This window comes from Nitratireductor aquimarinus, assembly GCF_017255295.1.
In the GTDB taxonomy this organism is placed as follows: Bacteria; Pseudomonadota; Alphaproteobacteria; order Rhizobiales; family Rhizobiaceae; genus Nitratireductor; species Nitratireductor aquimarinus.
This window is the reverse complement of record NZ_JAFKDE010000009.1, coordinates 166,719-221,927: the sequence shown is the minus strand read 5'-3', so window position 1 is coordinate 221,927 and position 55,209 is coordinate 166,719. Positions and strand designations below refer to the sequence as shown.

The following is a 55,209-nucleotide window of genomic DNA, read 5'->3' as shown; positions in this document are numbered from 1 at the left end:
CAGCCGCAGGGCCACCACAGTCGTGGCGGCTTATAGTAGAGCTTTCGGGCAACGTCAACGCCTATTGCCCTTCAAACCGCCCCGGACTGCATGTCTGCGGCCAACCGGCCGCCTCAGGTGCGGTTCCGCAGCATTGCCGCGGAACCTGATGGCCGCACTTCTCAGCGATTCTTGAAGTTCGCGGAGCGCTTTTCGGTGAACGCCGACATGCCTTCCTTCTGGTCGTCCAGGGCAAACATGGCGTGGAACACGCGCCGTTCGAACCGCAGGCCTTCGGCAAGCGTCGTCTCGTAGGCGCGGTTGACGGCTTCCTTGGTCATCATCACGGCCGGAAGCGAGAAATCGGCGATCTTGTCGGCGGCCTTGAGCGCCTCCTCGATCAACTCGCCCGGCGGAACCACGCGCGACACGAGGCCGGAGCGTTCCGCCTCGGCGGCGTCCATCATGCGGCCGGTCAGGCACATATCCATCGCCTTGGACTTGCCGACAAAGCGGGTGAGGCGCTGAGAGCCGCCCATGCCGGGCATGACGCCGAGCGTGATCTCGGGCTGGCCGAACTTTGCGTTGTCCGCCGCGATGATGAAATCGCACATCATGGCCAGCTCGCAACCGCCGCCGAGCGCATAGCCCGAAACCGCCGCAATGACCGGCTTGCGCACGCGCGTCAGCCCTTCCCAGCCGGCAAAGAGGTCTTCCAGATAGGCGTCGACATAGTTCTTCGAGGCCATTTCCTTGATGTCGGCGCCGGCGGCAAAGGCCTTCTCCGAACCGGTGAGCACGATGGCGCCAACGCGCGGGTTCTCGTCAAAGGCTTTAGCCGCTGCGACGACTTCCTCGAGCACCTTCGAGTTCAGGGCGTTGAGCGCTTTGGGGCGGTTCAGCGTGATCAATCCCACGCGCTCCCGCGTTTCCACCAGGATCGTTTCATAGGCCATGGTCTGTTTTCCTCTCCGTGTTCGTGAAAAGAGCTAGCGCTGGCAGGACGGGCAGAAGAATGTGGAGCGCCCGGCCTGAACGATCCGCCGGACCGTGCCGCCGCATTCTTCGCGCTGGCAGGGTTGTCCCTCCCGGTCATAGACCTTGAAGGCGTGCTGGAAATATCCAAGCGAGCCATCCGCCTTCACATAGTCGCGCAATGATGAGCCGCCGGCTGCAATCGCCTCGGCAATGACCGCGCGAATGGCAGTGGCGAGCCGCTCGCACCGCTCAGACGTTCCGCGCTTCGAAACGATGGACGCGGCTGTGCGCCTTGGTGAGAGCCGGGCGCGCCACAGCGCCTCGCACACATAGATGTTGCCCAGCCCAGCGATGATGCGTTGATCGAGCAGTGCCGCTTTCAGGGACGTTTTCTTTCCACGCAGGCGTTCCGCCAGTTCCGCACCGTCCAGCGCATTGCCCGTCGGTTCGATCCCGAGTCCGGCCAGAAGCGGGTGACTGTCGAGCCGTCCATCGTCATGTAAGAGCATGAAGCCAAAACGGCGCGGGTCGTTGTAGACGACGCGAATATTGCGCCCGTCGACGCCTTTCAGGTGGAAAACGGCATGATCGTGTTTCTCGGCCTTCGAGCGTTCATGATGAAACTTGCCGGGGGCGGGGTGTTCCTCTTCCTCATCCTGATCGACGCGGAACGAGCCGGACATGCCGAGATGGCAAAGCACCACGTCGGAGGTTTCCAGGTGGATGAGCAGGTACTTTGCGCGGCGGCCAAGAGCGATGATCTCCTGACCGGCGAGACGCTTGTTGAAATCCGGCGGAAACGGAAAACGCAGGTTCGGACGGCGCAGCTCGACGGAATCGATATGCGCCCCCTCCATGACCGGCTGCAGCCCACGGCGGACCGTTTCGACCTCTGGCAATTCAGGCATGTGTGGAATGCTCGCTGAAGAAGTATGGGCTCTGATGCCGGGCACGCGGCTGAGGGAGCGGTATCCTGCAAGCGCCGTAAAGCGTTGAACTGCCCCGCAGGAGGCAGTTCACGCCGGTCGAGCCGGAGCTTTCATGAATGAAAAGGAATGCGCGCGCCATGCCCGGTTCTCATTGCTCCCGTTCACCAAGACATAGAAGGGTGGCCGGGGCTTTGCAATCGGACAGAACATCGCCCTTTGGCGATCATAAACGGGCAGGCGCGTATTCAGCAGTCCGAGCAGGGAATGGAGCTGCTCATGCGTGGGCGCAGATAGTAGCGCTCGCTCATCTGCAGATTGTCGAGACCCGCCATCGCGGTGATGCCGAGCGACTTCTGACCATTGCTCGACCAGGTGATGATCGGCTTATAACCAAGCGATGTGGTCGCCCTGATATAGAACGCCCCCTTTTTCATGAGTTCCTGGGGGATCGTGGTGTTGCTGCCCTTGGGCAGGCCCGGCCCTGTGGAGCCGTCCTTCAGCTCACGCGACCAGGCAATCTTCGCTTGCGGCGTGTCTTCATCCGTCACTTCGATCGCGGTCAGGGTGATGGTTGGCTCGGAGCGGTTGTAAGGCTTCATGATCGCGCCGCCGATCTTCATGATCGCATCGGCCTCGCTCGGCGTGATCGATGGCTGCTGGGCTGCCAGATCGCCGATCATGCTGGCGGCGCGGCTTATCTTCTTGTTGGCGTTGATCGCCTGACCGAATTCCAGGGTCAGGAAATACATGGCGAACAGGATCGGCGCGACGATCGCGAATTCGATGGCCGCCACGCCGCGTCTGTCGCGCAGGAAGTCGCGTATTGCAATCATGAGCCCCATCCTGCCGCCGTCCGTCTTCTGGTGGTGTTTCATCTCGGTTTCCCCGCGCCTCTGCCAGAGTTTCGACTGCATCAGAATGGCTCGTTCTGCCAGGTGCTGGTCGAGTAGAGCAGCATCTTCCCGTCCGGCAGCCGCTCGGCCAGAATGTTGGTCACCACGGGCCAGTGGTAGAAGACGCGCAGCATGTTTTTGGAGAGTGCCGGTCCCAGATCGACATCGGTGTCGTAGGAGCCGTCGGCACTGAAACCGAGTGCGGATTTGGCGGCGTCCTCGAATGTGTCGAACTGGCGAAGATCGACTTCAAGGCCGGGACAGGTGTTCGACATGAGGATGGAGATGCGATCGCAGATCAGCTGGCGGAGCTTGGTCTCGTCGAGCGTTGCACGCTGCTCCTGTCCTGTCCGGAAAAGCCGCGCTACGTCATCAGTTGCGTTGGTCAGCAATTGCTGCGCTGCAAAGGCGATGCTGGATTCCAGGATCACGAAGATCAGAAAGAAGAAGGGTATGCCGAGAAAGGCGAACTCGATGGCCGTCGCGCCTTCGTCGTTCTTGATGAAGCGCCGTAAGACGCGGCGTCCCAGACGCGCTCCGATACCGTTCTGCTTTTTCCGTTCGCCCATTTCCGGCCCCTGAGGTGAAAACCCAACGGGACGAACATTAGCGCGTTCAGGTTGCATTCCGGTTTTGACGACCAGTCGAATTGAAGCGCAAGGTTTCAGGTTTTGTAAACCATGCGCCTGCCGCTTTTCGAAAAGCGGGGAGGTGCTACTGGCTGGAGTTCAGCTCGGCTTCGGAAAGGCGTTCGGCCTCGGTCTTGTAGGCGCTCTCGCAATAGGGCGTGCAGGACAGCGTCTGCACATTGGCGCGGCGATAGATGCGAACCGAATCCACGGTCTGCCGGCTGACCACCACCTGCTCGTCAACGACGGGTTGCCCGTCAATGTCGAGCACGACGAGGTTGGTCACGCCGAAGCCCTTGCCGGTGAGAACGATCGTGGTGGCGTCCTGCACGGCGGCGTCCGCAATTTCCGGGTTGCCGATGACGATCGTGTCGGCAGGGCGGGCCAGCTTCACGATCTTCGCCTGGTTCATCACCACTTCGATGGAGGATGTGTCTGCGAGGGTTGTGGCTGGCATCGCGACCAGTCCCGCAAGCAGTGCGACCGATTTCAAGGCCATTCCGGATTTCGAAAATGCGTGGCGCATCGCCCTGCTCCCCAAGTCAAGCTGAAGAGACCATGAACCATATTGGTGAACCAAGGGTTAAGTACGCCGCCCCGTGGTTGCAGAACCGGTCGCAGAGAGCCGCCCCGTGCGGGTATATATATAATGTCACAAAACGGCTCTGGGTTGCGTATGTGTGATTATACAACTGTTAACCATTGAGGGCGCTTTGGGGCGGCAAGGTTTTGGTAAGGGTGTTTCTTAAGCTGGTTGAAAGAGCTCCTTCGTATGTTCTGCACATCCGATCAACACACGAAAAAACGTTGACGGTCTTGCTGAACAAAAACGCGGAAGAGGAGTTTTACAAAATGGCTAATCTGTTTGCACGTTTCCTGAAGGACGAGTCCGGCGCAACCGCAATCGAATACGGTCTGCTTGCCGCTCTGATCGCTGTGGGCATCATCACGGCTGCTGGTAGCCTTGGCACGAGCATCTCGGGTATCTTTGGCGATATCAGCACGCAGCTCGACAATGCTGTACCGGCCGCCAACTGACGCTTTCGGGAGATAGTCTCCCAAATGAAACCGCCTCTCGCAAGGGAGGCGGTTTTTTGTTTCTGGAGCGGTGTCGCAGTCTGTTTCGCTACGCATTTCACCAAGTCTTAAGCCCGCTCGCACAGAATGTTCAAAAATCGGGGCAAGGTCATATGCTTGAAGCGGCAATTTTCGTCATATTTCCATTCTGCATGGTGTTTGCGGCGGTCTCGGACATTCTCTCCATGACCATCGCCAATCGTGTTTCGCTGATCCTTCTGGCGGCCTTTGCCGTCATCGCGCCTTTCACCGGCATGGACTGGGCGCAGATCGGTCTTCACATGGCCGCTGGTGCGCTGGTGCTGAGCGTCACATTCGTTCTGTTCGCGGTTGGCGGCATGGGGGGCGGGGATGCGAAGCTCATGGCGGCCACCGCCGTATGGTTTGGGCTGAGTGTGGCGCTCGTCCAGTATCTTGTCTTCGCGGCGATCTTCGGCGGCGTCCTGACGCTGGCGCTTGTCTATTTCAGGAATTCCCCCCTGGCCCATTTTGCCGGAGGCAATGCGCTTCTGCAGCATCTGGCCAATGGCAAGGCAGGCATTCCCTATGGCATCGCGCTCGGGATTGCGGGGCTGGTCTCCTATCCGGAAACACCGATCATGCAATGGGCCGTTGCCCGACTGGCAGGCGGTTAGTCCTTCGCCCCACGGCTTTGACGGATCGGCAGATACCCTGGTGTTTCACCGGGGTATTTTTTTGGGGAGCGAAGCGGCATCCGATGACCGGTCAACACTAAATTAATAACGTCTGTAAGCTTCACGTTAACCATAATTTGACGATTGGAAGCCCATTCTCCGCTTCACGCAAGGTAAGTCCGAGCACGAGGGGCGGAAGTCATGAGCAAATCCCGGATCGTCATTTTGGGTGTGGCCGTACTGGCTGCTCTCGGCGCCGGATATGTGGCCAAAAACCTGACTGCGCCGCAACCGCAGCAGCCGGCCGTGCAGGCCAGCGTGCCGGAACCGACGGTCGATCTCGTCGATGTGCTGGTCATCGGCCAGGACGTTCCCATGGGCTCGGAACTGGGCAGCGGGCTGAACTGGCAGGCCTGGCCCAGAGAAAACATCAACGCAAACATGATCGTTCGTGACCAGAGCCCCGAGGCTCTGGAGGAACTGCGCAACTCCATCGCCCGCGTGAACCTCTATACGGGCGAGCCGTTGCGGCGTTCCAAGCTGATCGGCGAGGGCATGAGCTTCATGTCGGCGATTCTGCCATCGGGAAAGCGCGCCGTCGCCACGCAGATCGCAGCCGACACGTCGGCCGGTGGCTTCATTCTGCCCAATGATTTCGTTGACGTCATCATGACCCGAAGGGCCGAGGACAAAGATTCGGCCAATGGCTTCATCACCGAGACCATCCTCAAGAACATCAAGATCCTCGCCATCGACCAGACCATTCAGGAAGATGAGGAAGGCCGCCGCGTGAAGGTCGGTGAGACCGCCACGCTGGAGCTCACGCCGGAGCAGGCCGAAATCATCACCGTGGCGCAGCAGATGGCCGACCGCCTTACGCTTTCGCTGAGGGCAATTACCGACACCGGCGAAGAGGCGGACGCCAGCGGCGCTTACCTCGTGTCCGGTCGGGGCCGTGGCAACAGCGTCCGCCTTATCAAGTCGGGTGAAGTGAGCGAAGTGGGGACCCGTAAATGATCAGGCGCGCCAGCAGGGGAACTTCCGTGAAAAATACGGGCGTTAAAAAAACGGGGCGGATTATGGGCACAACATCACGACTGACCGCACGTGTTCTTCTGGGCTGCGCAGCAGCGCTGTCCCTGCAGATCGCCATGCCCGCGAGCGAGGCATATGCGGCGCAGAACACGGTCAAGACGAGGAGCAGCAGCGCCACCCAGCGCATTAAGCTCGGCCTCAACAAGTCGCTGGTGCTGGACCTGCCAAGCGACGCCTATGACATTCTCGTCGCCAATCCGTCCGTTGCAGACGCCGTCACCCGCACTGCACGCCGGATCTATCTGTTCGGCAAGCAGGTGGGCGAAACGAACATCTTCGTCTTCGGAGCGAATGGCGAGCAGATCGCCAGCCTCGACGTTGCGGTCGAGCGCGATGTCGCGGGTCTGGAAGACTATCTGAAACGCTTCATCCCGAACTCCGACATCGATGTCGAACTCATCAACGACAATGTGGTGCTGACCGGAACGGTCGAGACGCCACTTGATGCATCGCGCGCCGCACAGCTGGCGCAGATCTTCGTGACCGGCGGTGAAGCGACAACAGGTCAGTATTCACAGAGCGCCGCCGCGCCGACCGATGGTGGCGGTGTCGCCATCAACAACCCGGACAAACAGCGTCAGCAAAGCCGCATCGTCAACATGCTGCAGATCATCGGCGAGGACCAGGTCACGCTCAAGGTGACGGTCGCCGAGGTCAGCCGCTCCGTCATGAAGCAGCTCGGCGTGAACATGATCGGCTCCGGCAACGTCGACGGCATCACCTGGGGAGCGATCAGTGACAATTTCGCCGGTCTGGGCAAGTCGCTGTCGCACAGTGGCTTCTCTGTCGGCGGCTCGCTGATTGACGCTTATGTCAACGCGATGGAACAGGCAGGTGTCATGAAGACACTGGCCGAACCGGCGCTGACGGCCGTGTCCGGCGAGAAGGCGACGTTCCGGGTCGGCGGCGAGTTCAATCTCGTCAAGGGTGTGAGTTCCGCAGTTTCAGATGAGAACAAGACAGGCGAGACGACGTATGACATTCAGAAAGTCGAATACGGTATCGGCCTTGAGTTCCTGCCGACGGTTCTCTCTGCCGGCCGGATCAGCCTGAAAATCAGGACACAGGTTTCCGAACCCACCACACAGGGCTCGGTTGCGCTTTCTCAGGGCATCCGGTCGAAGGGAACGAACATCATTTCCATCCGCAAGCGACTGGCCGACACCACTGTCGAGTTACCGTCGGGCGGTTCGATGATGATTGCCGGCCTGGTGCAGGACGATGTGCGTCAGGCGTTCACCGGTGTGCCAGGCCTCTCAAAAGTGCCGGTGCTTGGCGCACTGTTCCGGAGCCGCGACTTCGTGCGCAACGAGACCGAACTGGTGATCATCGTCACGCCTTATCTGTCGAAGCCCACGGCGCGCACCGCGCTTGCCAAGCCGGATGACAATTTCACGCCGGCCAGCGATGGCGCGGGCATGTTCCTGGGGCGGGTGAACCGCGTCTACGGAACCATGAAAACCGATCTGCCCAATGGCCGCTATCACGGCGTTGTCGGCTACATCTACAAGTGAGCGGGGAGAAGGTCATGTCGGGGGTGGTCATGATGAAACATGAGACTGGAAATACCGCACGGCTTAAAACGACCGGTGCTGTCCTCCTCATCGGCGCTGCCGCCCTGCTGGCTGGCTGTGCCGCGAAGCGGGACTCGGTGATTGTGGGCTCCATTCCGGATGACTACCGCACCAACCACCCGATCGTGATCTCCGAGAAGGATCAGAAGATCGACCTGCCGGTCGCCGTCTCGGCCAAAAGCATGACGCGTGGTCAGGCCGGCACGCTCGCCGGCTTCATGAGCGGTTATGACCGGCGGTCCGGCGGCACGGTCACGGTGCTGGTTCCGACCGGCTCCGTCAATGAGCGCGGGGCGTCCAACATCGCTTCCCAGATTACGCGGCAGCTGCAGAAACATGGCGTGCCGCCCGAGAACATTGCGGTCGTTTCCTACCGGGCGCCATCGGCAGATACTGCGCCGCCGATCCGCGTGTCCTATCCCGCGATCAGGGCTTCCACCAACCAGTGTGGCCGGTGGCCAGAAGACATTCTCGACACCACGGATAACAAGCATTACGCGAATTTCGGCTGTTCCTATCAGAACAATCTCGCCGCGCAGGTGGCTAATCCCAACGATTTCCTCGGTCCGCGTCAGCAGACGCCCATCGATGCGGAAAACCGGATGGGAGTGATCGACAAGTATCGTGGTTCGGAAAGCAGTTACGAAGCCGGCAAGGTTTCCAAGGAATTCCGCGGCAACCGAGAAGTCCAGTACTAGGCGGGGGCAAGAGGCATAAAATGAGCAATCTGGCCTATGAAACGGATCACGAGGCATTCACTGCGAATGCGCCCGATCCCAATCTGCAGTCCCTTCGCCCGATCCCCAGGATCTCGATCCAGGCGTTTTGCGACACCGAGAGCGTGTCCAATCCGATCGAGCGGGCCGGTGAGGATCGCCGCATGGCGAAAACGCACCTCAAGGTCCACATGGGCGGCGTTGCCACTGCGGTGGAGTTCTACCAGACGGCGGCAACGCCGAACCTGGTGATCGTGGAATCTTCCGCCGAGCCGCGCGAGATGCTCGTCTCGCTGGAGCAGCTTGCCGAAGTCTGCGACCCGAGCACCAAGGTCATCATTGTCGGGCACTACAATGATGTGTGGCTCTATCGTGAGCTGATGCGCGCCGGCATCTCGGAATATGTGGTCGCACCGATCTCGATGGCCGACATTGTGAGCGTCATCGCCAACATCTTTGTCGATCCGACGGCCGAGCCTCTCGGCCATTCCATTGCGTTTGTCGGAGCCAAGGGCGGCGTCGGCTCGTCCACCATCGCGCACAATGTGGCCTGGGCCATTTCCAACCTGTTCGAGAACGAGGTTGTGGTGGCCGACCTGGATCTGCCTTTCGGCACGGCCAACATCAATTTCGATCAGGACCCGCCGCAGGGCATCGCCGAAGCCGTGTTCTCGCCAGAACGGATCGACGAGGTCTATCTCGACCGCCTTCTGTCGCAGTGCGCCGAGCGTCTCTCGCTTCTGGCAGCACCCTCGACACTCGACCGGGTCTATGATTTCGACCCGGAGGCATTTGCCCAGATCATCGACACCACGCAGCGCACCGCGCCGGTTCTGATCCTGGATGTGCCTCACGTCTGGAATGGCTGGACGAGAACGACGCTTGCGCAGGCCGATGAGGTGGTCATCACGGCGACGCCGGATCTGGCCAATCTGCGCAACACGAAAAACCTGATCGACACGCTGAAGCAGTTGCGGCCGAACGACAAGCCGCCGGTGCTGCTGCTCAATCAGGCGGGCATCCCCAAACGTCCGGAAATCTCGCTGGAAGATTTCGCCGAACCGCTCGGCGTGACGCCGGCGGCGACGATCATGTTCGAGCCGCAGCTGTTCGGCAATGCGGCCAATAACGGGCGCATGCTCGGCGAGATGGATGCCAAGAGCCCGATCGTGGAAACGATCAACGAGCTGGCCCATGTGCTGACCGGCCGTCGCGAGGTGAAGCCGCAGAAAAAGAGCGGCCTGTCCAGCATTCTGGAACGGCTGAAACGCAAAAGCTGATACGGATTGGTAGCGTCAGATGTTCGGAAAGAGAGGGGCCGGCGTCCCGCATTCTGCAACGCCGCATATTGAGATCCCGAAACCCGTTTCGGGTGATGCGGCTGTCATGACGCCGGAGCGCCCGGAAGCACCACGGGCCTCCAAACCCGATCTTCCGCCATCCGCCGCCACGGCCAGGCCGCGTCAGGAGCCTGCCCGGACCGAGAAACCTTCATCGGCAAAGCCGGCCTCGTCGACACGCACGCGCAGCGAAGCCTATTACGACACGAAGAGCCAGGTTTTCTCGGCGCTGATCGAGACCATTGACCTCTCGCAGCTCGCCAATCTCGATCCGGACAGTGCGCGTGAGGAAATCCGCGACATCGTCAACGACATCATTGCGATCAAGAATTTCGCGATGTCGATTTCCGAGCAGGAAGAACTGCTTGAGGATATCTGTAACGATGTACTCGGTTACGGCCCGCTGGAACCGCTTCTCGCCCGCGACGACATCGCCGACATCATGGTGAATGGCGCGGAGAGCGTGTACATCGAAGTGAACGGCAAGGTCGAGCAGACCGGCGTGCGCTTCCGCGACAACCAGCAGCTTCTCAACATCTGTCAGCGCATTGTGAGCCAGGTCGGCCGCCGTGTGGATGAGTCGAGCCCGATCTGTGACGCGCGTCTGCCGGACGGTTCGCGTGTCAACGTCATCGCGCCGCCGCTGGCCATTGATGGCGCATCGCTCACCATCCGCAAGTTCAAGAAGGACAAGCTGACGCTCGATCAGCTGGTCCGTTTCGGCGCGATTTCGCCGGAAGGCGCCGAACTCCTCAAGATCATTGGCCGCGTCCGCTGCAACATCCTGATTTCAGGCGGCACGGGTTCGGGCAAGACGACGCTGCTCAACTGCCTGACGAATTTCATCGACGCCGATGAGCGCATCATCACCTGTGAGGACTCCGCAGAGCTTCAGCTCCAGCAGCCGCATGTGGTCCGGCTTGAAACCCGCCCGCCAAATCTGGAAGGCGAGGGCGAGGTGACGATGCGTGACCTGGTGCGCAACTGTCTGCGCATGCGTCCCGAACGCATCATCGTCGGCGAGGTGCGCGGATCGGAGGTGTTCGACCTTTTGCAGGCAATGAACACCGGTCACGACGGTTCCATGGGAACCATTCACGCCAACAATCCACGCGAGTGTTTGAACCGTATCGAATCCATGGTCGCCATGGGCGGTTTCACGCTGCCGCAGCGCACCGTGCGCGAGATCGTCGTCGGTTCGGTGGACGTGATCATTCAGGCGAGCCGCCTGCGCGATGGTTCGCGCCGCATCACGCACATCACCGAGGTGATCGGCATGGAAGGCGATGTGATCATCACGCAGGACCTGATGCTCTACGACATGAAGGGCGAGGACGCGAACGGCAAGATCATCGGCGATCATGTCTCGACCGGCATCGCCCGCCCGCACTTCTGGGATCGCGCCCGCTATTACGGTGAGGAGCAGCGCCTCGCGACGGCGCTGGAGGGCATGGAAAGGAAGACTGGCTGACATGACCGCAGCTTCCGATTTCTCAGGCGACAGGGGGTAGGCGATGTTCGGCCTGGACATAACCATGATCGCCTTCATTCTGCTGGCCGGTTGCAGCGCCGGGGCGGTGGCCTATGCGCTGATGTTCAACAACATCGCCAGCGAAAAGAAGGTCGACCGCCGGCTTGAAACGGTCAAGAAGGCGCAGACCGACCAGTCCGCGATCAAGGCATCGCGGGATCGCGTCGCCGAAGTGGCGAAGCGGCGCAAATCCATTCAGGATTCGCTCAAGGAACTCGACGACCGGCAGAAGAAGCGCGACAGCAAGGTTCGCAAGCCGCCGCTGAAAATGCAGCTGAAACAGGCCGGCATGGAGATCACGCCGGAGCGCTTTCATGTCGTTTCGGGCGTCAGTGGCGTGGTTCTCACGCTCATTGCCTTCATCCTCGGCGTGCCGCTTCTGGTCCTGCCTGGCATTCTGATCGTGGGCGTGCTCGGGTTTCCGCGCTGGTTCGTCGCCTTCAAGCGGCGCAGCCGCGTGAAAGCCTTCCTCAACGAGTTCCCGAACGCGCTCGATGTGATCGTGCGTGCGGTCAAATCCGGTCTGCCCATCAATGACGGTATTCGCCTGATCGCCAGTGAATCGCAGGAGCCTGTCCGCACGGAGTTCCGGCGCATCGTTGAGGCCCAGCAGATGGGCATCTCAACCCCTGAAGCCTGCCTGCGCATGGGGGAGACCATGCCCTGCCCTGAAGCAAATTTCTTCGGCATCGTGATCCAGATTCAGGCTCAGGCGGGCGGCAATCTTTCCGAAGCGCTGGCCAACCTTTCGCGGGTGTTGCGCAATCGAAAGAAGATGAAAGCAAAGGTGCAGGCGCTTTCCATGGAAGCCAAGGCATCCGCAGTGATCATCGGCGCCCTGCCGTTTGTCGTTGCGTTCCTGGTCTATCTCACAAGCCCGACCTACATCACCCCGCTCTTCACGACGAGCACCGGGCACCTGATCCTCGGCTTCTCGGGGCTCTGGATGACAATCGGCATTATCGTGATGCGGAACATGATCAATTTCGAGGTTTAGGCAATGCCCGCAGACGCCATTGGAAGTATCATCGATCCGAGTTTCCTGATCGCGATACTGGTCGCGGTCGCGGTTTTTGCGACCGTGTTCACCCTTTTGCCTGCCTTTGGCGGGGACCCGCTCAAATCGCGCATGAAGAATGTGGCGCTGGAGCGCGAGGAACTGCGCGCCCGCCAGCGCGCCCGTCTCGCGGCTGAAGCTGACCAGCGCCGCCGGGGCCTGCGCGAAAAGCAGTCCGTGGGCATGCGGGCCATCGTCGACAAGCTCGATCTGCGCCGCGCGCTTGCCGACGAGACCACCATGGCCAAGCTTCGCACGGCCGGTTTCCGCGGACAGAACCCGCTTACCAAGTTCCTGTTTTTCCGTGCTACGCTGCCTTTCGCCACGCTGGCGCTGGCAGGCATCTACGTTTTCGGCATGGGAGCGCTTCCGGAACAGCCCTTCTTCGTGAAACTGTTCGTCTGCCTCATCGCCGCCTATGCCGGCTTCTATGCACCCGTGCTCTATGTCAGCAATCTGGCGACCAAGCGCAAAAAGTCGATCCAGCTCGCATGGCCCGACGCGCTGGACCTGATGCTGATCTGCGTTGAGTCGGGCATGTCCACCGAGGCTGCGTTCCGCAGGGTCTCGGACGAGATCGGCGCGCAGTCGGTCGCGCTGGCCGAGGAGCTGGTGCTCACCACTGCCGAACTGTCGTTCCTGCAGGAGCGCCGGCAGGCCTATGAGAATTTCGCCGCGCGCACCGGGCTCGAAACCGTCAAGAGCGTCACACAGGCCCTGATCCAGGCGGAACGCTATGGCACGCCCGTCAGCCATGCGCTCCGGGTTCTGGCGGACGAAAGCCGCGAAATGCGCATGAACGAGGCGGAGAAGAAAGCGGCCGCGCTGCCGCCGAAGCTCACCGTTCCGATGATCCTCTTCTTCATCCCCGTGCTGTTCGCCGTCATTCTCGGACCGGCAGGCATCCAGATCAAACAGCAGGGGCTGTTCTAGGGTGCCTGCCTTCAAAGCGCTCAAAAATAAAGGCCGCATCAAGCGGCCTTTTTTCGTGTGCGGTGCGCGGCTGGGTCAGTTGCGCTTTTTCTTCTTGTCGGAAAGCTGACTCCAGGCATTCTGCTGCGAAAGCATGGCGCGCAGATAGGCCACATTGGCCTCTGCCTGATCGGGCGAAAGCTCCTGCCGGGCAAGCTGCTCGGCCTCGCCGAACCGGCCCTGAAGGCCGACCACCAGCGCCAGATTCTGGCGCACGCGGCTGTCTGCGCCGGGGCTCTGCGCCGCCTGACGCATGTAGTGCTCGGCGGATTTGAGATTGCCTTCCAAGAGATAGGACATGCCCATATTGGAAAGGATGGACGGCTCGTTCGGCTGCAGGTTAAGCGCCCGGGTGTAGAGGGCGCGTGCGGCGTCCTTCTGGCCGAGCTGGTCGAGAATCGCACCCTCGGCAGACTGGAGACGCCAGTCCGGATATTCCGGTGTCTGGGCGCGGCGTACGGCGTCGAGCGCCGGCTGTAATTCGCCGGCGGCAGCCAGCGCCTTGCCATAGGCTGCCAGCACCTGGCGATCCTGCGGATGGTCGATGGCGAGCTTGCGCATCACGGCAAGCGACTGATCGGCGCGGCCGGTCATTTGCAGAACCGACGCGTAGCGCAGGGCGGTCGCTTTGTCCTTGGTGTTCTTGGTGTAGGCGCGGCCCAGCGAGTCTGCGGCGCTGCGCAACTGCGGTTCGGTCATGCTGGCCACATTGGTCGCAGCACCTGGCGTGCTTCGGCTGACAGACCCGGTGGTCATCCGGTCCTTGCTGGCGCAGCCGGCGATCGCCGTTGCCATAACGAGCGCCAGGGCCGTCATGGTTATCCTGTTTGCGGTTGCATTCGTGCGCTGTTCGGTAAACATCTGCGCGCGCCCTCCGATTGGCTTCGGCCGCCCTCCGGCCAACTCTCATCAGAGAGCAATATTCTGTTAACCCTAACGGAGCGTTAAAACGCTTCATGAAACGTAAACGTGGAGACAAGAAATGCCCGTCACGCTCCTGAGTTCGAAAGAGGCTTCATCGCTGCCGGTCTATGCGGTTGAGACGGATGGCCTCGACAGGTCCGGCGCGCCCGAAGCGGCAATCGCCTGGGCCAGATCGAACGGTTTCACAGGCGCTGCGGGCAAGGTTTTGTCGATCCCGGGTGAGAACGGCGCGCTGGCCGGCGCGTTCTTCGGCCTTGGCAAGCTTGACGCCGCAAACCCGCTTGCTGCCGGTGCGCTGGCGCGTCACCTGCCGGAAGGCGACTGGCATTTCGCGGGCAAGCCGGCCGAGCCCGAGCTCGCGGCACTTGGCCTGATGCTCGGCTCCTACACCTTCACGCGCTATGGCAAGAAGCCGCGCAACGCGCTTCGTTTCGCGCTGCCGGAAGGCGTGGATGCCGAGCGCGTCCAGCGTCTTGCCGACGGCAGCTTCCTCGCGCGCGATCTGATCAACACGCCGGCAGGCGACATGGACCCCGACGCGCTGGAAGCGGCAATGCGCACGCTGGCCGACCAGCACGGCGCGGCGATGACCGTTGTCGCCGGCGACGACCTCCTCAAGAAAAACCTGCCGATGATCCATGCGGTTGGCCGCGCTGCCGAAGCCGCGCCGCGCTTGCTCGACATGCGCTGGGGGCGGGACGATGCGCCGAAGGTCACGCTCGTTGGCAAGGGCGTGTGCTTTGATACGGGTGGTCTCGACCTCAAGCCCGCCGCCGGCATGCTGCTCATGAAGAAAGACATGGGCGGCGCGGCCAATGTTCTGGGGCTCGCCTCGATGATCATGGCGTCGAAACTCGACATCCGCCTGCGCGTGCTCATCCCGGCGGTGGAAAACGCCGTGGCGGGCAATGCCTTTCGCCCGGGTGATGTGCTGACGAGCCGCAAGGGCCTCACCATCGAAGTCGGCAACACCGATGCCGAGGGCCGGCTGGTGCTGGCCGATGCGCTGACGCTGGCCGATGAGGAAGAGCCGGAACTCCTGATCGACATGGCAACGCTGACGGGCGCCGCGCGCGTGGCGCTCGGGCCGGATGTGCCGCCGTTCTACACCGATGACGAGGCGCTGGCCGGTGCGCTGGCCGAAGCCTCTGAAGCGGTGTCTGATCCGCTCTGGCGCATGCCGCTGTGGAAGCCATACATGCCGCGTCTCGATTCCAAAATCGCAGACATGAACAATGTCTCGCTCGACGGTTTTGCGGGCTCGCCCATTGCCGGCCTGTTTTTGGGGCGCTTCGTGGAGAAGGCGAAGAGCTGGGCGCATTTCGACATTTACGGCTGGAACCCGTCCGACAAGCCCTATTCGGCCATCGGCGGCGAGGCGCAGGGCATTCGCGCCATCGAACGCGTTCTGGCGGGCCGCTACGGCAGGTAGATCAGGTTCAGCGGCGCGAGCGCATGGAGCGCTTGCCTCGGCGCGCCTTTCGCGGCAAGAATGAAACGGAACCGAAACGGTTTTGTTTCATCGCGAAAGCGCGCCGGCCCGGTGGCCGGCCCGGAAGCCGTCATGAAGGCAGGTCCTGATATGTCCGTCCAGCTGAGGCCAAGCCAGGCGCTGCGTCTGTGGCAGCAGGTCAGCCTCACCGAGGTGCAGGGCAAGGAGCCTGACCTCACCGAGCGCCAGCTTGCGATCCTGCTGACGATCTATCTGGACCCACCGCCGCACACCGTGCGGGGGCTGGCCGAAAAACTGGATGTCTCGAAACCGGTCATCACCCGCGCCCTCGATACGATGGGCGCACTGAAACTCGTTTCACGCCACCGCGACCCGAGCGACCGCCGCAATGTCCTGATCAAGCGCACCGTCGAAGGCGCGCTGTTCGTGGAGCGGTTCGGCGATGTGGTGGTGGCCAAAGCTGCGGAGCTCCCCCTATGACGACACTCGACCGCCGCCTTCACGCCCACCGGGCGGACCTTGCCGATGCCCGCCTTGAGGGCACGGTGGAAGCGGAGCGTTTCACCGCCGGCACGCCTGCGCGTGTCAGCGCGCCTGTCATCGACGTGCACAGCGCACCGCATGCCGATGCCGGCATCGACACCCAGTTCCTCTACGGAGACACGGTGCGTGTTTTCGAGCAGCGCGAAGGCTGGGCCTGGGTGCAGGCCGACCATGACGGCTATGTGGGCTATGTGGACGCCACGTCGCTTGCCACGGATGCGGCAGCGCCCACGCACCGCGTGACCGCGCAGCGCAGTTTCGTCTATCCCGAGCCGGAACTGAAAAAACCGGCTGTCGCCGCCCATAGCCTTGGCGCGGGAGTGAAAGTTGCCGGGATGGTCGAGAACCGCGGCACGCGCTATGCGGTCCTTTCCACGGGCGGGGCGATGTTCGCGGGCCATCTGCGGGCGATCGACGATCATCAGGACGATTACGTCTCGGTCGCGGAGAGCTTCCTGCACACGCCTTATCTCTGGGGCGGCACGAGCGGCTTCGGTATTGACTGTTCGGGGCTGGTGCAGACATCCATGCGCATGACCGGGCAGACGGTGCTGCGCGATACCGACATGCAGGCCGAGAGCATCGGCGTTCTGATCGAGCCCGGCGAGAATGGCCTTCGGCGCGGCGATCTCGTGTTCTGGAAAGGGCATGTCGCGATCATGCTGGATCACGAGATGATGCTGCACGCCAATGGCAACACCATGACCGTCGCGCGCGAACCGCTGCAAGACGCCATCGAGCGGATCGAGCGTCTTTATGGCCGGCCAACCCACTACCGCCGGCCGGGTGTATCGGCGGATTAGCAACTCCAGGAAAAGCCGAAGCACTCTGGCCTGATGACGGCTTCCTTCTCCCCGCGCGCGGGGAGAAGGAAGCCGTCAGGGGGATGAGGGGCTGATGCGGCGCATGAAAATCCGCCGTATTGTGGAATCGGAGACGTTGGCGCTCGCCCCTCATCCTCACCTTCTCCCCGCTTGCGGGGAGAAGTGGGCTTCGAAGTCGGCACCCGGATTTACGCAAAAGAACGAATTGAAGCGTTTCTGCTATTCAACGAAAAGCGGAAGCGCCTCAGTAACCGGCCTTTCGGTCGACGAGGTTTTCAAGCGGCTCGCCGCGTTCGAAAGCATCCATCTGACGCAGCATTGGCGGCGCGAGATGGGCCGGGTCGGATGTGGCCGCAGCATGCGGTGTTACAAAGACGCGCGGATGCTCCCAGAGAGGACTTTCTGATGCGAGGGGCTCGCTCTCGAAGACGTCGAGGCTTGCTTCCTTCAGCACACCGTCTTCCAGCGCGCGCAGAATGTCGGCTTCACGCTGGAGTTTGCCGCGACCGGCGTTGATAAGGCAGGGGCCGCCGAGCGGCCCATCCTGGCGCAGGCGTGACAGCAGCCCGTAATTCACGATGCCATCGGTCGCAGGCGTGAGCGGCAGAAGCACGACCAGAATGTCGGTGGCGTTCAGGAAAGGCGTGAGGCCATCCTCGCCATGATAGGAGGCGATGCCGTCGATCTCCTTGGGCGTGCGGCTCCAGCCATTCACCGAGAAGCCGAGCGCCAGAAGCGCCTCGGCGGCGCGCGTGCCAAGCTGGCCAAGCCCCATAATGCCGACCGAAACTTCGTTGGCGGGCGGTTGGCGCGGCTCGTGCCAGACCTTCTTCGTCTGCTGCGTGCGATAGAGCGCGCCCTGGCGGTGATGATCGAGCACCCGCCAGTTCACATATTCGCACATATACTGGGTGAGGTTTTCCGCCACCACGCGAACGATCGGCACATCCGGCACCTGATCGTCATTGAAAATGTGGTCCACGCCTGCGCCGATGGAGAAGATCACCTTCAGGTTCGGCAGTTTGGCGAGCACACCGGGCTGCTGTTTCCAGACCACCGCATAGTCGATGGACGGATCCTCCGCGCCGTCGGGTTCGAGAACGACGTCCCGCTCCTGCGAAAGAAGATCATACCAGCGCTGCGGATTGAAGCCGGTAACAGACAGTAAGACGCGACCGCGCTGCGGTGTGCTCATGGCGTGCCCCTTGGATTTATTCGCTGACCACGCCTCCGGGCGTGGCTTCGATGTTGAACGCGGCTGCGATCAGCGCGCGTGTGTAGTCGGTCTGCGGGGCATCGAAAATCTGCTCCGCCGGACCGGCCTCCACCACCTTGCCGGCGCGCATGACGATCACCTCATTGGCGAGCGCGCGCACCACTTTCAGGTCGTGACTGATAAAGAGATAGGCCAGATTATGCCGCTTCTGCAAATCGCGCAGGAGATCGACCACCTGCGCCTGAACGCTCATGTCGAGCGCGGAGGTGGGCTCGTCCAGCATCACGAAGCGCGGCTTCAGAACCATGGCGCGGGCGATGGCGATGCGCTGGCGCTGGCCGCCGGAGAATTCATGCGGATAACGGAAGCGGGATTCGGGATCGAGGTCCACTTCCTTCAAGACGTCGACGACCATCGCGTCACGCTCTTCCGCCGAAAGGCCGGGCTGGTGGATGCGCAGGCCTTCCTGAATGATTTCAGCGACAGACATGCGCGGGCTGAGCGAGCCATAGGGGTCCTGGAAGACCACCTGCAGCGCATGCCGGTGCGGGCGCATCTGGCGGAAGCTCAGCCTGTCGATTTCCTGTCCGTCGAAGCGGATTTCGCCCTTCGAGGCGATCATGCGGGCAAGCGCAAGACCGAGTGTCGTCTTGCCGGAACCGGACTCGCCCACCACGCCAAGCGTCTGGCCGGCGCGCACCGTGACGTCGACCCCGTCGACGCCCTTGATGTAATCGACCGTGCGGCGCATGAGCCCCTTTTTCACCGGGAACCAGACCTTGATGTCGTCGCCCTGCATCACCGTTTCCGCGTTCGGATCGGCCTTTGGCGGGCGGCCCTTGGGCTCGGCGGCGATGAGATGGCGCGTGTATTCGTGCTGCGGGTTGGTGAAGATCTGCTCCGTCGGCCCGCTTTCCACGATCTTGCCGTCGGTCATCACGCAGACGCGGTCGGCCACCTTTCGCACGATGCCGAGATCATGGGTGATGAACAGCATCGACATGGACTTCTTGCGCCGCAGGTCGGCCAGAAGCTCGAGGATCTGCGCCTGCACCGTCACGTCGAGCGCGGTGGTCGGTTCGTCGGCGATCAGGAGGTCGGGCTCGTTGGCGAGCGCCATGGCGATCATCACGCGCTGGCGCTGGCCGCCGGAAAGCTGATGCGGGAAGGAATCGAGCCGCTTTTCAGGATCGCGGATGCCGACCTGGGTGAGAAGCTCAAGCGTGCGGTCGCGCGCGGCCTTGTCGCCCATGCCACGATGGAGCTTCAGCGTCTCGCCGATCTGCCGCTCGATCGTGTGCAGCGGGTTGAGCGAGGTCATCGGCTCCTGAAAGATCATGGAGATCTCGTTGCCGCGCACCTTGCGCTGCGTCGCCTCGTCGGCGGCCAGAATGTCGACGCCATTGTAGAAAATCTGGCCGGAAGGGTGGCTGGCAGCCGGGTAGGGCAGGAGCCGCAGCACGGACAGCGCCGAGACCGATTTGCCCGAGCCGGATTCGCCCACCAGCGCAACGGTCTCGCCGCGCCCGATATCGAACGAGATATGGTCGACGGCAAGCGTCTCCTGCGCCCCTTGCGTGAAGGAAACGGAGAGGTCGCGGATCGAAAGAAGAGGCTGCTCGCTCATTTGAACGTCTTCCGCGGGTCGAAGGCGTCGCGCACCGCTTCGCCGATAAAGATCAGCAGCGACAGCATGATGGAGAGGCTCAGGAAGCCGGCAATGCCGAGCCACGGGGCGTTCAGATTGCGCTGGCCCTGACGCAGCAGCTCACCCAGCGAGGGGGAGCCCGGCGGCAGGCCGAAGCCGAGGAAGTCGAGCGAAGTCAAGGTTGTGATCGAACCGTTCAGGATGAAGGGCAGGAAGGTGAGCGTGGCGACCATGGCGTTCGGCAGAAGATGCCGGAAGATGATCGTGCGGTTGGAAACGCCGAGCGCGCGGGCCGCACTGACATATTCGAAATTGCGCGCGCGCAGGAACTCGGCGCGCACCACGCCGACGAAGGCCACCCAGGAAAACAGAAGCATGATGCCGAGCAGGATGAAGAATCCCGGCGGCAGCACGGCGGCGATGATCAGGATCAGGTAGAGAACCGGAATGGACGACCAGATCTCGATGAAGCGCTGGAACAGAAGGTCCGTCCAGCCGCCGAAATAACCCTGGATCGCACCGGCGCTGACGCCGATGAGCGCCGAGGCGGCGGTCAGGATGAGACCGAACAGAACCGAGATGCGGAAACCGTAGATCACCCGCGCAAGCACGTCGCGCGCCTGATCGTCGGTGCCGAGCCAGTTCCAGTTTCCGGGTGTGCAGGCGGGGTCATCCACGCCCAGCGGATACCGCTCGCAGCGCACTTCCTTCGTGTACATCCAGGAGGGTTTGGCCGGAGCCGCCTCGGGAATCTCGTTGTTCACCGTGCGATAGGAGTAGCGGATCGGCGGCCAGACCATCCAGCCATTCGCATCGATCTCCTCGGAGATGATCGGATCGCGATAGTCCGTCACGGCGAGGAAACCGCCGAACTTCTCCTCGGGATAATCGACCAGAACCGGGTAGAGCACCTCGCCCTTGTAATAGGCGAGGATCGGCTTGTCGTTGGCGAGAAATTCCGCAAACAGCGACAGCACGAAGAGGATCAGGAAGATCCACAGCGACCAGTAGCCACGCCGGTTGGCGCAGAAATTCTGCCAGCGGCGCTTGTTGATCGGCGAAAGCCAAGGCCGGGACTGCGGGCGGCGCGCTGTCGCCACCTCGCTTTGCACCTGCACGTCCGACATCACACATCCCTCCGCTCGAAGTCGATGCGCGGATCGATCAGCGTGTAGGTCACGTCGGAAATCAGGCTGATGAGAAGGCCCATGAGCGAGAAGATGTAGAGGTTGGCGAACACCACCGGGTAATCGCGGTCAATGACCGAGCGGAAACCGAGCAGGCCAAGCCCGTCCAGCGAGAAGATGCTCTCGATCAGAAGCGAGCCGGTGAAGAAGGCCGAGATGAACGCGCCCGGAAAACCGGCGATGATGATCAGCATGGCGTTGCGGAACACATGCCCGTAAAGCACCTGCCGTTCCGAAAGCCCCTTGGAGCGCGCGGTGGTCACGTATTGCTTCCGGATTTCGTCAAGGAACGAGTTCTTGGTGAGAAGCGTCGTCGTGGCGAAGGCCGACAGCACCATGGCCGTGAGTGGCAGGGCAAGGTGCCAGAAATAGTCGAGAATGCGCGCCGGCCAGGAAAGGCTTTCCCAATTGTCGGAGGTCAGGCCGCGCAGCGGGAACCAGTCGAAGAAGGAGCCACCGGCAAACAGCACCATCAGCAGGATGGCGAACAGAAAGCCGGGAATGGCGTAGGCGACAATCACCACGCCGCTGGTCCACACGTCGAAGGGCGAGCCGTCCTTCACCGCCTTGCGGATGCCGAGCGGAATGGAAATGCCGTAGGAGATCAGCGTGATCCATAGCCCCAGAGAGATGGAGACCGGCATCTTTTCAAGGATAAGGTCGATCACGGAGATGTCGCGGAAATAGCTCTCGCCGAAGTCGAAGCGGGCATAGTTCCAGATCATCAGGCCAAAGCGCTCGAGCGGCGGCTTGTCGAAGCCGAACTGCTTTTCGAGCGAGGCGATGAATTCCGGGTCGAGGCCCTGTGCGCCGCGATATTTCGAGGTCGCGCCGCTGCTTTCGACCGAACTGCCGTCAAAGCCCTGATTGCCGAAATCGCCGCCACCGCCGGAGATGCGCGCATCGGCGCCCCCGGCCTGACCGGTGATCTGCGCGATGACCTGTTCCACCGGGCCGCCCGGCGCGAACTGCACGACAATGAAGGAGATGGCCATGATGCCGAGCAGGGTCGGGATCATCAGCAACAGGCGACGGAGAATATACGCGCCCATCAGTCTGCTGCTTTCTTCGTGTTCAGGAGTGCTGGGAGTTTTGCCACGCCGTCCTTACGCCTTGCCAATCGCTTTCGCCTTTTCTTTATCGAACCACCACAGAGCCTCCGCAGGGAAGAAGTAGTCCGGCTTGTTGTCGCTGTAGCCGAACATGTCCCAGTGGGCCACACGGTGATTCGTCAGGTGCCAATTTGGAATCCAGTCGCGCCGCGCGCGCAAGACCCTGTCCAGCACCTTTAGCGTTACGGTCAGATCGTCACGGTTCTCGGCCTTGCCGGCGATCTCGATCAGTTCGTCGACCACCGGGTCGGTGATGCCGGCAAAGTTGTAGGAGCCTTCCAGACCCGCCGTTCGCGAATGGAAAAGCTGTTCCAGCCCTTCCTCGTCGGGGGTGGCGTCCATGCCGATCGCCGCGGAGATCATGTCGAAATCGAAGGCGCTCTGCCGGCTTTGATATTGCGATGCGTCGACAAGCCGCGTCGAAGCGTCAATGCCGATGGCGCGCAGATTCTCGCCGAAGCTCGCATCCTGCCGCAGAAAGATCTCGTCCCGCACCAGATATTCAAGCGTGAGACGGGTGCCTCTTTCGTTGTGGAGAACGCCATCGCGCGGCGTCCAGCCGGCCTCTGTCAAAAGCTGCCGGGCGCGCCGCAGATTGTTGCGGTCGCGGCCCGATCCGTCCGAAACGGGCTGCATCACCGCTTCGCCAAAGGCCGCCTCCGGCGCTTCGCCACGGAAGCGGGCAAGAAGCGCCTCTTCTTCCGGTGAAGGTGCGCCCTCGGCCATGAAGGGCGCTCGCTCGAAGAAGGAATGCGAACGCGTATAGGCGTCGTAGAAGAGGTTGCGGTTGGTCCATTCGAAGTCGAAACACAGGCTGATGGCCTCGCGCACCCGCACATCGCGAAACTGCTCACGCCGCTGGTTCAGCACCAGGCCATAAAGCTGCCCGCGCTTCTCGCCGGGAATCTCCGTCTTCAGAACGCGCCCTTCGCGCATGGCCGGAAAATCATAGCCCGTCGCCCAGATGCGGGAGGTGAATTCCTGTCGCCAGTTGACGTCGCCCTTCTTGAAGGCTTCGAAACCGGCATTGCGGTCGCGATAGAAATCGATGCGGACCGTGTCGAAATGGTTGAAACCCTTGAGCGGCCCCAGATCACGCGCCCAGTAGTCCTCCACCCGCTTGTATTCAACAAAACGCCCGGCGGAGAAATTCCCCACCCTGTAGGGCCCCGAGCCGAGCAGCGGCACGATGCGGGAACTGTCGAAGCCATTCTCCTCGACAAAGGCCTTTGAGAAAATGGGGAAGGTGGCGACGGTCAGGATGTTGCGGCGCGACTGCTGGCCGGAAAACCGCAGGTGCACGCTGTGCGGCCCATCCGCCCGCGCTTCGGTCAACTCGGCGAGCGGCAGCAGAAGCTGGGGGTGCCCCTTCTCCTTGAGCAGCGTGTAGGTGAACGCGACGTCCTCGGCGGTGATCGGCGAACCGTCATGAAAGCGCGCTTCCGGCCGCAGCGCAAAGGTGAAGCCATTCCGGTCTTCGGAAAGCGTCACGCTTTCGGCGAGAAAGCCGTAGATCGCGTCCGGCTCGTCATAGGCGCGCGTCATCAGCGAGGCGAAGCACATCTCCATGCGCGGCGGGGCGTCGCCCGTGCGCACGAAAGCGTTCAGCGTGTTGAAGGTCAAAACGTTCTGATTGTAGTACCAGTAGCCGGGCTGGAAATTGAACGTTCCGCCCTTCGGGGCATCCGGACTGGCGTAGTCGAAATGGCTGAAGCCGGGGGCGTATTTGAGGTCGCCAAAGGCCGACAGGCCATGAAGCGGCTTGCCGGTCTCGACGCTGGCAAATACGTCGTGCGGCAGAAGGGGGGCAGCCACCGCTGCCCCGGCAAGGGCCAGAAAAGTGCGGCGCGATGCGCCGCACTGTCGGGCCGCAGGGCGGCTCAATTCTGGCTCCGATACTTGGCGGCCAGCGCCTCTTCAAGCTTGGGATCGATCCACCAGGATTCCAGATCCACACCGGTATATTCCGGCTGTTTCTCCGGAATGCCGAACTTGTTCCAGTAGGCGATGCGAATATAGGGCGCATGCCACTGCGGCACCCAGTAGTAGTTCCACAGGAGCACGCGGTCGAGCGCGCGGCTGGCCGCAACCAGCTCCTCGCGGTCCTGCGCGTAGATGATCTTCTCGACCAGCGCATCAACGGTCGGATCCTTCACACCCGCCAGATTACGCGAACCGGGAATGTCGGCGGCCTTGGCGCCCCAGTATTCGCGCTGTTCATTGCCCGGCGAAAGCGAGTTGACGAAAATGCTCGCCACGGCGTCGAAGTCGAAATTGCGGATGCGGTTCACATATTGCGAGGGATCGATGATGCGCAGCGACACGTCGATGCCGATCTTGCGCAACGCGGCCATGTAGGGACCGGTGGTGATCTCGTCGGTGGGGCTGTTGCCGAGGAACTCGATGGTGAACTGCTGGCCGGTGCCATTGTTCGTCATCTTGCCGCCCTTGATGCTCCAGCCAGCCTCGGAGAAGAGTTTGATGGCTTCACGCAGATAGGTGCGCTCGGCCTGCGGATTGTCGTAGACCGGGAGCCTGAATTCCTCGGTGAAGAGTTCTGCCGGCAGCTTGTCCTTGAACTCTTCGAGGATTTCCAGTTCGCGCCCTTCCGGCAGGCCGGTCGCCGCCAGTTCCGAACCTTCGAAATAGCTGTCGGTGCGGGTGTAGCTGTCGAAGAACAGCGTGCGGTTCATGTCTTCGAAGTTGAAGGCGAGCGTCAGCGCCTCGCGAATGCGCCGATCCTGGAATTTCGGACGCCGGGTGTTGAGCACGAAGCCCTGCATCGGTTCCGCACCGCCCGTCGGGAATTCGCGCTTGATGACATCGCCATCCTTGAAGGCCGGGAAATTGTATTCGGTCGCCCACCGCCGGGAGCGGTTTTCTATGCGGATGTCCTGCAGCCCGCCCTTGGTGAAGGCCAGCCAGGCGGCGTTCTCGTCCTGAATATAGGTGTATCGGCGGCGATCCATATTGTAGCGCCCGACATTCACCGGCAGGTCGGCGGCCCAGTAATCTTCCACGCGTTTCCAGACGACTTCCGAGCCCGGTTTGAAGCTCTCGATCTGGTATGGCCCGCTGCCCAGCGGCTTTTCCAGGGTCGGCTGGGTGAAATTGCGCTTCTTGCCGTCGGCGTCCGTGCCTTCCCACCAGTGCTTGGGCAGAACCGGCAGGTCGCCCATGATGTGCGGCAGCTCCTTGTTGCCCTTCTGGTCGAAGCGGAACTCCACCTCGCGCTCGGAAAGGGCCACGGCCTCCACCACGCTGGAGAAATAGCGGGTGTGCTGCGGGCTGTGCTTTTTGAGCATGTTCAGCGTCCAGACCACATCTTCTGCGGTGATCGGCTCGCCGTCATGCCAGCGCGCGCGCGGATCGATGCGGTAGGTTGCGGATGAATTGTCTTCGGGATGCTTGAACGCCTCGGCGATCAGCGGATAGCTGGTGCTCGGCTCGGTCAGCGACTGCTGCATGAGCGTGTCCCAGAGCAGCCCGCCGAAATAGTTCAGTCCGGCAGCCTGCGTGCCGCGCACGATGAACGGGTTGAAACTGTCAAACGTGCCCAGCGCCACGGAATTGAGCGTGCCGCCCTTGGGGGCGTCCGGGTTCACATAGTCGTATCGCTCAAAGTCACCTGTCTGGCCTTCGGGCTCGATCAGGGACGAACTGGTGAGCCATTCGTCTTCGGCGCTTGCGGGTGTGCCGGCGAACAAGAGTGCCACGGCCATGCAGGCCGCCCTTGTTGCTGTTGCACCGATTACCCGCATGGCATTCTCCTCATAATTGTTTTTCGTTCCCAGCCGAAAGGTAGACCATCGCCCGCACATGGCAAGGGCCATGTGGTTTTCCGGAAACTATATGTTCGGACAACAAAAAAGCCGGTCGAAACCGGCTTTTTCAAGTTCCACGAAATTAAATTTTCGTTAGTTGGCGGTTGCTTCGCCTTCGGTCTCGTCGGCCGAAGCTTCTTCGCCCGTGGCCGGGTCGTCGCTGACGCCTGCGGGAAGCGAAGCATCTTCGTCTTCCACGGTCAGGTCCGTGCGCTCATCCGGCGAAAGCGGCTCTTCGAAAGAAGCCTCGTCCTCGGCCTCCGGATCGGGCAGGGCAACCGGGGTCGCAGCGTTCTCACGCAGATAGGCGATCAGGTTGGCGCGGTCCTCGATCTTCTTCAGACCGGCGAAAGCCATCGCCGTGCCGGAGACGAAACCCTTCGGGTTGGTCAGGAAGTGGTCAAGATTCTCGTAGGTCCAGGTCACGGTGCCGCCCTGAGAGAATTCTTCCATGGCCGCCGAGTAGCCAAAGCCTTCGTGGCTGGCGATCGGGCGGTCAACGATTTCCCAGAGGTTCGGGCCGACCTTGTTGGCGCCACCGTCATCAACGGTGTGACAGGCCTGGCAGCGCTTGAAGATGTTCTCGCCCTTGGCGACATCGGCAGAGGCGAGCAGCGGCGCGATGGATTCCGGTTCGGCCGGTTCTGCAGGCGCGCCCGATCCGTCGTCCTCAGCAACCTCGATCGCGTAGCCCGGTGTGGCAGGCGGCGGCGAAGCGAAGATCGCATCCGAGAGAAGGCTGACCGAGAAGACCACGAAAACGGCGGCAAGCAGCGCGCCGAGGATTTTGTTGAGTTCGAAAGAGTTCATACGCCCTGAGGCTCCCTATTCCGGACGCTCGCGGCGGCGTGAAGATCCAAACTTCCGCGCCGGTGTCCCCCGCGTTCGACCGATGCCGGTAAAATCGCGCGGAAACTAGGGCTTTTGCTCCGCGCATGCAACACATATAAGGCACTTCCCTGTGAGACTTTTTGCCACTTTATCATTTCAAAAGAGTTCGCGCCCCAATGTCCAGCCTCATCATAATCCCCGCGCGCATGGCGTCTACCCGTCTTCCGGGCAAGCCTCTGGCCGATATTGCGGGGCGTCCGATGATCGTGCACGTGGCCGAACGGGCGCGTGAAAGCGGCATTGGCCGGGTGGCGGTCGCCACCGACACGCAGGAAGTGGCCGATGCGGTGGAGAAGGCCGGTTTCGATGCGGTGATGACCCGTTCCGACCATGAATCCGGCTCTGACCGCATTTTTGAGGCGCTGGGCAAGCTCGATCCGCAGGGCGTGTGCGAACGCGTCATCAACCTGCAGGGCGATCTGCCGACCATCGCGCCGGAAGATATCCGCGCTGTTGCCGGTCCGCTGGATGATCCCGGGATCGACATCGCGACGCTTGGCGTCGAGATCACCGATGAGGCGGAAAAGACCAATCCGAATGTTGTGAAGATCGTTGGCGCGCCGCTCCCGGCAGACGCCAGCCGGCTTCGCGCACTCTATTTTACGCGCGCCACCGCGCCATGGGGCGAAGGGCCGCTCTACCATCATGTGGGCATTTATGCGTATCGTCGCGCCGCACTCGAGCGCTTCGTTTCGCTTCCGCCTTCGGTGCTGGAGCGGCGCGAACGCCTTGAGCAGTTGCGCGCACTCGAGGCCGGCATGCGCATCGATGCGCAGATCGTGGCCTCGGTGCCGCTGGGCGTGGACACGCCCGAAGACCTGGAAAAAGCCAAGACCAGACTTTTAGCAGAAACGGACATGTGAAGATGGCAGCCAAGACCAACAAGATCGCCTTCCAGGGCGAACCCGGTGCAAATTCAGACACGGCCTGCCGCAACATGTTTCCGGACATGGAGCCGCTGCCCTGTCCCACATTCGAGGACTGCTTCAACGCGGTCGAAACGGGCGCTGCCGATCTGGCGATGATCCCGATCGAGAACACGATTGCCGGCCGCGTTGCCGATATTCACCACCTCCTGCCGCGCTCCAAGCTGCACATTGTCGGCGAATATTTCCTGCCGATCCATTTTCAGCTCATGGTTCTTCCGGGCGTGAAAACGGAGGAGATCAAGACGGTCTACAGCCACATCCACGCGCTGGGGCAGTGCCGCGAGATCATCCGCCAGAAGCGCTGGAAGGGCATGGTCGCCGGCGATACGGCGGGCGCCGCGCGTCTTGTGGCCGAGATGGGCGAGCGTTCCAACGCTGCGCTCGCGCCGCTCCTGGCGGCCGATCTCTACGGTCTCGACATCGCCATGGAGAATGTCGAGGACACGGACAACAACGTCACCCGTTTCGTCGTGCTCTCCAAGGAGCAAAAATGGGCCGCGCGTTCCTCGCCTGACCAGACCATGGTCACCACGTTCGTGTTCCGTGTGCGCAACGTGCCGGCGGCGCTCTACAAGGCCATGGGTGGTTTCGCCACCAACGGCGTCAACATGACCAAGCTGGAGAGCTATCAGCTCGGCGGCAAGTTCTTCTCGACGCTGTTCTACGCAGACGTTCAGGGCCATCCGGACGACCGCAATGTGGCGCTGGCGCTGGAAGAGCTTGGCTTCTTCTCACGCGAAGTGCGCATTCTGGGCGTCTATGAAGGGCACCCGTTCCGCGCCATGCAGAGCGAAGACGAGGACTAGCAATTCCAGGAAAAGCGGAAGCGCTCTAGCTCTCCGTCGCGAGCGCCCAGTCGCGGATGAGCGTGTTGGCGATGGCGCCTTTCGGGGGCACACGGTAGCCCCCGGGATGCGCGCCTTCGAGCATCTGGCGCACTTCGGCGCGCGAAAACCAGCGGCATTCCTCCAGCTCGTTCTCGTCCATGGCGATCTCCTCGCTCATGGCTTCGCCGTAGCAGCCGATCATCAGCGAATAGGGAAACGGCCAGGGCTGGCTGGCGTGATAGGCGACCGTGCCGACTTCGATGTTTGATTCCTCGCGTGTTTCGCGGCGCACGGCGGCTTCGATGGTCTCGCCCGGCTCCACGAAGCCGGCAAGGCACGACACGACCCCCGGAGCGAAGTGGGGGCTGCGCCCCATGACGCAGCGCTCGCCGCGGACCGCCAGCATGATCACCACCGGGTCGGTGCGCGGAAAGTGGTCGCGTCCGCAGGCCGGGCAGTGCCGCTTGTAGCCGCCGTCGCGCATTTCGCTCTCGCTGCCGCAGCGCCCGCAAAAACGGTGATTGGCGTGCCACGCCAAAAGCGATGCGCCCTGCGCCATCGCGCCGAGCGCATCGGCGTCCAGCAGTCCCTGCATGTAGATCGAGCGATAGTCGATGGCCTTGAGGTGGTCGGGCAATGTCTCGGGGTCCGCCGTCGCTGGCACGGCCAGAACCGGCACGCTTTCCTGATGGCCCAGAAGCACCGCGCGCTCCAGATCGGGTGCACAGGCCGCCCGATCCGCCGGCGATAGATACGGGTCGAATGCGTCTTCCCCGGCGACCCGCAGGAAAAGCCGTCCCTCGCCAAAAAGCATCACGCGCGCCCGTTCGTCCCTGAGCGCCTTCAGCGCATCATCGTCGGTGCGCGCCTCGGATTGCCGGTCGATGCTGTTTCCGGAAAAGGCGACGCGTTGGCTGGCTTCGTCGCGCCGTTCGTCGAAAAATGGGAAGGTCATGGAAGAGGGAAGTCCGTTTTCAGGAAAAGGTCAGAGTTTGCCGCGAATCGTTTCGGCGAGCTGATGCAGGTCTTCGCGGCGATAGGGCTCACGCACACCATGGCCCCAGATGGGGCCGGGCCAGCCGGGGTCGCCTTCATTGCGCGCAACCACATGGATGTGCAGTTGCCGGACGACATTGCCGAGGGCGGCGGTGTTGATCTTGGTGCAGCCCGTCATGTCCTTGAGCGCCTGGGCGACGAGATTGGTCTCGAAGCTCACCATGGCCTGATCGAGCGGGGTCAGCTCGTGAATCTCTTCCGCGCCGGGGCGCTGCGGAATCAGCATGAGCCAGGGCCAGCGACGGTCGTCGCAAAGGCGCAGCTCGCAAAGGCCGAGCCATGTAACGTGAAGGCTTTCAGCCTCCAGCCGTGGATTGAGCTCGAAACCCTGCTTGGCGTCCGGCAGCATCGCTTTTCCTCATGATGACAATCAAGGCTAGATTATTTTGTGGCCGGGCGAAATCACCTCATACCGCATAATTGCGCATATCAGGCGCCATTCTGCGGTTCGCCATTTCGGTTAACCCGTAGGCCGGCCCGGATGCGGGCGCGGCGGTTGCAGGCAATCGGCCGGTCATCGACAGGAAAGCGAAACTCCTCCCTTGCATTTGGCTTCACAATTTCCGATATGGGGGCCGGGAGGTTGGTGGTGGACGAGCCACTCGCCAACCGGGTCAGGTCCGGAAGGAAGCAGCCCTAACGAGCCAGGCACGGGTCGCCGTGCCAGCCTCCCACCTTCTTCTTGCTTTTCTAAGCCGCATTCACCGGAATCCAGCCTTGCCGTCCAGATTGTCCATTGACGCACAACCTCGTCCAAGGGGACACTGGAAGCGTCAGGGCAAAACACGGAGCGCGACAGGGCAATGACCGACGCCGGCACGAACGCAAGCGACAAGGCCGGCAGCGCCTACAGGGTTCTGGCCCGCAAGTACCGTCCAAGCGATTTCACGGGACTGATCGGCCAGGAGCCGATGGTCCGCACGCTCACCAATGCATTTGGCGCGGGGCGCATCGCGCAGGCGTGGATGCTGACCGGCGTGCGCGGTGTGGGCAAGACCACGACGGCGCGCATTCTGGCGCGTGCGCTCAACTACAAGACAGACACCATCGATGCGCCAACGGTCGATCTGACCGTTGAGGGCGAGCATTGCCGCGCCATTCTCGAAGGCCGCCACGTCGACGTGGTGGAGATGGACGCGGCCTCGCACACCGGCATCGACGATATTCGCGACATCATCGATCAGGTGCGCTACGCGCCGGTCTCCGCGCGCTACAAGGTCTTCATCATCGATGAGGTCCACATGCTCTCCAATCAGGCCTTCAACGGCCTGTTGAAGACGCTTGAGGAGCCGCCGCCGCATGTGAAGTTCATCTTCGCGACGACGGAAATCCGCAAGGTTCCGATCACCATCCTGTCGCGCTGCCAGCGCTTTGATCTGCGCCGCATCGATGCAGCCATGATCAAGGCAGACCTCGCCCGCATCGGCGGGCTGGAGGGCGTGGAGGCGGAAGACGAGGCGCTGGCGATGATCGCGCGCGCGTCCGAAGGCTCGATGCGTGACGCCCAGTCGATCTTCGATCAGGCGATTGCCCATTCCTCCGGCCAGGTCACGGCGGAAACCGTGCGTGACATGCTGGGACTGGCGGATCGCAGCCGCATCATCGGCCTGTTCGAAAACCTGATGAAGGGCGATGTCGCCGCCGCGCTGGCCGAGTTCCGCGCGCAATACGATGTCGGCGCAGACCCGGCGACCGTGCTGAACGATCTCGCCGAATTCAATCATCTGGTCACGCGGCTGCGCTTCGTGCCCGAGGCGGCTGAAGACGCCTCGTTGTCGGAAGACGAGCGCGCCCGCGGCCTCGAATTTTCCAAAACGCTTTCCGTGCGTGTTCTCTCGCGCGCCTGGCAGATGCTGCTCAAGGGCATTCAGGAAGTGCAGTCTTCCGGCCGGCCAGTGGCCGCCGGCGAGATGGTGCTGATCCGCATCGCCCACGCAGCCAATCTGCCGACGCTCGATGAAGCGATGAAGCGGCTCGACGACATGCCTGCCGGCAATGGTCAGGGCCAGCCCTCCGGCCATGGCGCGCCTGCGCCTTCGGGCAATGGTGCTGGTGGGGGCGCTGGTGGGGGCGCTGGCGGCGGCGGCGCGATGGGTTCGGCGGTCGCCACGCAGCATGTTTCCGTGTCTGGCGGTGGCGGCGGCCAGACCATGCGTCTCGTCCAGTCCGCGCCCGAAAGCGCGCCTGCGCCCATGCAGCAGCAGGCCGTGCATGAAGAGGCCGAGGCGGACGCCGTGCCGCTGCGCTCGCTTGAAGACATCGCAAAGCTTGCCGATGCCAATCGCGACATGGCGTTCAAGGTTCGCTTCAAGAGCTATGTGCGCCTCGTCTCGATCGAGCCCGGCCGGCTTGAGGTCAATCTCGCCGCCGATGCGCCCAAAACGCTGATGGGCGACCTGACCAACCGGCTCAAGGAGTGGACCGGACGGCGCTGGATCGTCATGCTTTCCAGCGAGGCCGGCGGCCCCACGCTTTCCGAGGTGGAAGAGGGGCGGCGCGAAAGCGCCATGGCCGACGCGAAGGCGGACCCCGCCGTCGCAGCCATACTGGACAAGTTTCCCGGCTCTAAGATCATCGATATCCGCATCCCCGACGCGACCGACCCGGATGCGATCGACGATGCATCCGGTCCCGTCGAGGCGGTCGATCTGGATGATGATGACGACGACGATTTCTGAATGAATTGGAGACCAAAATGCGCGATCTGATGGGCCTTATGGGCAAGGCCAAGGAGATGCAGGCCAAGTTTCAGGCCATGCAGGAAGAAATGGCCCAGATGGAAGTCCAGGGCCAGGCTGCCGGCGGCTCCGTCACGGTAACGCTCAGCGGCAAGTCCGAGATGAAGGCGCTCAAGATCGACCCGTCGCTCTTCAAGGAAGACGATGTGGAGATCCTCGAGGACCTGATTCTGGCGGCGCACAACGATGCGAAGACCAAGCTCGAAGCCACCATGCAGGAAAAGACCCAGGAAATGACGGCTGGCCTGCCCATTCCTCCGGGCATGAAGCTGCCTTTCTAGCGCATAGGCCCGAAAATCGGGATCGATTTTCGGAAAGCACGATGCGTGGATTCAATAGGTTGGAGCGTCCTTTGTGCGTCCGAATGGATGCACGGCGCTTCAGGACAGGAGAACGGGCGTTGATCCGCAATCGGATCAGCCCCTCAATGGTATCCTTGCATGTCAAAATCCATCGCCGGGCCTGAAATCGAGCGTCTTATCCAGCTTCTGGCGCGTGTGCCGGGGCTCGGGCCGCGCTCGGCCCGGCGTGCGGCACTGCATCTGATCAAGAAAAAGGATCAGCTCTTCGCGCCGCTCACTGCCGCCATGTCGGATGCGCTGGACAAGGTCCGGATCTGTTCCACCTGCGGCAATGTCGATACGCACGATCCCTGCACCATCTGCACCGATCCGCGCCGCGATGGCAGCACCATCATCGTTGTCGAGGATGTGTCGGATCTCTGGGCGCTTGAGCGCGCCGGCGCGATGAGCGCACGCTATCACGTGCTTGGCGGCACGCTGTCGCCGCTCGATGGCGTCGGGCCGGGCGATCTCAATATTGCGGGGCTCGTCAGCCGGGTTTGCGAAGGCGGGGTGTCCGAGCTCATTCTTGCCGTCAATGCGACGGTCGAGGGGCAGACCACCGCCCATTACATCACCGATCAGGTGGCCGGGATGGAAATCAAGGTCACGCGCCTTGCGCACGGCGTGCCGGTGGGTGGCGAACTCGACTATCTGGACGAGGGAACGCTGTCGGCGGCGCTTAAATCGCGTACCAGTTTCTAGGAAAAGCGGAAGCGCTCTGGCCGGATGACGGCTTCCTTCTCTCTGCGTGCGGGGAGAAGGGGGCCTCGAAGTCGGCGTCCGGAATTGCACAAGACCAATGAATGAGAGCGTTTGCACGATTCAACGAGAAGTGGACGCGATCTAGCCAGTGCGGCGGTTGTGCCGCTACCATGCTATCAGACGATCAAACGCCCATTGCGGCGACGGGAGAGACGCCTTGATGTTCCAGCGCATGATCCGCCTTCTTGTCATTCTGAGCGTTTCGCTTGCGGCGGGCGCGGCTGCGGCGCAGTCCGTCGAGACGCAGTTCCGCAACTGGCTCGCCAGCGATCTGTGGCCGGAGGCGCAGCGCCGGGGCATTTCGGCCAACACTTTCAACGCTGCCTTCGCCAATGTGTCACCCAATCTGAAACTGCCGGACCTCGTTCTGCCGGGCGAGAGCAAACCGCGCAGCGACAGGCAGCATCAGGCGGAGTTCCGTGCGCCATCGGCTTATTTCAAGCATATCGGGGGCGTCGTCTCCGGCGGTCGCGCGCGGGCTGGAAAGCTCAATGGCGTGCTGTCGGCCATCGAAAAGCGCTATGGCGTTCCGCGCGGCGTCGTGCTCGCCGTCTGGGGGCGGGAATCCGGTTTTGGCGGGGCAAAAATTCCCTATGACGCGTTCGAGGTTCTCGGCACCAAGGCCTTTCTCGCCACCCGCAAGGCGATGTTCCGTGAAGAGGTTCTGGCAGCGCTCGAAATGGTGGAGCGTCGCGGCGTCTCGCCCCGCGCCATGCGCTCATCGTGGGCCGGCGCCATGGGGCAGCCGCAGTTCATGCCCACCTCCTACCTGAAATATGCCGTCGATGGCGATGGCAATGGCAGCGCCGACATCTGGAATTCGCAGGCCGACACGCTTGCCTCCATCGCCAATTACCTGGCGCAGCATGGCTGGGTGCGCGGGCGCGACTGGGGCTTTGAAGTGACCGTTCCGCAGGGCGTTTCCTGCGCGCTCGAGGGCCCGGATCGCGGCAAGAGCATTGCAGACTGGCAAGCGCTCGGCATCCGCCGGGTTGGTGGCAAGGCGTTTCCCGAGCATGAGCTGCGCGGCGAGGGCTATCTGATGATGCCTGCCGGCCGCTTTGGTCCGGCCTTCATCGTCACGCCCAATTTCTACCGCCTCAAGGACTACAACGAGAGCGACCTCTACGCGCTTTTCGTGGGCCATGCGGGCGACCGCATCATGTATGGCAACAATGAATTCGCCACCTCGTGGGGCCGTGTCGGCGGCTTCAATCGCAGCGATGTGGCGGGCATGCAGCGCGGGCTTGAAAGGCTTGGCTACGATGTCGGCGGGGCCGATGGTTTGGTCGGCTTCAAGACGCGCCGCTCCATCGGCGCGTGGCAGCAGAAAAACGGGGTCTCTCCGACCTGTTTCCCGGAAAGCCAGACCGTGCGCCGCCTGCAATAGCAGTAAAACCGTCTTCGGCTGCGGGCCGGAAGCATAGCACCTCTCGATACACTGGTGACTTCTTCAAAATCGTCTAATCTGCGCATGGGGTTGCGCCGGGAGCCGGCGTCAATATTTGAAAGAGAGAGGGTCTCGCGGTGTCTGTTGCAAAAATTCTGTCCCGTGTCGGCGCGCTTGCGGGCGCAGCCGTCATTCTGGCGAGCTGTACGGTGGTTGTTGAAGAGGGGCCGAACCGTCCGCGTCCACCGCGTCCGGATCGCCCGCAGGTCTGCACGATGGAATTCCAGCCGGTCTGTGCGCGGCGGGGTGATCGTCAGCGCACCTTTGCCAATGCCTGCACGGCGCGCGCCGCCGGCTATCGCATCGTTCGGCCGGGCGAATGCCGGGCACAGTCCAACCGGCCCGAGCGTCCGCAGATCTGCACCCGCGAATACCGCCCGGTATGCGCACGCAAGAACGGCCAGCGTCGCACCTTCGGCAATGCCTGCTCGGCACAGGCCGCCGGCTACCGGATCGTTCGCCCCGGCCAGTGCTGATCTGACGGGAAGTTCAGCTGCGCCGCCTTTCCAGAGGGGCTGCCGGCACTCAAAACAGCACTGAAAATGCAGGCGCGGGTGAGGCGGGCAGCTTCACCCGCGTTTTCTTTTGTGCGGGCCTTGGACCGCACTCGGTGCTTCCGGCATTTCCGCTCAGGTTTCATGCGCAAATGGCAGGCTGGCATAACGAAGCATCGCATGACTGGCCTGCCCCGCCTGGGTTAGGCTCCGGGCCAACCAAACTGAGATAAGCGGGGGTATTCCACCAATGGCGCTAACCGAAACGGGCAGCATGCATTTCAAAAACTACATTGCCGGCGAATGGATTGACGGCGACAGCCAGGTCGAGAACATCAATCCGTCGGACACGCGCGATGTGGTGGGCCTGGCGGCGCGCTCCGGCGCTGCGGATCTCGACCGCGCCATCGATGCCGCACATGATGCCGCGCCAGGCTGGGGGCGTTCCACGCCGCAGCAGCGCTTCGACATTCTCGACGCTGTCGGCAATGAGATCATCGCCCGCAAGGACGAGCTCGGCCACCTGCTTTCGCGTGAGGAAGGCAAGATCCTGCCGGAAGGCATTGGCGAGGTTGTGCGCGCCGGTCAGGTGTTCAAGTTCTTTGCCGGCGAAGCCCTTCGACTGCCGGGTGAACGCCTCGATTCCATCCGTCCGGGCGTTGAGGTGGACATGCGCCGCGAGCCGATGGGCGTGATCGGTCTCATCACCCCGTGGAACTTCCCCATCGCCATTCCCGCCTGGAAGATCGCGCCCGCGCTTGCCTATGGCAACACGATCGTGCTCAAGCCGGCCGAGCTGGTGCCGGGCTCGGCATGGGCGCTGGCGGAGATCCTGTCCCGCGCCGGTCTGCCGGAAGGCGTGTTCAACATGGTTGCCGGTCGCGGTTCCGAGCTTGGTCCGCGCATGATCGAGAACCCGAAGGTTCGCGCCATCTCCTTCACCGGCTCCGTGCCCACCGGCCGTGGCATCGCCGCTGCCTGCGGACAGCATCTCAAGAAGGTGCAGCTTGAAATGGGCGGCAAGAACCCGCTGGTGGTTCTCGACGATGCCGATCTGGATGTGGCGGTCGCGGCCGCGCTCAACGGCGCATTCTTCTCCACCGGCCAGCGCTGCACCGCTTCCAGCCGTCTTGTCGTGGCCGATGGCATTCACGACCGGTTCGTCTCCGCGCTCACCGACAAGCTCAAGGCGCTTGTGGTTGGTGATGCGCTCGACCCCAGGACCCAGATGGGGCCGGTGGTCGATGAGAAGCAGCTTGAGCAGGATCTCTCCTATGTGGAGATCGCCGGCCAGGAAGGCGGCAGGCTTGCCTTTGGCGGCGAGCGCCTGACGCTCGACAAGCCCGGCTTCTACATGGCGCCGGCGCTCTTCACCGAAACCCGCAACGATATGCGCATCAACCGTGAAGAGGTCTTCGGCCCGGTCGCCAGCGTCGTCCGCGTGAAGGATTACGAGGAAGCGCTGCACGTCGCCAATGACACCAGCTTCGGCCTTTCCTCGGGCATCTGCACGACCTCGCTGAAATATGCGAGCGACTTCAAGCAAAAGTCCCAGGCCGGCATGGTCATGGTCAATCTGCCGACCGCCGGCGTCGACTATAATGCGCCGTTCGGCGGCACCAAGGGCTCGAGCTTCGGCTCGCGTGAGCAGGGGCGTTACGCCGTCGAGTTCTACACCACGGTGAAGACCGCCTACACGCAGCCCTGATCGTCAGGACGCTGACAGAATACCGATGTCGCCATCTTTGGTGGCGGCATCCCCGGCGCGGCGTCCGTATCGCTTTATCCATCATGCTGTCACGTCCCTAAGACGCCGGATTCCCGGTGTTTCGGGCGATATTTACAATTTTAGGAAAAGTTTACCCTGTTGCCTGAATGTGGCTGAAGCGCCTCATTTCTCGGAACAAATCCACAACTCGGGATTTTATCTCACGAGTGCGATTTGCAACATCGAGCAAGGACAATGACGCAACAGGACAAACGACAGGAGCGCCGGAGCGACGCATATCGCGCTGACACTGCGCGCAGTGTCAGACAGCGTCTTGGGCAGCCCGAAAACACGCGGTTTCTGAACAAATTGCCGCATTTCTCGCTGGATTCGGAAATTCCGGACGAATTTCAGGATCTTTTGGGAAAGCTGGACGAAGCCGAAAGCCGCGCAGGCTGAACTGCCGGCCCGGGCATCGGGACGAAGCGTGTAATCCGATTATTCCGATGCGCCATCAATGGCTTGGACCGATTGCAATGCATCCGGGTGGGCGCAGGGCAATCCCATAATCCAAAAAACAAAACAGGGACGGGGCCAAAGCCGCACCGTCCCTGTCTCGTAAATTCACAAAAACCAGGCTTGCCTGGCATCAGCCCCTAGGCTGCGCGGCGCTTCTTCGGCAGAAGGCCTTCGCGCTGAGCCTGCTTGCGGGCCAGCTTGCGAGCGCGGCGGACAGCTTCGGCACGCTGGCGTGCGCGCTTTTCCGACGGCTTTTCATAAGAACGACGGGCTTTCATTTCCCGGAAAACACCCTCGCGCTGGAGCTTTTTCTTGAGCACTTTGAGGGCCTGATCGACATTGTTGTCGCGAACGATAACCTGCAATGGACTTCCTTCTTCAGTTGGCGTTTCAGTGATTGAGCCTGGCCAGGGCGCTCGAAAGCGCGAAGGGCAACTCACGTTCAATCTTATTCCACATCGGTGCGGGAGCCTGGCATCAGCCGGCGCAGAGATGCAAAAGCGCCCGTCAAAGGGGCGACTCAAGATGGGGCGCACCATAACAGAAGTTCTGCCGAATGCACCCCTGAGGTCTTAATATAGGGATAATCCCCTGAAAAGCGAGCCAAAATCCCGCAAAACAGCGCGATAACCGTGATTTGCAGCCCTGATTCCGGGTGATTCAGGCCGAAACCCGCCGCCATGCATAGGAGCCGGGTGCTGCGGCCGCTTTCGCCGCCGGCTGGTAGTAAAGCGGAATGCCCGCTTCCCGGCCGGACTGGAGCTGCTCCAGCGTGCGCGGATTGGCGATTTCGAGGCTGGAGAAGCCGACCCGAAGCATATGCGCGACCTGATCAATCAACACATCGCCCGTGGCGCGGATTTCACCGCGATAGCCATGGCGCGTGCGCAGGAGTTCGGCCTTGGAATAGCTGCGCCCGTCATTGAAGGCGGGAAAGGCGAGCGCTACCAGCGGCAGACGCGCAAGATGCGGCAGGAGCGTATCCAGCGCATCGCCTGGCTGAAGCTCCACGCCAATGCGGTCGGCCGCCTTTGTGCGTGTCTCGTCGTCAAGATCGAGAAAGGCTGCAAGCGGCAGGATCACATGCGCGCTGGCATCAAGAGCCGAACCGTCTTCGGCCTTCTGCCAGCGGTCGTCCTGAAAGCCGTCTGCGGTCCAGAGGCGAATATCGGTCGTGTTCATGAAAAACTCCTATCCCGATGCCGTCGAGAGCGTGTCTTCGAGGCCGGGCAGATGGATGCCGCATTCGGTCTTGGCCTGACCGGCCCAGCGGCCTGAACGCGGGTCTTCGCCGGGCTTTACGGGGCTCGTGCAGGGAAAACAGCCGATCGACAGATAGCCGAACGCCACCAGCGGGTTCTGGCGCAGTCCGTGCCGGCGCATATAGGCGGCCTGATCTTCGGTCGACCAGCGCGCCAGCGGGTTGACGCGGATGCGCGGACCAACGGCCTCGAACACCGGCATTTCGGCGCGGGTCGACGCCTGACCGCGCTTGCGGCCGGTGAACCAGGCGCGATAGGGCGCGATGGCGCGGGCCATGGGCTCCACCTTGCGGATCGCGCAGCAGCGGTCGGTGTCACTCTGGTGCAGGATGCCATCTGGATCGTCAGCGGCAAGAGCATCCTCAAGCGGCCTGATGATCTCGATATTGGTCAGGCCCAGATCGTCCGCGAGCTGATCGCGGTATTCAAGCGTTTCGCCAAAATGCTGGCCGGTGTCGAGGAAGGTGATCGGCAGACCGGGAGCAGCTTCTGCGATCAGGTGAAGCAGCGCTGCGGAATCGGCACCGAAGGAGGATGTGGCGGCAATGCCGCCCGCATCCGCGAAGAGATCGATTGCCACGGCAATGATCTCCTCGGCGGGCAGGTGTCCGTAGCGCAGGTTCAGCGCAGCCGCGAGGTCGCCCGTGTCGCCACTGGCGGCAAAGTCGCGGTCAAGCTGCCTTGGCTTCGTGGCCATAAAGGGCCTCCTTGAACGGCGCCGGTCCGAGCCGGCGATAGGCTTCGAGGAAGGTCTCGTCGCGGTTTTCGCGCTTTGCGAGATAGGTGTCGACAATAGTTTCCACCGCGTCGGTGATTTCCTCCGGCGCAAAGCCACGCCCGATGATCTCGCCGATGGTCGAACCCTCGCGCGCGGAGCCGCCAAGCGTCACCTGATAGAGCTCCGTGCCCTTCTTCTCGACGCCCAGAATGCCGATATGGCCGACATGGTGATGGCCGCAGGCATTGATGCAGCCGGAAATCTTGATCTGAAGATCGCCGATCTCGTCCTGCCGGGCCTGCGTGGCGAAACGCTGCGAAATCTCCTGCGCCACCGGAATGGAGCGGGCATTGGCGAGCGCGCAGTAATCCAGGCCGGGGCAGGCGATGATGTCAGTGATGAGACCGGCATTGGAGGTCGCAAGACCGATCTCGACAAGTTTCGCATGAACCGCAGGAAGATCGGCGCGCGCCACATGGGGCAGGATCAGGTTCTGCTCATGGCTGACGCGGATTTCGTCATTGCCGTACCGCTCTGCGAGATCCGCAATGGCGTCCATCTGTACATCGGTGGCGTCGCCCGGCACCTCGCCAATGCCCTTGAGCGACACGGTCACGGAGGCATAGTCGGGGTTGCGGTGCGTGTGCGCATTGCGGCGCAGCCAGTCGGCAAAGCCGGGATCGGCCTTGACCACCTTGCTCACTGCTGCGTCGCCTTCCGGGCGGGGTTTGAGCTTCGGGGGCGCGAAATAGGTTTCGATGGCGCGAATGTCTGCATCGGGGAGCTTCAGCTCGCTTTCCTTCAGCGCGGCGAATTCCTTTTCCACCTGCGCTGTCAGTTCCCCGGTGCCGGTCTCGTGGACCAGAATCTTGATGCGCGCCTTGTACTTGTTGTCGCGGCGTCCGTTCAGATTGTAGACGCGCAGGATCGCCGTCACATAGGAGAGCAGGTCCTGCTCTGGCAGGAAGTCGCGGATCTTCTTGGCGACCATGGGCGTGCGGCCAAGGCCACCGCCGACGAACACGGCAAAGCCCAGCGCGCCTTCCTCGTTCTTTTTCAGGTGCAGGCCGATGTCGTGCACCTCGATGGCGGCGCGGTCGCGCTCTGCGCCCGTCACGGCAATCTTGAACTTGCGCGGCAGATAGGAGAACTCCGGATGGAGCGACGACCATTGCCGCAGGATCTCCGCATAGGGGCGCGGGTCCGCCACCTCGTCTGCGGCGGCGCCTGCAAAATGGTCTGCCGTCACATTGCGAATGCAGTTGCCGGAGGTCTGGATGGCGTGCATTTCCACCTCCGCCAGCTCTTCGAGCACACGCGGAATGTCGGTCAGCTTCGGCCAGTGGAACTGCAGGTTCTGGCGCGTGGTGAAATGGCCATAGCCCTTGTCATAGGTGCGCGCGATATGGGCCAGCCTGCGCATCTGGCGCGCGGTCAGCGAGCCATAGGGAATGGCGATGCGCAGCATGTAGGCGTGAAGCTGAAGATAGACGCCGTTCATCAGCCTTAACGGCTTGAACTGGTCTTCCGTCAGCTCGCCGGAAAGGCGGCGCTCCACCTGGTCGCGAAACTCTGCAACGCGGGCCTGCACGAAGGCATGATCGAATTCGTCGTAACGGTACATGGGACGTGGCCTGACGTTAGGCGGCGTGCTGCGCGGCGTTGCGCGCCTGCTTGCCGATCTCGGGGTGAATGGAAGGCCCGCCTGCGCGGATGCGTTCGCGCAGGCGCTTGGGGAGGATGCGGCCTTCGGCGATGTCCACGTCGACCAGTGTGACGTCGATCACGATGTTGGCGGCGAGCGCGGCGCTGCCGGCAGCGGCGATGCGCGCTTCGTCTTCGGCGTCGCGCGCCACATGGGCGGCGTCGATCGTATCGACCCAGCGGTCGCCTGCGCCCAGCCATACGGTTTCGCCATCGGTCAGGCGATTGGCGGCTACTATCTTCATCACGCGCGCTCCAGCTGGTGCTTATAGGTTGCGAGCGCTTCGGAGCGCTCGAAATTTGCGCCGGCCACGGCATCGCCGATCAGCGTCATCACGGGGCCGGTCAGTTCGCTGCGGTCGGCAAGCGAAGGCAGGTCGCTCAGCGTTCCATGCAGCAGGCGTTTGTCGTCGCGGCTGGCGTTCTCGATCACGGCCACGGCGGTGTCCGGCGAGAGGCCGGCCTCGATGAGACGCCCAGCCACATCGGCAGCCACGGAGCGCCCCATATAGACGGCGATGGTCGCACCGGAGACGGCAAGGCTCGCCCAGTCCGGCAGGGTGCGGCCCTTCAGGTCGTGGCCGGTGGTGAACACGATGGAGGAGGCGATGCCGCGAAGCGTCAGCGGCAGCTCGAAATCGGCGGCGGCCGCAAAGGCGGCGGTGACGCCGGGCACGACCTCGTAGGACACGCCTGCTTCACGCAGTGCCGCCATTTCCTCGCCCGCACGACCGAAGATCAGCGGGTCGCCGGACTTCAACCGCACCACGCGCTTGCCCTCGCGGCCAAGCGTGACCAGAAGATCGTTGATCTGTTCCTGGCTCTTGGAGTGGCAGCCCTTTCGCTTGCCGACGGAAATGCGTTCCGCATCGCGGCGGCCCATGGCAACCACGGCCTCGGGCACGAGCGCGTCGTAGACAATGACATCTGCTTCCATGAGCAGGCGCTGGGCGCGCAGCGTCAGCAGATCTTCCGCGCCGGGGCCTGCGCCCACAAGTGCGATGTGGCCGGGTATGTCGCTGCCGGCGGCCAGCAGGCTGGAGGCGCTGCGGCGGGCTGCCGCCGTGTCGCCCCGGGCCATGGCATGCGCCGTGTCGCCGGTGAAGAACGCTTTCCAGAAGCGGCGGCGGGCGAGCCCGCGCGGCACCAGCCGGTCGACGGCGTCGCGGTATTGCGTGGCGAGATGGGCGAGCGCGCCCAGCGACGGGGAGAGCATCTGATCCACGCGCGCCCGCACCATCTGCGCCAACACGGGGCCGGCTCCCTCTGTGCCGATGGCGACGGCGAGCGGCGCACGGTTCACCAGAGCCGGTGTGTAGAAATCGCATAGTTCGGGCCGGTCCACCGCATTGGCGGGGATGGAGCGCGCCCGTGCATCGGCAATGATGGCGCGGTCCTGCGCCTCATCATCGGTGGCGGCGAACACCAGTGCTGCATTGTCGAGATAACGCGGCGCGTAGGGCGCGCGGATGAGATGCGCTCCGTTGGCCTTTGCCCAGGAGACGAGGGCGTCTTCGGGCGCATCGGCGACAAGCGTGAGTGCTGCGCGCGACTGGCCAAGAAGGCGGGCCTTGGCAAGCGCCTCTTCTCCATTGCCGACGATGACGACGGCGCGGTTCTCCACCCGCATGAACACGGGAAAAGCCGCAAGCTTTTGAGTGTCTGTCGCCATGATCGCGAGCCTTGTTGAAAGATGCCCGGAATAATGGCGGTTTGCATGGGTTCCTGAGAAGAAATACACTCACCGTGGCACAGGGGTGCGACAAGATTGCTTTTCCGCAGCGTCGCTTTTCCGCAGGAAATCCTTCCCCGGCTTCGCTGCGATACCCATATCAGTTTTGTGGGAACGGGAAGCGCCAGCCCGCGTTTCCCGGAGACCGACTTGAGCAATGGAGATCGAAATGGCTGAGTTCCGGCTTGTACACGATACATGGGTTGTGGTCGCTGATGGTGAGAAGGCGCTGTTCCTTCGCAATGAAGGCGACGCCACCTATCCCAACCTTCAGGTCGTGCGTTTGATGCAGGAAGAGAACCCGCCAAGCCGGGAGCAGGGCACCGACAGGCCGGGACGTCTCAATGACGGCAATGGCGGGCACCGCAGCGCCGTGGACGAGACCGACTGGCACCGCATCGAGAAAGAGCGCTTTGCCGGCGATGTCGCCGAGCGACTCTACAAGCTTGCGCACAAGGGCAAGTACAGCAAGCTCGTGCTGGTCGCCCCGCCATTGGTGCTGGGCGAGCTGCGCAAGGAAATGCACAAGGAAGTGGAAGACAAGGTCATCGGCGAGATCGCCAAGACGCTGACCAATCACACGGTGAGCGACATCGAGAAAGTGCTGCTTCAATAGCAGCTTGTGCGCCGGACAGGCGTGCGCCGTTGCAGCGTTTCTCGGAAACGCTGCAACGTTTGTTACACCTCACGCCGCGTGGGATGTTTTAGACGTGCTGGCCGCCATTGATGTGGATTTCCGAGCCGGACACGTAGGACGACTGATCCGAGCACAGGAAGAAGATCGTGTCGGCGACTTCCGAGGTCTGGCCGAGGCGGCGCAGCGGAATGCCTTCAACGATCTTGTCGGTGCCGGGAGAAAGGATCGAGGTTTCGATCTCGCCCGGCGCAATGGCGTTGACGCGGACGCCATGGGGGCCGAAATCGGCTGCCATTTCGCGGGTCAGCGCCACGAGAGCGGCCTTGGACGTGGCGTAGGCGGTTCCGGCAAAGGGGTGGACGCGGCTGCCGACGATGGACGTGACATTCACGATCGAGCCCTTCGCATTGCCAAGCTCGCGGAAGAGGCCGCGCGCCAGCATGATGGGGGCGAAGAAATTCACCTGAAACACATCGCGCCACACATGCATGGGCGTGTCGATGGAGTTCATGCGCTTGCCGCCCTCAAGCTTGGGCGAGATGGCCGCATTGTTCACCAGCGCGTCGAGCCGGCCGCCATTGGCCTCCAGACGGTGCCGGATCTCGGCGACCGCGATGCCCACGTCTTCCTGGTCGGAAAGGTCTACCTTGATGTGGTCTTCCGGGCCGGCGGGCCATGGACAGTCATCGGCGAACGCCTGCCGCGAGCAGGTGATGACGCGCCAGCCCTCGCGGGAAAAACGCTTCACCGTCGCGTGGCCAATGCCCCGGCTTGCGCCGGTTAAAACCAGTGTCTTCCGCTCGTCCGCCATGCCCTTCTCCCTGTTCCGTTCCTATGTAGGCGACAGCGCAGGGGAAAGCGATAGGCAAAGCGGATGGCGGCACTCTAATTTCCCAGAATGATGTCGAGGATGGAGGTCTGGCTGCGCTGCGGCGCACCGCCGACATCCGCCGGTGGCACGGGACGGCGCACGGAGGCCGTGTGGTCGGGGTTTCCGCCGCCGGGTGCGGGCACTGGGGCTGGCACCGGGGCGGACGGTGTAGGCCGGGCCTCAGAGGCCTGCGACGCTTGTGTGTTGGCGCCGCCATTACCGCCAGAGCCAACAGCGGCTTGCGGGACGGGGCGCTCCTGAGGCTGCGCGGCGACGCCGCCGCCGAAGGATGCGCCGGGCGACCAGGAGCCGGGCAGGCGCTTTACGGGGCGGCCCTTTTCGGCCTCTTCCATGAAAGCCTTCCATGCCGGTACTGGCAGGGAACTGCCCGTCGCCCTGGTGGATTTGGACGTGTCGTTGCCGAACCACACGCCGGTCACCAGATCGGCGGTGTAACCCACGAACCACGCATCGCGCGACTGCTGCGTGGTGCCGGTCTTGCCAGCGGCGGGGCGACCGATGGCGGCTGCGCGGGCGCTGCCGTTTTCCACCACGCCCTGCATCATCGAATTCATCATGCCGATCACTTCCGCGCTTGCCACGCGCGTCATGCGTGGCCGGTCATGCTGATAGAGCACCTTGCCGGAGGAGGTGGTCACGCGGGTGACGAAATGGACCTCCGGGCGCAGTCCGCCGGTGGCGAAGGGAAGGTAGGCCGCCGTCAATTCCAGCGGCGTGACCTCGGAGGTGCCGAGCGCGATGGAGGCGTTGGCCTTGAGGTCGGATTCGATGCCCATGCGTTGCGCCAGCTCCACCACGGATTTGGGACCGGCTTCCATGGCGAGCTGCGCTGCAACGGAGTTGAGCGAGCGGGCCAGCGCTTCCGACAGGGTGACGGGGCCGTAATATTTGCCCTTGTAGTTTTCCGGCTTCCATTTGCCGATCCTGATCGGCGCGTCATTGCGCACGCTGTCGGGGCGGCGCCCCTGTTCCAGCGCGGCCATGTAGACGAAGGGCTTGAAGGCGGAGCCCGGCTGCCGGCGCGCCTCGGAGGCGCGGTCGAACTGGCTGTTGGCGTAGTCGTAGCCGCCCACCATGGCGCGCACTGCGCCCGTGGTGTCGATGGAGACGAGCGCGCCCTGGCTGACCGCCAGCTTGCCGCCCTTCTCGTCGATCAGGCTGCGGATGGTCTTTTCGGCCTGTTTCTGAAGCCGGAAGTCCACCGTCGCCTCGACGATGATGTCGTTCTTCACATCGCCAATGAGGCCGGGGAGTTCTTCCATCACACGGTCGGCGAAATAGTGTTCGGAGCCGGTCCAGTAGGCGGCGGCGCGGGTGGCGGGCCGGCTCATGGCGGTGGTCATCTCGCTGTCGCCGATCATGCCCTGGTCGCGCATGGCGGTCAGCACCACCTGCGCGCGGGTTTCGGCGGCCTGCGGATCGCGCGCCGGCGAAAGGCGCGAGGGCGCTTTCAGAAGGCCCGCGAGGAGGGCGGCTTCCGACAGGGTGACGTCGCGCGCGGACTTGTTGAAATAGCGCCGCGAGGCTGCCTCGACGCCATAGGAGCCGGAGCCGAAATAGACCCGGTTCAGATACATTTCGAGGATCTGATCCTTGGAGTGCTTCTGCTCCAGCCATAAGGCGAGCAGCACTTCCTGCACCTTGCGCTCAATGGTGCGGTCGGGTTTCAGGAACAGGTTCTTGGCAAGCTGCTGGGTGAGCGTGGAGCCGCCCTGGGTCAGCCGCCCGGCCAGAAGGTTTTCCGACATGGCGCGCGCAAGGCCGATGGGGTCGACGCCGAAATGCGAATAGAAACGGCGGTCCTCGATGGCGATCACGGCCTGCGGGATGAAGGGCGACATTTCGTGCAGGCCAACGGCCTCCCCGCCGGTCATGCCGCGATTGGCGATCAGCCCGCCATCGGCGGAGACGATCTTCACATTGGGTGGCCGGTCGGGGATTTCCCAGGTGGTGGCGGAGGGCATTTTCGCGCCGTAATAGGCGGTGATGCCCACGGCGGCGATGCCGCCCCACAGCGCCAGCACGAATGACCAGTAGACGGCGGTGCGCAGGAAGCCGAAGAAACCGCCGCCACCGCTACCACCGGCACCGCTCTTGCGGCGCGGGCTTGCGCGGCGGGCGCTTTTTCCGCCTTTGGTGCTCTTGCCCTTTGCGGGCTTGCGCCGCTGGCGCGAGGGCACGACGCGATCGGCGTCACCGAGCTTGAGATCATCGCCGCCACGGCGCGCGGCGGGCGCGTCGAATGTCGGTTCGATCCTTCGGTTTTTCGTCTTACGCGCCATACAGCCTGTTGCCCCGTGATCCTGTGCCCGCATTGCCAAGTGCGGGCACAGTAAAGGGCAGCGGTTTAAGGCGCAGTTAAGTCAAATTAAACGAAATCGACCGGGTTGCGCTCAGCTGTGGGCAAAAATGTCGGCTTCTTCCCAGCCCATCAGGTCCAGCTTGGCGCGGGTGGGCAGGAAGCGGAAGCAGGCATCGGCCTCGCGGGTGCGCTTCTCGCGCTCCAGGCGCACGATCAGCTTTTCGCGCAGCTGGTGCAGGTAGAGCACGTCGGATGCCGCATATTCGAGCTGTTCGGGCGAAAGTGTCTCGGCGGCCCAGTCGGACGACTGCTGCGCCTTGGACAGGCTGACGCCGAGCAGCTCGTTGCACAGATCCTTCAGGCCGTGACGGTCGGTATAGGTGCGGGTGAGGCGCGAGGCGATCTTGGAGCAGAACACCGGCTCCGGCATGACGCCGAAGCTGTGATAGAGCACGGCCAGATCGAAGCGCGCATAGTGGAACAGCTTGGTGATCTTGCGGTTCTTCAGAAGGGCGACGAGGTTCGGCGCCTTCTTCTGTCCGGCATCGATCTGCACCACATCGGCGGTGCCGTCGCCCGGCGAAAGCTGGACGACGCAAAGCCGGTCGCGATGCGGTTTCAGGCCCAGCGTCTCGGTGTCGATGGCCACGGCGTCGACATCGTAATTGCTGAGATCCGGCAGATCGTTCTTGTGAAAGCGGATGGTCATGTCTTCTTCTTCCCGGCTTACTGCTTGCTCAGGGCATCAAGAATGCGGGCCCAGGAGCGCTGGCCGCGGTGGAACGAGTTGAGGTCGTATTTCTCGTTGGGCGAGTGGATGCGGTCATCCTGCAGGCCAAAGCCCACAAGCAGCGTCTCCATGTCGAGCATGCGGCGGAATTCGCCGGCAATCGGAATGGAGCCGCCCATGGCGATGGCCACCGCCGGCTTGGACCACTCGTCGGTCAGCGCGGCCTGCGCCCTGGTGACAAGCGGCATGTCATAGTCGAGCTGGAAGGCGGGCGAGCCGCCATGCGGATGGAACTCCACCCGGCAGTCGTCGGGCAGCCGCTCTTCGACAAAGGCGCGGAAGGCGGCGCGGATCTTTTCAGGATCCTGCTTGTGTACGAGACGGAAGGAAACCTTCGTCGAGGCTTCGGCCGGGATGACCGTCTTGAAGCCTTCGCCGGTGTAGCCGCCGGTGATGCCGTTCACCTCTGCCGTCGGGCGCGCCCAGACTAGCTCCAGCGCGGAACGGTCCTTCTCGCCGAACAGTTTGGAAAGGCCGATGGGGCCGAGGAAATCCTCGGTGGTCTCGCCGAGACCTTCCCAGGTTTTCAGGATCTCTGCCGGCGTTTCTTCCACGCCTTCATAGAAACCGGGCACGGTGACGCGGCCATTCTCGTCGTGCAGGTCGCCGAGGATGCGCGCCAGAACCGTGATCGGGTTGGCGGCGGCGCCGCCGAAGAAGCCCGAATGCAGATCGCGGTCGGCGGCCTTGATGGTGATCTCCTCACCGACCAGGCCACGCAGGCCAACGCAGACCGCCGGCGTATCGCGGTCCCACATGGCGGTGTCGCAGACCAGCGCAAACTCTGCGGAAAGCTCTTCGCGGTTTGCTTCCAGGAATGGGCGCAGCGACGGGGAACCGGATTCCTCCTCACCCTCGAACAGGATGGTGATTTTGCAGGGCAGCTTGCCGTGAACCGCCTTATAGGCGCGGCAGGCTTCCACGAAGGTCATGAGCTGGCCCTTGTCGTCGGAAGAACCGCGACCGAGGATCGCCTTGCGGCCCGGCTCGATCTCCTTGATCGACGGGGAGAACGGGTCTTCGTCCCACAGCTCCAGCGGATCGACCGGCTGCACATCGTAATGGCCGTAGAACAGCACGTGCGGGCCTTCGCCATCATGATGCGCCACCACCATGGGGTGACCTTCAGTGTCGCGCACGCTGGCGTCGAAACCGATGGAGTTCAGATCGTCCACCAGCCATTCGGCAGCCTTGCGGCAGTCGGCGGTGAAGGCCGGATCGGTCGAGATCGACTTGATCTTCAGAAGGTGGAAAAGCCGCTCCAGACTCTGATCGATGGAACGATCGAGCTGATCGAGAACCGGGGCGAGATCGGACATGGAAAGCTCCTGAAGACTGTACGGAGAAAATATGGAAGCGGCCTAACACATTCCGGCCGCGGAGAGGAAAGGAAAAAGGGCCGCACGGGCGGCCCTTTGGAATGTGTCGCCTGAGCGAAAGCGCTGCCTCAGTAGGGGCAGGCGTTGTCGCTCAGGAAGTTGTGCACCACGATCTCGCCGTCGATGATCTTCTGCTTGGCTGCCTCGACGGTGGCCTTCATCTCGTCGGTCACGAGGTCCTTGTTGTTGTCGTCCATGGCGTAGCCGACACCGTCTTCGGCAAGGCCGAGATCCTGAAGGCCGTAGCTGAACTCACCGTTCTTGGCGTCCATGAAAGCATTGTAGACGGCGACGTCCACCTGCTTGACCATGGAGGTGAGAACCTTGCCCGGATGCAGGCCGTTCTGGTTGGAATCGACGCCGATGCCGAGCTTGCCGGCATCCGCCGCAGCCTGGAGAACGCCAACGCCCGTGCCGCCAGCGGCGTGATAGACCACGTCTGCGCCCTGGTCGATCTGCGTGCGGGTGATCTCGCCGCCCTTTGTCGGGTCGTTCCACGCCGACGGCGTGTCGCCGGTGTAATTGCGAATGACCTTGGCGTCTGCGTTGGCTGCCTTGGCGCCGCCCACATAGCCGCACTCGAACTTGCCGATCAGCGGAACCTGCATGCCGCCGACGAAGCCGACCGTGCCGGTTTCGGAAGCGAGTGCTGCCAGCATGCCGACCAGATAGGAGCCTTCCTGCTCCTTGAAGGTCACCGAGCGCACATTGGGCGCGTCCACCGCATCATCGATGATGGTGAAGTCGGTGTCGGGATATTCTGCGGCGACCTTTTTCAGGTAGTCCACCCAGGTGAAGCCGGCCATGACGATCGGGTTGCGGCCGTTCTCGGCGAAGCGGCGCAGGGCCTGCTCGCGCTGGGCGTCGTTGGAGATTTCGAACTCCACATATTCGATGCCGGTTTCTTCCTTGAACCGCTCGGCGCCATTATAGGCTGCCTCGTTGAAGGATTTGTCGAACTTGCCTCCCAGATCGTAGATGAGAGCCGGAGCGATCTCATCCGCAAATGCGCTTGCGGACATCGCGGTTGCGGCCAGAAGGCCGAGGACAATACGCTTCATGTGATCCACACCCTGTCGGTTATCCTGTCTCTTTTGCCTGTGCCGCAGAAGCGGATACCGGAACCAAGGCCCGTTCGCTCCCGCGCCCTTGCGAGCATCCCGTAACCGGCCGTGGACCAGCGGGGACGGCATGAGGAAAGCAAATTACTCTCCTCTTGCCAGCACTCTTGCATGGCTGAATTCAAATTTCACGTGGAATTTTGACCGTTCGGAAAAACGACTTTGGATAGTCTTGCCGGGGTTCAGTGGAGAGCATCGGGCCGAAAAGTGGAATCCGGTTTTCGCACATATCAATAGTTCGGAGCGCGCGTTTTGTGGCCGTACGAAAGCGGGCGATCTGCTGCCTGGCTGTGCGGTCTCTTTCCGCGCGCCTTATGAGAAGGCGTGGCGTTTGCGCCGGTATCCGATGGCGTGAAAGAGGAGTGCGAGCACGGCGAAGACCAGCCAGCCCGGCAGGGTGAGAATGTAGATGATGGCCGGATCCCAGATGACGGGGAAGGTGTAGCGCTGGATCAGCGCCTGGCTGAGATTGAGCGTATCGGGCGAGACCGAATACCAGCTTTCACCCAGCGGTGTGATGATGAGCGCGGAAGCGGCGATGGAGCGTGTGGCGTCGATCACCGCCATCACGACGGCGACGGCCAGGGCAAACAGGGCCAGGATTCGAAAGATCAAGCGAAACATCGCTTCCCCTTGGGTGTGTTCGCGCGGTGCATTTGAAACTACCTGTCGAGACATAGGCTGCGGTGCGCGGGATGGCAATTGCGCTACGGAAAGTTGAGCGTTTGTGAACTCCGGACACAGGAAAATGCGTCAAATTGCAAATCTGTCACAGACTGGTCTTGGCATTCGCGATCAGATCGACTAGATGAGCGTCGCGCAGCTGAAAAATGCAGCGCCGTGGAGAGGTGGCCGAGTGGTTGAAGGCGCACGCCTGGAACGCGTGTATACGGGAAACCGTATCGAGGGTTCGAATCCCTCTCTCTCCGCCATATTCAGCTGATAACTCTTGAATGTCGGTAATGGCTTCCGCCGACCTTGTTGTCGCCCGAAGCTGCCATTCGCTACAGATCCAAGTTGATCTCCCTCAGTCGCAGGTTGCCGCACTGTTCTTTACATACATGTCAATCACCTCCCAGAAGTGGCCGCGAATATGGCCTCTTACAACGTCGAGATGCTGCGCGCGGCTGTAGCTTGTGCCCGGTTTGCGATACGGAATGAGAGTAACGCTCTCGTTGTAGATGTTGGTCTCGATTGTTCTCTGGGCCTTGCGGAACCGACCGATCAGTTGTTTCAGACTTTGACCTTTGCGGTCCAGAACGCCCTGACGGTTGACCTCACGCAGTGTTCCGCGAGGCGGTCGCGGGGGTTGGCCCTGTGCAATAAGGCTCAGATTGAGCGCAAAACTCTCATGCCAGGCCACCATATGGGCCAGCATGTCGAGAGCGTTCCAGCGGTGATTGATCATAATGTCGGTGTCGAATTCGGGCACCTGATAGAGCCGGATGAAATTTTCGACTTCCCACCGCTCGGCAGCCAGAAGCTTGTCGATGACTTCCTTGTCGCTCATGGATAGTCTCCAGCTGAAATTTCCCGACTGTCGCATTCGCGGGCAAGACGGGAAAGTCCGCCTTGCTAGACCGGGAAATTCAAGCAGCATTCCCGGCTATCGTTGCGCGGCTTCACTCAACTGCGTGAGGTGTCCGGCGAGATCGGTGGCTTCGCCGCCGGCGTTGATGGTGTCGAAATAGTCGTGCCAGCCCGATTGCGCGATGCCGGATATGAGCGCATCGAGCGCCGCATCGTCGGGGCAGCGCCAAATGGCGAAGAATGTCTGTGGTGCGGCGTGCCGTTTGGTCTGATCGACCTTGCCGAGTGCAAGAGCCTCCACGCCGAGGGCGGACAGGGCCGGAACGGCCGAGCCGATGCCGGTGAAGAATTCCTGGCGTTCGCTCTCGGAGAGGTCGAGCCAGGCGGGTTTCGGGGTGTAGAGTTCGGCGAGATAGTGCGCCATGGTTCACTTCCGGTTCAACGTTGGAGATCGGGTTTGATCGAGCGAAGGGCGCGCTTGCAGATGCGGGCTGTCGCAGGTGTCGGGCTTTCGGCGGACCATCGGGTGCACAGGGCCTGAACCCAGTCCGGCCGGTCTTTTCCGGCGTCGTTCAGCCAGTTGCCAACCGAGTCCTGCACATAGCCGGAAGGGTCCGCTCGAAGCGGTTCGAGGACCGGAAGCCCAAGCTGTGGCTGTGTCTTCAGCGCGCCGATATGCGTGCACCACACGCCGCGCGGGCGGATAGCCTCCGAGGCAAAGCGCCGGACGCGCTCCGACGGATCTGCGCTCCACGCGGCCAGCATCGCGATGGCGCTTTCGAGTTCGGCGGCGAGATGCGGGCGGACGGCCATCCACGACCATTCCCGCACGCCGAAATGCCGGTCGTCGGCATAGGGCCGTATCGCCGCAAGCCTGTCGTGAAGGGGCATTTGGGCCGCGCCGACCATGAAGCAGGCCCAGCCGCGCGCGGTGTCCGAAGGGTGCTGCCCAAGCCGGTCCAATACGGTGTCGCCAAGCTCCTGCCGGATCAATTGCGCGGCAAGCGCCATGCGTCTTGATATGCCTTGCGCTGCGCTCTGTTTCATTTCGGCCAGCGTGTCTGTGCCGATTTCCGGCAGGACATTGCCCATGAGCACGGCAAAATCGACGGCGAGACACTCGGTGAGCGTCGCGGCTTCAATCTCTCCGGCATTGAGGCGGGCGAGGCGATCCGGGCTTATATCCCTGACGCTGCGCCCTGCGGGCTTTGCTGCGCTCATGCGCGCGCATCCTTTGGCTGGCCCGCCTGTGGTCTGCCGGTTTCCAGATTTTGCCAGATGCGTTGCAGGAGCGTGTTCAGCGTTTTGCGCTCGTCGTCGGCAAAGCCTTCAAACAGCGAAGCGACCCATTCGGTGTGTTCGTTGAACAGGTCACGCGCCGTCTTTTGTCCTGCTTCGGTCAGGCTGACGGCGACCTTCCTCCGGTCATCAAGGCCGCCGCGGCGGGCGATGAAGCCGTCGCGTTCGAGGCCATCGAGAAGTCCGGTGATCGTTGCGCGGGTCACGCCCGCACGTTCCGCCAGCTCATGCGGCGAAAGCCCCCCGGGCTTGTCGTGCAGGAGAAAAAGCAGGACGAACTTGCTTTCGGAAAGCCGGTGCGGCGCAAGCCGGGCGGCGCAGTCGCGATCAATCGCGCCGGCCAGTGTCAGCAGCTCGAAACACGCGCGGATGTTGTGCGTGGGGGCGGTGGCGCGGCGCTCGGCTTCGTTCAGCAGCGCCAGGTGTTTCTGTTCAAGCATCTCATTCATATGGCGGCATATAATATGGTGCCTAATTATAGTCAATAATCTGTGGGCGGTGGCGTTTGCGTGGATTTCGGTTTCATGGTCTTCGGCGGGGCATCCACCAATTCCTGCTCTCTCCATCCGGCCCGCAACCAGAGGCTTGTCGTGATCGCCGGGCTCTGTCATTAAGGTTGTGTTTCCGCGCGGTTATCCGGGATGCAGGCCATGGGTTTTCTCAAGACGCTTGAAAAGAGCGCCCGGAATTTTCGGGACGAACGCATCATCAAGCCGCTCATTCGTTCGCGGTATTTCCAGCGGCATCTTTATGAAGAAGCGGGCGCGCTGATCGTCGAGCTCGATGATCACCGATGTGCGGTCAGCATTCAGGACCAGTGTATCGGAAAAGCCATTCGGCAGGAGAAGGGCTGGTTTCGGGAAGAAACCATGGCGGTGTTCGAGGCGGCGGCGCGGCGCGGGATCTTTGTCGATGTCGGTGCGAATATCGGAACCCAGACGATCTATGCGCTCAAGTTCGGCGGCTTCGAACGGGCGATCTGCTTTGAGCCGCACCCGGAACATCTGTGGATCCTCAAGGCCAACATGGCCATCAACGATCTGACCGACCGGGTGACGATCATGGAAGCGGCGGCCGGCAGGGAGCCCGGTGAGGCCCGGCTTTTTCTCAACACGCTCAACACCGGTGCGAGCAGCCTTCTGCACGATGGCGGCAGCGGCGTTGCCGTCGATGTGCCTGTCGTGCGCATCGAGGACGTGATGGCCGATCTGGGCGTGTCGCCGGACGAGATCGGACTGGTCTGGATGGATGTGGAAGGCTTCGAGGGGGACGCCATCGCCGGCTGGCCCTCCATGGCGGGGCTGCCGTTCTGCGTAGAATATTCGCCGGCTATCCGTCGCCTTTCAAATGACGTTTTTGCGTGCTGGAAGGAGTGGGCCGTCGTTCATAAGGACGGCGTTATTTGGAACTCAATGCCCGAGTTCGATATTTCGAAATTTGATCGGCAAGTGGACTTTCTTTTCAGATAGGAAACGGAAGCCTTGCCTGTTCCGAGGCAAGGTTTTGAACGCTTTCTATTTTGTCGTCGATGAGGGGATGTGCTGCATTGCCAGCGCGCAGGCCCTGCATATTGCGCGCAGCTGGGGCTGCGATGTTCACATCTTTGTCGAAAGGCGTGATCCCGCAGCCGCCGTACGGCAGGTCGAGCATGAAGGGCGTATTCACTATCATTTCGACGCGTTGATGCCCTGTCTTCCGGAAGGGCTGCCGAGCAGCCGCAGCTGGCCGCATATCGTTTATCTCCGGCTGTTTGCTCCGGCGCGCCTGCAGCAATATAGCCGGCTGATCTATCTCGATGCCGATGTCCTGAGCATGAAGCCCGATCACGCGATCTGGGACGTGGCTCTGCCGTCCGGTCTTGCCGCCGTGGAAGATTACGGAACGCTTTTCGAGCTGCCGCCAACGGCCAAAAAGCTGTGCCGGGAGGACTGGCTGGAGACGCTGGGCATTTCATCCGGTCGTGGCTTCAACTCGGGCGTTCTGGTGATC

General features: G+C 62.3%; 54 protein-coding genes, 1 tRNA gene and 1 other RNA gene (1 of these 56 cut by a window edge). 25 read left to right on the top strand and 31 right to left on the bottom strand.

From position 1 onward, the window contains the following. Positions 1-161: 161 nt before the first annotated feature. From JYP46_RS16970 to JYP46_RS16950, 5 genes are all read right to left on the bottom strand, one after another. Positions 162-935: an enoyl-CoA hydratase gene (locus JYP46_RS16970; RefSeq protein ID WP_113153840.1), complete on the bottom strand. Its 774-nt coding sequence runs from the start codon at positions 933-935 to the stop codon at positions 162-164. A 33-nt stretch (positions 936-968) separates the two neighbouring features. Beyond that, positions 969-1,865: a bifunctional DNA-formamidopyrimidine glycosylase/DNA-(apurinic or apyrimidinic site) lyase gene (mutM, locus tag JYP46_RS16965; RefSeq protein WP_206544370.1), complete on the bottom strand. Its 897-nt coding sequence runs from the start codon at positions 1,863-1,865 to the stop codon at positions 969-971. A 266-nt stretch (positions 1,866-2,131) separates the two neighbouring features. After that, entirely contained in the window at positions 2,132-2,761 is a 630-nt protein-coding gene (locus JYP46_RS16960) for a TadE/TadG family type IV pilus assembly protein (protein ID WP_206548775.1), read from the bottom strand. 38 nt (positions 2,762-2,799) lie between these two features. Continuing rightward, positions 2,800-3,348, bottom strand: a complete 549-nt coding sequence (locus tag JYP46_RS16955; protein ID WP_206544372.1) for a TadE/TadG family type IV pilus assembly protein — start codon at positions 3,346-3,348, stop codon at positions 2,800-2,802. Positions 3,349-3,493: 145 nt separating this feature from the next. Further along, on the bottom strand, positions 3,494-3,907 hold the full coding sequence (locus JYP46_RS16950; protein ID WP_222474203.1) for a pilus assembly protein N-terminal domain-containing protein: 414 nt from the start codon (positions 3,905-3,907) through the stop codon (positions 3,494-3,496). 353 nt (positions 3,908-4,260) lie between these two features. Between JYP46_RS16950 and JYP46_RS16945 the strand changes: the two genes are divergently transcribed. From JYP46_RS16945 to JYP46_RS16905, 9 genes are all read left to right on the top strand, one after another. After that, the gene (locus JYP46_RS16945; protein ID WP_206544777.1) at positions 4,261-4,446 is read left to right on the top strand and encodes a Flp family type IVb pilin; all 186 of its coding nucleotides are present in this window, start codon (positions 4,261-4,263) and stop codon (positions 4,444-4,446) included. A gap of 152 nt (positions 4,447-4,598) precedes the next feature. Next, the gene (locus JYP46_RS16940; protein ID WP_206548774.1) at positions 4,599-5,120 is read left to right on the top strand and encodes an A24 family peptidase; all 522 of its coding nucleotides are present in this window, start codon (positions 4,599-4,601) and stop codon (positions 5,118-5,120) included. 201 nt (positions 5,121-5,321) lie between these two features. Beyond that, entirely contained in the window at positions 5,322-6,137 is an 816-nt protein-coding gene (gene cpaB, locus JYP46_RS16935; RefSeq protein ID WP_206548773.1) for a Flp pilus assembly protein CpaB, read from the top strand. Positions 6,138-6,199: 62 nt separating this feature from the next. Then, positions 6,200-7,729, top strand: a complete 1,530-nt coding sequence (locus JYP46_RS16930) for a type II and III secretion system protein family protein (RefSeq protein ID WP_206548772.1) — start codon at positions 6,200-6,202, stop codon at positions 7,727-7,729. 14 nt (positions 7,730-7,743) lie between these two features. Beyond that, the gene (locus JYP46_RS16925; protein ID WP_206544377.1) at positions 7,744-8,487 is read left to right on the top strand and encodes a CpaD family pilus assembly protein; all 744 of its coding nucleotides are present in this window, start codon (positions 7,744-7,746) and stop codon (positions 8,485-8,487) included. A 20-nt stretch (positions 8,488-8,507) separates the two neighbouring features. Then, positions 8,508-9,785: a CpaE/TadZ family protein gene (locus JYP46_RS16920; RefSeq protein WP_206548771.1), complete on the top strand. Its 1,278-nt coding sequence runs from the start codon at positions 8,508-8,510 to the stop codon at positions 9,783-9,785. A gap of 106 nt (positions 9,786-9,891) precedes the next feature. Then, positions 9,892-11,316, top strand: a complete 1,425-nt coding sequence (locus JYP46_RS16915; RefSeq protein ID WP_222474219.1) for a TadA family conjugal transfer-associated ATPase — start codon at positions 9,892-9,894, stop codon at positions 11,314-11,316. Positions 11,317-11,359: 43 nt separating this feature from the next. Continuing rightward, positions 11,360-12,373, top strand: coding sequence for a type II secretion system F family protein (locus JYP46_RS16910; RefSeq protein ID WP_206544380.1), 1,014 nt, complete (start codon positions 11,360-11,362; stop codon positions 12,371-12,373). A 3-nt stretch (positions 12,374-12,376) separates the two neighbouring features. Beyond that, on the top strand, positions 12,377-13,366 hold the full coding sequence (locus JYP46_RS16905) for a type II secretion system F family protein (protein ID WP_206544381.1): 990 nt from the start codon (positions 12,377-12,379) through the stop codon (positions 13,364-13,366). 75 nt (positions 13,367-13,441) lie between these two features. On the opposite strand, the gene JYP46_RS16900 is transcribed toward JYP46_RS16905, so the two are convergent. Further along, the gene (locus JYP46_RS16900; protein ID WP_206544382.1) at positions 13,442-14,266 is read right to left on the bottom strand and encodes a tetratricopeptide repeat protein; all 825 of its coding nucleotides are present in this window, start codon (positions 14,264-14,266) and stop codon (positions 13,442-13,444) included. 121 nt (positions 14,267-14,387) lie between these two features. Between JYP46_RS16900 and JYP46_RS16895 the strand changes: the two genes are divergently transcribed. The 3 genes from JYP46_RS16895 (at position 14,388) to JYP46_RS16885 (ending at position 17,128) form a co-directional block, all read left to right on the top strand. After that, the gene (locus tag JYP46_RS16895) at positions 14,388-15,761 is read left to right on the top strand and encodes a leucyl aminopeptidase family protein (protein WP_206548770.1); all 1,374 of its coding nucleotides are present in this window, start codon (positions 14,388-14,390) and stop codon (positions 15,759-15,761) included. A 150-nt stretch (positions 15,762-15,911) separates the two neighbouring features. Beyond that, a complete protein-coding gene (locus JYP46_RS16890; RefSeq protein WP_206544778.1) occupies positions 15,912-16,262 on the top strand; it encodes a MarR family winged helix-turn-helix transcriptional regulator in 351 nt (116 codons plus the stop codon). Further along, positions 16,259-17,128, top strand: a complete 870-nt coding sequence (locus JYP46_RS16885; RefSeq protein ID WP_206548769.1) for a C40 family peptidase — start codon at positions 16,259-16,261, stop codon at positions 17,126-17,128. Before JYP46_RS16890 ends, JYP46_RS16885 begins: the two co-directional genes overlap by 4 nt. Before the next feature lie 265 nt (positions 17,129-17,393). Here JYP46_RS16885 and JYP46_RS16880 read toward each other — a convergent pair whose 3' ends face one another. The 7 genes from JYP46_RS16880 to JYP46_RS16850 all read right to left on the bottom strand — a co-directional run bounded on the left by JYP46_RS16880 (position 17,394) and on the right by JYP46_RS16850 (position 26,946). Then, on the bottom strand, positions 17,394-18,344 hold the full coding sequence (locus JYP46_RS16880; RefSeq protein ID WP_206548768.1) for a 2-hydroxyacid dehydrogenase: 951 nt from the start codon (positions 18,342-18,344) through the stop codon (positions 17,394-17,396). Positions 18,345-18,360: 16 nt separating this feature from the next. Continuing rightward, complete coding sequence (locus JYP46_RS16875; RefSeq protein ID WP_206544386.1) at positions 18,361-19,992, bottom strand: ABC transporter ATP-binding protein; 1,632 nt, start codon at positions 19,990-19,992, stop codon at positions 18,361-18,363. Further along, the gene (locus JYP46_RS16870) at positions 19,989-21,140 is read right to left on the bottom strand and encodes an ABC transporter permease (protein WP_113153855.1); all 1,152 of its coding nucleotides are present in this window, start codon (positions 21,138-21,140) and stop codon (positions 19,989-19,991) included. Before JYP46_RS16870 ends, JYP46_RS16875 begins: the two co-directional genes overlap by 4 nt. After that, positions 21,140-22,252, bottom strand: a complete 1,113-nt coding sequence (locus tag JYP46_RS16865) for a microcin C ABC transporter permease YejB (protein WP_113153856.1) — start codon at positions 22,250-22,252, stop codon at positions 21,140-21,142. The genes JYP46_RS16870 and JYP46_RS16865 overlap by 1 nt, the downstream gene beginning before the upstream one ends. 54 nt (positions 22,253-22,306) lie before the next feature. After that, positions 22,307-24,196 carry an extracellular solute-binding protein gene (locus JYP46_RS16860; protein WP_206548767.1) on the bottom strand — a complete coding sequence of 630 codons (1,890 nt, stop codon included), beginning with the start codon at positions 24,194-24,196 and terminating at the stop codon, positions 22,307-22,309. After that, a complete protein-coding gene (locus tag JYP46_RS16855) occupies positions 24,193-26,073 on the bottom strand; it encodes an extracellular solute-binding protein (RefSeq protein ID WP_206548766.1) in 1,881 nt (626 codons plus the stop codon). Before JYP46_RS16855 ends, JYP46_RS16860 begins: the two co-directional genes overlap by 4 nt. Before the next feature lie 156 nt (positions 26,074-26,229). After that, positions 26,230-26,946, bottom strand: coding sequence for a c-type cytochrome (locus JYP46_RS16850; protein ID WP_206548765.1), 717 nt, complete (start codon positions 26,944-26,946; stop codon positions 26,230-26,232). Between the two features lie 197 nt (positions 26,947-27,143). On the opposite strand from JYP46_RS16850, the gene JYP46_RS16845 reads away from it, so the two are divergent. Together JYP46_RS16845 and JYP46_RS16840 are read left to right on the top strand one after the other, a co-directional pair. Next, positions 27,144-27,890, top strand: a complete 747-nt coding sequence (locus tag JYP46_RS16845) for a 3-deoxy-manno-octulosonate cytidylyltransferase (protein ID WP_206548764.1) — start codon at positions 27,144-27,146, stop codon at positions 27,888-27,890. 2 nt (positions 27,891-27,892) lie between these two features. Then, positions 27,893-28,762, top strand: coding sequence for a prephenate dehydratase (locus tag JYP46_RS16840; RefSeq protein ID WP_206548763.1), 870 nt, complete (start codon positions 27,893-27,895; stop codon positions 28,760-28,762). A gap of 25 nt (positions 28,763-28,787) precedes the next feature. Here the strand turns inward: JYP46_RS16840 and nudC are convergent, their stop codons facing one another. Both nudC and JYP46_RS16830 read right to left on the bottom strand, forming a co-directional pair. Next, entirely contained in the window at positions 28,788-29,738 is a 951-nt protein-coding gene (nudC, locus tag JYP46_RS16835) for an NAD(+) diphosphatase (RefSeq protein ID WP_206548762.1), read from the bottom strand. A gap of 30 nt (positions 29,739-29,768) precedes the next feature. After that, positions 29,769-30,188 carry an HIT family protein gene (locus JYP46_RS16830; RefSeq protein ID WP_113153862.1) on the bottom strand — a complete coding sequence of 140 codons (420 nt, stop codon included), beginning with the start codon at positions 30,186-30,188 and terminating at the stop codon, positions 29,769-29,771. 229 nt (positions 30,189-30,417) lie between these two features. Between JYP46_RS16830 and ffs the strand changes: the two genes are divergently transcribed. The 7 genes from ffs (at position 30,418) to JYP46_RS16795 (ending at position 37,335) form a co-directional block, all read left to right on the top strand. Next, positions 30,418-30,514, top strand: an RNA gene (gene ffs, locus JYP46_RS16825) — signal recognition particle sRNA small type. A gap of 128 nt (positions 30,515-30,642) precedes the next feature. Then, positions 30,643-32,517, top strand: a complete 1,875-nt coding sequence (locus JYP46_RS16820; RefSeq protein WP_206548761.1) for a DNA polymerase III subunit gamma/tau — start codon at positions 30,643-30,645, stop codon at positions 32,515-32,517. Between the two features lie 17 nt (positions 32,518-32,534). Next, positions 32,535-32,858, top strand: coding sequence for a YbaB/EbfC family nucleoid-associated protein (locus JYP46_RS16815; protein WP_113153864.1), 324 nt, complete (start codon positions 32,535-32,537; stop codon positions 32,856-32,858). A gap of 159 nt (positions 32,859-33,017) precedes the next feature. Continuing rightward, positions 33,018-33,623 carry a recombination mediator RecR gene (gene recR, locus JYP46_RS16810; RefSeq protein ID WP_206548760.1) on the top strand — a complete coding sequence of 202 codons (606 nt, stop codon included), beginning with the start codon at positions 33,018-33,020 and terminating at the stop codon, positions 33,621-33,623. 220 nt (positions 33,624-33,843) lie between these two features. Further along, a complete protein-coding gene (locus JYP46_RS16805; RefSeq protein ID WP_206548759.1) occupies positions 33,844-35,073 on the top strand; it encodes a lytic murein transglycosylase in 1,230 nt (409 codons plus the stop codon). 137 nt (positions 35,074-35,210) lie between these two features. Continuing rightward, a complete protein-coding gene (locus tag JYP46_RS16800; protein WP_206544393.1) occupies positions 35,211-35,609 on the top strand; it encodes a Kazal-type serine protease inhibitor domain-containing protein in 399 nt (132 codons plus the stop codon). 268 nt (positions 35,610-35,877) lie between these two features. Further along, positions 35,878-37,335: an aldehyde dehydrogenase family protein gene (locus tag JYP46_RS16795; protein ID WP_206548758.1), complete on the top strand. Its 1,458-nt coding sequence runs from the start codon at positions 35,878-35,880 to the stop codon at positions 37,333-37,335. A 656-nt stretch (positions 37,336-37,991) separates the two neighbouring features. Here JYP46_RS16795 and rpsU read toward each other — a convergent pair. The 6 genes from rpsU to cysG all read right to left on the bottom strand — a co-directional run bounded on the left by rpsU (position 37,992) and on the right by cysG (position 43,210). Then, positions 37,992-38,219: a 30S ribosomal protein S21 gene (gene rpsU / locus JYP46_RS16790; protein WP_113153869.1), complete on the bottom strand. Its 228-nt coding sequence runs from the start codon at positions 38,217-38,219 to the stop codon at positions 37,992-37,994. 295 nt (positions 38,220-38,514) lie between these two features. After that, a complete protein-coding gene (locus JYP46_RS16785; RefSeq protein ID WP_206548757.1) occupies positions 38,515-39,036 on the bottom strand; it encodes a DUF934 domain-containing protein in 522 nt (173 codons plus the stop codon). Between the two features lie 9 nt (positions 39,037-39,045). Beyond that, the gene (locus JYP46_RS16780) at positions 39,046-39,813 is read right to left on the bottom strand and encodes a phosphoadenylyl-sulfate reductase (RefSeq protein WP_206548756.1); all 768 of its coding nucleotides are present in this window, start codon (positions 39,811-39,813) and stop codon (positions 39,046-39,048) included. Then, entirely contained in the window at positions 39,788-41,458 is a 1,671-nt protein-coding gene (locus tag JYP46_RS16775) for a nitrite/sulfite reductase (protein WP_206548755.1), read from the bottom strand. The genes JYP46_RS16780 and JYP46_RS16775 overlap by 26 nt, the downstream gene beginning before the upstream one ends. Positions 41,459-41,474: 16 nt before the next feature. Beyond that, positions 41,475-41,783, bottom strand: coding sequence for a DUF2849 domain-containing protein (locus JYP46_RS16770; protein ID WP_113153873.1), 309 nt, complete (start codon positions 41,781-41,783; stop codon positions 41,475-41,477). Then, complete coding sequence (cysG, locus tag JYP46_RS16765) at positions 41,783-43,210, bottom strand: siroheme synthase CysG (protein ID WP_206548754.1); 1,428 nt, start codon at positions 43,208-43,210, stop codon at positions 41,783-41,785. Before cysG ends, JYP46_RS16770 begins: the two co-directional genes overlap by 1 nt. A 229-nt stretch (positions 43,211-43,439) precedes the next feature. Between cysG and JYP46_RS16760 the strand changes: the two genes are divergently transcribed. Beyond that, positions 43,440-43,886, top strand: a complete 447-nt coding sequence (locus JYP46_RS16760; RefSeq protein WP_206544399.1) for a baeRF12 domain-containing protein — start codon at positions 43,440-43,442, stop codon at positions 43,884-43,886. 88 nt (positions 43,887-43,974) lie between these two features. Here the strand turns inward: JYP46_RS16760 and JYP46_RS16755 are convergent, their stop codons facing one another. From JYP46_RS16755 to JYP46_RS16730, 6 genes are all read right to left on the bottom strand, one after another. Then, complete coding sequence (locus JYP46_RS16755) at positions 43,975-44,718, bottom strand: SDR family NAD(P)-dependent oxidoreductase (RefSeq protein WP_206544400.1); 744 nt, start codon at positions 44,716-44,718, stop codon at positions 43,975-43,977. 74 nt (positions 44,719-44,792) lie between these two features. Further along, a complete protein-coding gene (locus JYP46_RS16750) occupies positions 44,793-47,081 on the bottom strand; it encodes a transglycosylase domain-containing protein (RefSeq protein WP_206548753.1) in 2,289 nt (762 codons plus the stop codon). A 111-nt stretch (positions 47,082-47,192) separates the two neighbouring features. Beyond that, the gene (locus JYP46_RS16745; RefSeq protein ID WP_113153876.1) at positions 47,193-47,810 is read right to left on the bottom strand and encodes a ribonuclease D; all 618 of its coding nucleotides are present in this window, start codon (positions 47,808-47,810) and stop codon (positions 47,193-47,195) included. 17 nt (positions 47,811-47,827) lie between these two features. Beyond that, the gene (locus JYP46_RS16740; protein ID WP_113153877.1) at positions 47,828-49,210 is read right to left on the bottom strand and encodes a dipeptidase; all 1,383 of its coding nucleotides are present in this window, start codon (positions 49,208-49,210) and stop codon (positions 47,828-47,830) included. A 128-nt stretch (positions 49,211-49,338) separates the two neighbouring features. Beyond that, a complete protein-coding gene (locus JYP46_RS16735; protein WP_113153878.1) occupies positions 49,339-50,331 on the bottom strand; it encodes a BMP family lipoprotein in 993 nt (330 codons plus the stop codon). Between the two features lie 372 nt (positions 50,332-50,703). Then, positions 50,704-51,015, bottom strand: coding sequence for a hypothetical protein (locus JYP46_RS16730; RefSeq protein ID WP_113153879.1), 312 nt, complete (start codon positions 51,013-51,015; stop codon positions 50,704-50,706). A 218-nt stretch (positions 51,016-51,233) separates the two neighbouring features. On the opposite strand from JYP46_RS16730, the gene JYP46_RS16725 reads away from it, so the two are divergent. Next, positions 51,234-51,323 (top strand) — tRNA-Ser (locus JYP46_RS16725). Positions 51,324-51,418: 95 nt separating this feature from the next. On the opposite strand, the gene JYP46_RS16720 is transcribed toward JYP46_RS16725, so the two are convergent. The 4 genes from JYP46_RS16720 to JYP46_RS16705 all read right to left on the bottom strand — a co-directional run bounded on the left by JYP46_RS16720 (position 51,419) and on the right by JYP46_RS16705 (position 53,669). Then, entirely contained in the window at positions 51,419-51,901 is a 483-nt protein-coding gene (locus JYP46_RS16720) for a hypothetical protein (RefSeq protein ID WP_206548752.1), read from the bottom strand. 96 nt (positions 51,902-51,997) lie between these two features. Then, positions 51,998-52,345, bottom strand: coding sequence for a DUF6616 family protein (locus JYP46_RS16715; RefSeq protein ID WP_206548751.1), 348 nt, complete (start codon positions 52,343-52,345; stop codon positions 51,998-52,000). A gap of 14 nt (positions 52,346-52,359) precedes the next feature. Next, positions 52,360-53,142, bottom strand: a complete 783-nt coding sequence (locus JYP46_RS16710; RefSeq protein ID WP_206548750.1) for a DNA alkylation repair protein — start codon at positions 53,140-53,142, stop codon at positions 52,360-52,362. Continuing rightward, positions 53,139-53,669 carry a MarR family winged helix-turn-helix transcriptional regulator gene (locus tag JYP46_RS16705; RefSeq protein WP_206548749.1) on the bottom strand — a complete coding sequence of 177 codons (531 nt, stop codon included), beginning with the start codon at positions 53,667-53,669 and terminating at the stop codon, positions 53,139-53,141. The genes JYP46_RS16710 and JYP46_RS16705 overlap by 4 nt, the downstream gene beginning before the upstream one ends. 201 nt (positions 53,670-53,870) lie before the next feature. On the opposite strand from JYP46_RS16705, the gene JYP46_RS16700 reads away from it, so the two are divergent. Beyond that, positions 53,871-54,689, top strand: coding sequence for an FkbM family methyltransferase (locus JYP46_RS16700; protein WP_162742225.1), 819 nt, complete (start codon positions 53,871-53,873; stop codon positions 54,687-54,689). Positions 54,690-54,723: 34 nt separating this feature from the next. Then, a protein-coding gene (locus JYP46_RS16695; protein ID WP_206548748.1) for a glycosyltransferase family 8 protein crosses the window boundary here: on the top strand, positions 54,724-55,209 show its 5' portion. The gene runs 615 nt beyond the window's last position; 486 of the gene's 1,101 nt are visible here — the first part of the coding sequence; the start codon lies at positions 54,724-54,726; its stop codon lies off the right edge, out of view.

What these genes read in the sequence shown, in the direction of transcription:
- JYP46_RS16970 (WP_113153840.1), bottom strand. Translation starts at nt 935, where the DNA reads ATGGCCTATGAAACGATCCTGGTGGAAACGCGGGAGCGCGTGGGATTG.
- mutM (WP_206544370.1), bottom strand. Translation starts at nt 1,865, where the DNA reads ATGCCTGAATTGCCAGAGGTCGAAACGGTCCGCCGTGGGCTGCAGCCG.
- JYP46_RS16960 (WP_206548775.1), bottom strand. Translation starts at nt 2,761, where the DNA reads ATGAAACACCACCAGAAGACGGACGGCGGCAGGATGGGGCTCATGATT.
- JYP46_RS16955 (WP_206544372.1), bottom strand. Translation starts at nt 3,348, where the DNA reads ATGGGCGAACGGAAAAAGCAGAACGGTATCGGAGCGCGTCTGGGACGC.
- JYP46_RS16950 (WP_222474203.1), bottom strand. Translation starts at nt 3,907, where the DNA reads ATGGCCTTGAAATCGGTCGCACTGCTTGCGGGACTGGTCGCGATGCCA.
- JYP46_RS16945 (WP_206544777.1), top strand. Translation starts at nt 4,261, where the DNA reads ATGGCTAATCTGTTTGCACGTTTCCTGAAGGACGAGTCCGGCGCAACC.
- JYP46_RS16940 (WP_206548774.1), top strand. Translation starts at nt 4,599, where the DNA reads ATGCTTGAAGCGGCAATTTTCGTCATATTTCCATTCTGCATGGTGTTT.
- cpaB (WP_206548773.1), top strand. Translation starts at nt 5,322, where the DNA reads ATGAGCAAATCCCGGATCGTCATTTTGGGTGTGGCCGTACTGGCTGCT.
- JYP46_RS16930 (WP_206548772.1), top strand. Translation starts at nt 6,200, where the DNA reads ATGGGCACAACATCACGACTGACCGCACGTGTTCTTCTGGGCTGCGCA.
- JYP46_RS16925 (WP_206544377.1), top strand. Translation starts at nt 7,744, where the DNA reads ATGTCGGGGGTGGTCATGATGAAACATGAGACTGGAAATACCGCACGG.
- JYP46_RS16920 (WP_206548771.1), top strand. Translation starts at nt 8,508, where the DNA reads ATGAGCAATCTGGCCTATGAAACGGATCACGAGGCATTCACTGCGAAT.
- JYP46_RS16915 (WP_222474219.1), top strand. Translation starts at nt 9,892, where the DNA reads ATGACGCCGGAGCGCCCGGAAGCACCACGGGCCTCCAAACCCGATCTT.
- JYP46_RS16910 (WP_206544380.1), top strand. Translation starts at nt 11,360, where the DNA reads ATGTTCGGCCTGGACATAACCATGATCGCCTTCATTCTGCTGGCCGGT.
- JYP46_RS16905 (WP_206544381.1), top strand. Translation starts at nt 12,377, where the DNA reads ATGCCCGCAGACGCCATTGGAAGTATCATCGATCCGAGTTTCCTGATC.
- JYP46_RS16900 (WP_206544382.1), bottom strand. Translation starts at nt 14,266, where the DNA reads ATGTTTACCGAACAGCGCACGAATGCAACCGCAAACAGGATAACCATG.
- JYP46_RS16895 (WP_206548770.1), top strand. Translation starts at nt 14,388, where the DNA reads ATGCCCGTCACGCTCCTGAGTTCGAAAGAGGCTTCATCGCTGCCGGTC.
- JYP46_RS16890 (WP_206544778.1), top strand. Translation starts at nt 15,912, where the DNA reads ATGTCCGTCCAGCTGAGGCCAAGCCAGGCGCTGCGTCTGTGGCAGCAG.
- JYP46_RS16885 (WP_206548769.1), top strand. Translation starts at nt 16,259, where the DNA reads ATGACGACACTCGACCGCCGCCTTCACGCCCACCGGGCGGACCTTGCC.
- JYP46_RS16880 (WP_206548768.1), bottom strand. Translation starts at nt 18,344, where the DNA reads ATGAGCACACCGCAGCGCGGTCGCGTCTTACTGTCTGTTACCGGCTTC.
- JYP46_RS16875 (WP_206544386.1), bottom strand. Translation starts at nt 19,992, where the DNA reads ATGAGCGAGCAGCCTCTTCTTTCGATCCGCGACCTCTCCGTTTCCTTC.
- JYP46_RS16870 (WP_113153855.1), bottom strand. Translation starts at nt 21,140, where the DNA reads ATGTCGGACGTGCAGGTGCAAAGCGAGGTGGCGACAGCGCGCCGCCCG.
- JYP46_RS16865 (WP_113153856.1), bottom strand. Translation starts at nt 22,252, where the DNA reads ATGGGCGCGTATATTCTCCGTCGCCTGTTGCTGATGATCCCGACCCTG.
- JYP46_RS16855 (WP_206548766.1), bottom strand. Translation starts at nt 26,073, where the DNA reads ATGCGGGTAATCGGTGCAACAGCAACAAGGGCGGCCTGCATGGCCGTG.
- JYP46_RS16850 (WP_206548765.1), bottom strand. Translation starts at nt 26,946, where the DNA reads ATGAACTCTTTCGAACTCAACAAAATCCTCGGCGCGCTGCTTGCCGCC.
- JYP46_RS16845 (WP_206548764.1), top strand. Translation starts at nt 27,144, where the DNA reads ATGTCCAGCCTCATCATAATCCCCGCGCGCATGGCGTCTACCCGTCTT.
- JYP46_RS16840 (WP_206548763.1), top strand. Translation starts at nt 27,893, where the DNA reads ATGGCAGCCAAGACCAACAAGATCGCCTTCCAGGGCGAACCCGGTGCA.
- nudC (WP_206548762.1), bottom strand. Translation starts at nt 29,738, where the DNA reads ATGACCTTCCCATTTTTCGACGAACGGCGCGACGAAGCCAGCCAACGC.
- JYP46_RS16830 (WP_113153862.1), bottom strand. Translation starts at nt 30,188, where the DNA reads ATGCTGCCGGACGCCAAGCAGGGTTTCGAGCTCAATCCACGGCTGGAG.
- JYP46_RS16820 (WP_206548761.1), top strand. Translation starts at nt 30,643, where the DNA reads ATGACCGACGCCGGCACGAACGCAAGCGACAAGGCCGGCAGCGCCTAC.
- JYP46_RS16815 (WP_113153864.1), top strand. Translation starts at nt 32,535, where the DNA reads ATGCGCGATCTGATGGGCCTTATGGGCAAGGCCAAGGAGATGCAGGCC.
- recR (WP_206548760.1), top strand. Translation starts at nt 33,018, where the DNA reads ATGTCAAAATCCATCGCCGGGCCTGAAATCGAGCGTCTTATCCAGCTT.
- JYP46_RS16805 (WP_206548759.1), top strand. Translation starts at nt 33,844, where the DNA reads ATGTTCCAGCGCATGATCCGCCTTCTTGTCATTCTGAGCGTTTCGCTT.
- JYP46_RS16795 (WP_206548758.1), top strand. Translation starts at nt 35,878, where the DNA reads ATGGCGCTAACCGAAACGGGCAGCATGCATTTCAAAAACTACATTGCC.
- JYP46_RS16785 (WP_206548757.1), bottom strand. Translation starts at nt 39,036, where the DNA reads ATGAACACGACCGATATTCGCCTCTGGACCGCAGACGGCTTTCAGGAC.
- JYP46_RS16780 (WP_206548756.1), bottom strand. Translation starts at nt 39,813, where the DNA reads ATGGCCACGAAGCCAAGGCAGCTTGACCGCGACTTTGCCGCCAGTGGC.
- JYP46_RS16775 (WP_206548755.1), bottom strand. Translation starts at nt 41,458, where the DNA reads ATGTACCGTTACGACGAATTCGATCATGCCTTCGTGCAGGCCCGCGTT.
- JYP46_RS16770 (WP_113153873.1), bottom strand. Translation starts at nt 41,783, where the DNA reads ATGAAGATAGTAGCCGCCAATCGCCTGACCGATGGCGAAACCGTATGG.
- cysG (WP_206548754.1), bottom strand. Translation starts at nt 43,210, where the DNA reads ATGGCGACAGACACTCAAAAGCTTGCGGCTTTTCCCGTGTTCATGCGG.
- JYP46_RS16760 (WP_206544399.1), top strand. Translation starts at nt 43,440, where the DNA reads ATGGCTGAGTTCCGGCTTGTACACGATACATGGGTTGTGGTCGCTGAT.
- JYP46_RS16755 (WP_206544400.1), bottom strand. Translation starts at nt 44,718, where the DNA reads ATGGCGGACGAGCGGAAGACACTGGTTTTAACCGGCGCAAGCCGGGGC.
- JYP46_RS16750 (WP_206548753.1), bottom strand. Translation starts at nt 47,081, where the DNA reads ATGGCGCGTAAGACGAAAAACCGAAGGATCGAACCGACATTCGACGCG.
- JYP46_RS16745 (WP_113153876.1), bottom strand. Translation starts at nt 47,810, where the DNA reads ATGACCATCCGCTTTCACAAGAACGATCTGCCGGATCTCAGCAATTAC.
- JYP46_RS16740 (WP_113153877.1), bottom strand. Translation starts at nt 49,210, where the DNA reads ATGTCCGATCTCGCCCCGGTTCTCGATCAGCTCGATCGTTCCATCGAT.
- JYP46_RS16735 (WP_113153878.1), bottom strand. Translation starts at nt 50,331, where the DNA reads ATGAAGCGTATTGTCCTCGGCCTTCTGGCCGCAACCGCGATGTCCGCA.
- JYP46_RS16730 (WP_113153879.1), bottom strand. Translation starts at nt 51,015, where the DNA reads ATGTTTCGCTTGATCTTTCGAATCCTGGCCCTGTTTGCCCTGGCCGTC.
- JYP46_RS16720 (WP_206548752.1), bottom strand. Translation starts at nt 51,901, where the DNA reads ATGAGCGACAAGGAAGTCATCGACAAGCTTCTGGCTGCCGAGCGGTGG.
- JYP46_RS16715 (WP_206548751.1), bottom strand. Translation starts at nt 52,345, where the DNA reads ATGGCGCACTATCTCGCCGAACTCTACACCCCGAAACCCGCCTGGCTC.
- JYP46_RS16710 (WP_206548750.1), bottom strand. Translation starts at nt 53,142, where the DNA reads ATGAGCGCAGCAAAGCCCGCAGGGCGCAGCGTCAGGGATATAAGCCCG.
- JYP46_RS16705 (WP_206548749.1), bottom strand. Translation starts at nt 53,669, where the DNA reads ATGAATGAGATGCTTGAACAGAAACACCTGGCGCTGCTGAACGAAGCC.
- JYP46_RS16700 (WP_162742225.1), top strand. Translation starts at nt 53,871, where the DNA reads ATGGGTTTTCTCAAGACGCTTGAAAAGAGCGCCCGGAATTTTCGGGAC.